The 54155-nt window shown below is 63.4% G+C and carries 62 protein-coding genes (2 of these 62 cut by a window edge); 35 read left to right on the top strand and 27 right to left on the bottom strand.

The window, feature by feature from the left end:
- From rpe to ACTJKX_RS17660, 3 genes are all read left to right on the top strand, one after another.
- Positions 1-207 carry the final stretch of a ribulose-phosphate 3-epimerase gene (gene rpe / locus ACTJKX_RS17650; RefSeq protein WP_440726023.1) on the top strand. Its footprint begins 465 nt before the window's first position, so the window shows 207 of its 672 coding nt (coding positions 466-672); the start codon falls outside the window, past its left edge; its stop codon occupies positions 205-207.
- 80 nt (positions 208-287) lie between these two features.
- The gene (gene purB / locus ACTJKX_RS17655; RefSeq protein ID WP_311938787.1) at positions 288-1598 is read left to right on the top strand and encodes an adenylosuccinate lyase; all 1311 of its coding nucleotides are present in this window, start codon (positions 288-290) and stop codon (positions 1596-1598) included.
- Between the two features lie 166 nt (positions 1599-1764).
- A complete protein-coding gene (locus ACTJKX_RS17660; protein WP_394309550.1) occupies positions 1765-2328 on the top strand; it encodes an RBBP9/YdeN family alpha/beta hydrolase in 564 nt (187 codons plus the stop codon).
- Between the two features lie 93 nt (positions 2329-2421).
- On the opposite strand, the gene ACTJKX_RS17665 is transcribed toward ACTJKX_RS17660, so the two are convergent.
- Entirely contained in the window at positions 2422-3216 is a 795-nt protein-coding gene (locus tag ACTJKX_RS17665; RefSeq protein WP_440726024.1) for an HpcH/HpaI aldolase family protein, read from the bottom strand.
- Positions 3217-3317: 101 nt separating this feature from the next.
- Complete coding sequence (locus ACTJKX_RS17670; RefSeq protein ID WP_311938783.1) at positions 3318-3641, bottom strand: DUF1476 domain-containing protein; 324 nt, start codon at positions 3639-3641, stop codon at positions 3318-3320.
- A 360-nt stretch (positions 3642-4001) separates the two neighbouring features.
- Between ACTJKX_RS17670 and purC the strand changes: the two genes are divergently transcribed.
- The 5 genes from purC (at position 4002) to ACTJKX_RS17695 (ending at position 6827) form a co-directional block, all read left to right on the top strand.
- Positions 4002-4766 carry a phosphoribosylaminoimidazolesuccinocarboxamide synthase gene (gene purC / locus ACTJKX_RS17675; RefSeq protein WP_068294993.1) on the top strand — a complete coding sequence of 255 codons (765 nt, stop codon included), beginning with the start codon at positions 4002-4004 and terminating at the stop codon, positions 4764-4766.
- Entirely contained in the window at positions 4763-5326 is a 564-nt protein-coding gene (locus ACTJKX_RS17680; RefSeq protein ID WP_440726025.1) for a hypothetical protein, read from the top strand. Before purC ends, ACTJKX_RS17680 begins: the two co-directional genes overlap by 4 nt.
- A 94-nt stretch (positions 5327-5420) precedes the next feature.
- A complete protein-coding gene (locus ACTJKX_RS17685) occupies positions 5421-5987 on the top strand; it encodes an RNA 2'-phosphotransferase (RefSeq protein WP_440726026.1) in 567 nt (188 codons plus the stop codon).
- A 64-nt stretch (positions 5988-6051) separates the two neighbouring features.
- Positions 6052-6291 carry a phosphoribosylformylglycinamidine synthase subunit PurS gene (gene purS, locus ACTJKX_RS17690; RefSeq protein WP_068294982.1) on the top strand — a complete coding sequence of 80 codons (240 nt, stop codon included), beginning with the start codon at positions 6052-6054 and terminating at the stop codon, positions 6289-6291.
- Positions 6291-6827: a hypothetical protein gene (locus ACTJKX_RS17695; RefSeq protein WP_440726027.1), complete on the top strand. Its 537-nt coding sequence runs from the start codon at positions 6291-6293 to the stop codon at positions 6825-6827. Before purS ends, ACTJKX_RS17695 begins: the two co-directional genes overlap by 1 nt.
- A gap of 33 nt (positions 6828-6860) precedes the next feature.
- Here ACTJKX_RS17695 and ACTJKX_RS17700 read toward each other — a convergent pair whose 3' ends face one another.
- Entirely contained in the window at positions 6861-7208 is a 348-nt protein-coding gene (locus ACTJKX_RS17700) for a DMT family transporter (RefSeq protein WP_311938777.1), read from the bottom strand.
- Positions 7209-7397: 189 nt separating this feature from the next.
- Here ACTJKX_RS17700 and ACTJKX_RS17705 point away from each other — a divergent pair, with 189 nt between their 5' ends.
- The 3 genes from ACTJKX_RS17705 (at position 7398) to ACTJKX_RS17715 (ending at position 10212) form a co-directional block, all read left to right on the top strand.
- A complete protein-coding gene (locus ACTJKX_RS17705) occupies positions 7398-8291 on the top strand; it encodes a LysR substrate-binding domain-containing protein (protein ID WP_440726028.1) in 894 nt (297 codons plus the stop codon).
- Positions 8292-8486: 195 nt separating this feature from the next.
- Positions 8487-9182, top strand: a complete 696-nt coding sequence (gene purQ, locus ACTJKX_RS17710; RefSeq protein ID WP_311938772.1) for a phosphoribosylformylglycinamidine synthase subunit PurQ — start codon at positions 8487-8489, stop codon at positions 9180-9182.
- Between the two features lie 46 nt (positions 9183-9228).
- Positions 9229-10212: an asparaginase gene (locus ACTJKX_RS17715; protein ID WP_311938770.1), complete on the top strand. Its 984-nt coding sequence runs from the start codon at positions 9229-9231 to the stop codon at positions 10210-10212.
- Between the two features lie 266 nt (positions 10213-10478).
- Here the strand turns inward: ACTJKX_RS17715 and ACTJKX_RS17720 are convergent, their stop codons facing one another.
- Complete coding sequence (locus tag ACTJKX_RS17720; RefSeq protein WP_068294959.1) at positions 10479-10769, bottom strand: hypothetical protein; 291 nt, start codon at positions 10767-10769, stop codon at positions 10479-10481.
- A gap of 245 nt (positions 10770-11014) precedes the next feature.
- Complete coding sequence (locus tag ACTJKX_RS17725; RefSeq protein WP_440726029.1) at positions 11015-11257, bottom strand: hypothetical protein; 243 nt, start codon at positions 11255-11257, stop codon at positions 11015-11017.
- Between the two features lie 442 nt (positions 11258-11699).
- Here ACTJKX_RS17725 and ACTJKX_RS17730 point away from each other — a divergent pair, with 442 nt between their 5' ends.
- Positions 11700-12164 (top strand): hypothetical protein, encoded by a 465-nt coding sequence (locus tag ACTJKX_RS17730; RefSeq protein ID WP_394309561.1) that lies wholly within the window; start codon positions 11700-11702, stop codon positions 12162-12164.
- 81 nt (positions 12165-12245) lie between these two features.
- On the opposite strand, the gene ACTJKX_RS17735 is transcribed toward ACTJKX_RS17730, so the two are convergent.
- Positions 12246-12482 carry an Lrp/AsnC ligand binding domain-containing protein gene (locus ACTJKX_RS17735; protein WP_068294951.1) on the bottom strand — a complete coding sequence of 79 codons (237 nt, stop codon included), beginning with the start codon at positions 12480-12482 and terminating at the stop codon, positions 12246-12248.
- 238 nt (positions 12483-12720) lie between these two features.
- Here ACTJKX_RS17735 and purL point away from each other — a divergent pair, with 238 nt between their 5' ends.
- From purL to ACTJKX_RS17755, 4 genes are all read left to right on the top strand, one after another.
- The gene (gene purL / locus ACTJKX_RS17740; protein ID WP_440726030.1) at positions 12721-14943 is read left to right on the top strand and encodes a phosphoribosylformylglycinamidine synthase subunit PurL; all 2223 of its coding nucleotides are present in this window, start codon (positions 12721-12723) and stop codon (positions 14941-14943) included.
- 28 nt (positions 14944-14971) lie between these two features.
- Entirely contained in the window at positions 14972-15202 is a 231-nt protein-coding gene (locus tag ACTJKX_RS17745) for a BolA/IbaG family iron-sulfur metabolism protein (RefSeq protein ID WP_105862715.1), read from the top strand.
- A 104-nt stretch (positions 15203-15306) separates the two neighbouring features.
- Positions 15307-15648, top strand: coding sequence for a Grx4 family monothiol glutaredoxin (grxD, locus tag ACTJKX_RS17750; protein WP_311938761.1), 342 nt, complete (start codon positions 15307-15309; stop codon positions 15646-15648).
- A 91-nt stretch (positions 15649-15739) separates the two neighbouring features.
- Positions 15740-16045: a putative quinol monooxygenase gene (locus ACTJKX_RS17755; protein WP_440726031.1), complete on the top strand. Its 306-nt coding sequence runs from the start codon at positions 15740-15742 to the stop codon at positions 16043-16045.
- Positions 16046-16079: 34 nt separating this feature from the next.
- Here the strand turns inward: ACTJKX_RS17755 and ACTJKX_RS17760 are convergent, their stop codons facing one another.
- Positions 16080-16988, bottom strand: coding sequence for a DMT family transporter (locus tag ACTJKX_RS17760; protein ID WP_440726083.1), 909 nt, complete (start codon positions 16986-16988; stop codon positions 16080-16082).
- 87 nt (positions 16989-17075) lie between these two features.
- Between ACTJKX_RS17760 and ACTJKX_RS17765 the strand changes: the two genes are divergently transcribed.
- Entirely contained in the window at positions 17076-18002 is a 927-nt protein-coding gene (locus ACTJKX_RS17765; protein ID WP_440726032.1) for a LysR family transcriptional regulator, read from the top strand.
- Positions 18003-18016: 14 nt separating this feature from the next.
- Here the strand turns inward: ACTJKX_RS17765 and ACTJKX_RS17770 are convergent, their stop codons facing one another.
- Together ACTJKX_RS17770 and rpsD are read right to left on the bottom strand one after the other, a co-directional pair.
- A complete protein-coding gene (locus tag ACTJKX_RS17770) occupies positions 18017-18655 on the bottom strand; it encodes a glutathione S-transferase family protein (RefSeq protein WP_394309569.1) in 639 nt (212 codons plus the stop codon).
- A 295-nt stretch (positions 18656-18950) separates the two neighbouring features.
- Positions 18951-19568, bottom strand: a complete 618-nt coding sequence (gene rpsD / locus ACTJKX_RS17775; protein WP_068294931.1) for a 30S ribosomal protein S4 — start codon at positions 19566-19568, stop codon at positions 18951-18953.
- Positions 19569-19998: 430 nt separating this feature from the next.
- Here rpsD and ACTJKX_RS17780 point away from each other — a divergent pair, with 430 nt between their 5' ends.
- Genes ACTJKX_RS17780 through ACTJKX_RS17790 form a run of 3 tightly spaced genes read left to right on the top strand, consistent with a single transcriptional unit; the run spans position 19999 to position 22128 of the window.
- A complete protein-coding gene (locus ACTJKX_RS17780) occupies positions 19999-20394 on the top strand; it encodes a hypothetical protein (RefSeq protein ID WP_440726033.1) in 396 nt (131 codons plus the stop codon).
- Between the two features lie 15 nt (positions 20395-20409).
- Complete coding sequence (locus ACTJKX_RS17785; RefSeq protein WP_440726034.1) at positions 20410-21426, top strand: serine hydrolase domain-containing protein; 1017 nt, start codon at positions 20410-20412, stop codon at positions 21424-21426.
- A gap of 3 nt (positions 21427-21429) precedes the next feature.
- On the top strand, positions 21430-22128 hold the full coding sequence (locus tag ACTJKX_RS17790) for a DUF930 domain-containing protein (RefSeq protein ID WP_440726035.1): 699 nt from the start codon (positions 21430-21432) through the stop codon (positions 22126-22128).
- A gap of 64 nt (positions 22129-22192) precedes the next feature.
- Here ACTJKX_RS17790 and ACTJKX_RS17795 read toward each other — a convergent pair whose 3' ends face one another.
- The 8 genes from ACTJKX_RS17795 to ACTJKX_RS17830 form a co-directional block, all read right to left on the bottom strand.
- A complete protein-coding gene (locus ACTJKX_RS17795) occupies positions 22193-22474 on the bottom strand; it encodes a hypothetical protein (protein WP_394309576.1) in 282 nt (93 codons plus the stop codon).
- Between the two features lie 106 nt (positions 22475-22580).
- Complete coding sequence (locus ACTJKX_RS17800; RefSeq protein ID WP_311938741.1) at positions 22581-23285, bottom strand: hypothetical protein; 705 nt, start codon at positions 23283-23285, stop codon at positions 22581-22583.
- A gap of 40 nt (positions 23286-23325) precedes the next feature.
- Complete coding sequence (locus tag ACTJKX_RS17805; protein ID WP_440726036.1) at positions 23326-23889, bottom strand: DUF4337 family protein; 564 nt, start codon at positions 23887-23889, stop codon at positions 23326-23328.
- A gap of 267 nt (positions 23890-24156) precedes the next feature.
- Entirely contained in the window at positions 24157-24402 is a 246-nt protein-coding gene (locus tag ACTJKX_RS17810) for a GlsB/YeaQ/YmgE family stress response membrane protein (RefSeq protein WP_440726037.1), read from the bottom strand.
- A 28-nt stretch (positions 24403-24430) separates the two neighbouring features.
- Positions 24431-24685 (bottom strand): PsiF family protein, encoded by a 255-nt coding sequence (locus tag ACTJKX_RS17815; RefSeq protein WP_068294909.1) that lies wholly within the window; start codon positions 24683-24685, stop codon positions 24431-24433.
- Positions 24686-24839: 154 nt separating this feature from the next.
- Positions 24840-25661 (bottom strand): glutamate racemase, encoded by an 822-nt coding sequence (gene murI / locus ACTJKX_RS17820; RefSeq protein ID WP_440726038.1) that lies wholly within the window; start codon positions 25659-25661, stop codon positions 24840-24842.
- A gap of 248 nt (positions 25662-25909) precedes the next feature.
- Entirely contained in the window at positions 25910-26407 is a 498-nt protein-coding gene (locus ACTJKX_RS17825; RefSeq protein ID WP_440726039.1) for a CYTH domain-containing protein, read from the bottom strand.
- A gap of 73 nt (positions 26408-26480) precedes the next feature.
- Positions 26481-27227, bottom strand: coding sequence for an RNA methyltransferase (locus ACTJKX_RS17830; RefSeq protein WP_440726040.1), 747 nt, complete (start codon positions 27225-27227; stop codon positions 26481-26483).
- Positions 27228-27481: 254 nt separating this feature from the next.
- Between ACTJKX_RS17830 and ACTJKX_RS17835 the strand changes: the two genes are divergently transcribed.
- From ACTJKX_RS17835 to ACTJKX_RS17875, 9 genes are all read left to right on the top strand, one after another.
- Positions 27482-27730, top strand: a complete 249-nt coding sequence (locus tag ACTJKX_RS17835; RefSeq protein ID WP_068294903.1) for a hypothetical protein — start codon at positions 27482-27484, stop codon at positions 27728-27730.
- A 341-nt stretch (positions 27731-28071) separates the two neighbouring features.
- Positions 28072-30312, top strand: a complete 2241-nt coding sequence (locus ACTJKX_RS17840; RefSeq protein ID WP_440726041.1) for an NADP-dependent isocitrate dehydrogenase — start codon at positions 28072-28074, stop codon at positions 30310-30312.
- A 283-nt stretch (positions 30313-30595) separates the two neighbouring features.
- Positions 30596-31240, top strand: a complete 645-nt coding sequence (locus ACTJKX_RS17845) for a glutathione S-transferase family protein (RefSeq protein ID WP_311938727.1) — start codon at positions 30596-30598, stop codon at positions 31238-31240.
- A gap of 114 nt (positions 31241-31354) precedes the next feature.
- Positions 31355-32566 carry an NADP-dependent isocitrate dehydrogenase gene (locus ACTJKX_RS17850; protein ID WP_440726042.1) on the top strand — a complete coding sequence of 404 codons (1212 nt, stop codon included), beginning with the start codon at positions 31355-31357 and terminating at the stop codon, positions 32564-32566.
- Positions 32567-32692: 126 nt separating this feature from the next.
- Entirely contained in the window at positions 32693-33160 is a 468-nt protein-coding gene (locus tag ACTJKX_RS17855; protein WP_311938723.1) for a RidA family protein, read from the top strand.
- Between the two features lie 105 nt (positions 33161-33265).
- Positions 33266-34504 (top strand): GNAT family N-acetyltransferase, encoded by a 1239-nt coding sequence (locus tag ACTJKX_RS17860; RefSeq protein ID WP_394309589.1) that lies wholly within the window; start codon positions 33266-33268, stop codon positions 34502-34504.
- Between the two features lie 5 nt (positions 34505-34509).
- Complete coding sequence (locus ACTJKX_RS17865; RefSeq protein WP_068294889.1) at positions 34510-34923, top strand: HIT family protein; 414 nt, start codon at positions 34510-34512, stop codon at positions 34921-34923.
- Between the two features lie 231 nt (positions 34924-35154).
- Positions 35155-35721 carry a hypothetical protein gene (locus ACTJKX_RS17870; protein WP_394309591.1) on the top strand — a complete coding sequence of 189 codons (567 nt, stop codon included), beginning with the start codon at positions 35155-35157 and terminating at the stop codon, positions 35719-35721.
- 464 nt (positions 35722-36185) lie between these two features.
- Positions 36186-37613: a DEAD/DEAH box helicase gene (locus tag ACTJKX_RS17875; RefSeq protein ID WP_394309593.1), complete on the top strand. Its 1428-nt coding sequence runs from the start codon at positions 36186-36188 to the stop codon at positions 37611-37613.
- 71 nt (positions 37614-37684) lie between these two features.
- On the opposite strand, the gene mce is transcribed toward ACTJKX_RS17875, so the two are convergent.
- Both mce and ACTJKX_RS17885 read right to left on the bottom strand, forming a co-directional pair.
- Positions 37685-38089, bottom strand: a complete 405-nt coding sequence (gene mce, locus ACTJKX_RS17880; RefSeq protein ID WP_311938714.1) for a methylmalonyl-CoA epimerase — start codon at positions 38087-38089, stop codon at positions 37685-37687.
- Positions 38086-39213, bottom strand: a complete 1128-nt coding sequence (locus ACTJKX_RS17885; protein ID WP_440726043.1) for an anhydro-N-acetylmuramic acid kinase — start codon at positions 39211-39213, stop codon at positions 38086-38088. Before ACTJKX_RS17885 ends, mce begins: the two co-directional genes overlap by 4 nt.
- Positions 39214-39411: 198 nt before the next feature.
- Here ACTJKX_RS17885 and tyrS point away from each other — a divergent pair, with 198 nt between their 5' ends.
- Positions 39412-40653 carry a tyrosine--tRNA ligase gene (gene tyrS, locus ACTJKX_RS17890; protein ID WP_440726044.1) on the top strand — a complete coding sequence of 414 codons (1242 nt, stop codon included), beginning with the start codon at positions 39412-39414 and terminating at the stop codon, positions 40651-40653.
- Positions 40654-40720: 67 nt separating this feature from the next.
- Here tyrS and pssA read toward each other — a convergent pair whose 3' ends face one another.
- Both pssA and ACTJKX_RS17900 read right to left on the bottom strand, forming a co-directional pair.
- Positions 40721-41452 carry a CDP-diacylglycerol--serine O-phosphatidyltransferase gene (gene pssA, locus ACTJKX_RS17895; protein WP_311938708.1) on the bottom strand — a complete coding sequence of 244 codons (732 nt, stop codon included), beginning with the start codon at positions 41450-41452 and terminating at the stop codon, positions 40721-40723.
- A gap of 95 nt (positions 41453-41547) precedes the next feature.
- Complete coding sequence (locus tag ACTJKX_RS17900; protein ID WP_311938707.1) at positions 41548-42246, bottom strand: phosphatidylserine decarboxylase; 699 nt, start codon at positions 42244-42246, stop codon at positions 41548-41550.
- Positions 42247-42396: 150 nt separating this feature from the next.
- Between ACTJKX_RS17900 and ACTJKX_RS17905 the strand changes: the two genes are divergently transcribed.
- The 4 genes from ACTJKX_RS17905 to ACTJKX_RS17920 all read left to right on the top strand — a co-directional run bounded on the left by ACTJKX_RS17905 (position 42397) and on the right by ACTJKX_RS17920 (position 45642).
- Positions 42397-43197, top strand: coding sequence for an ABC transporter ATP-binding protein (locus tag ACTJKX_RS17905; RefSeq protein ID WP_440726045.1), 801 nt, complete (start codon positions 42397-42399; stop codon positions 43195-43197).
- Between the two features lie 135 nt (positions 43198-43332).
- On the top strand, positions 43333-44109 hold the full coding sequence (locus ACTJKX_RS17910) for a transporter substrate-binding domain-containing protein (protein WP_440726046.1): 777 nt from the start codon (positions 43333-43335) through the stop codon (positions 44107-44109).
- Positions 44110-44230: 121 nt separating this feature from the next.
- Positions 44231-44911 (top strand): ABC transporter permease, encoded by a 681-nt coding sequence (locus tag ACTJKX_RS17915; protein ID WP_311938700.1) that lies wholly within the window; start codon positions 44231-44233, stop codon positions 44909-44911.
- A 2-nt stretch (positions 44912-44913) separates the two neighbouring features.
- On the top strand, positions 44914-45642 hold the full coding sequence (locus ACTJKX_RS17920; RefSeq protein WP_311938698.1) for an ABC transporter permease subunit: 729 nt from the start codon (positions 44914-44916) through the stop codon (positions 45640-45642).
- A 144-nt stretch (positions 45643-45786) separates the two neighbouring features.
- On the opposite strand, the gene ACTJKX_RS17925 is transcribed toward ACTJKX_RS17920, so the two are convergent.
- From ACTJKX_RS17925 to recA, 4 genes are all read right to left on the bottom strand, one after another.
- Positions 45787-46578 (bottom strand): arginine deiminase family protein, encoded by a 792-nt coding sequence (locus tag ACTJKX_RS17925; protein WP_367626982.1) that lies wholly within the window; start codon positions 46576-46578, stop codon positions 45787-45789.
- Positions 46579-46615: 37 nt separating this feature from the next.
- Positions 46616-46804: a DUF3329 domain-containing protein gene (locus ACTJKX_RS17930; RefSeq protein WP_209430862.1), complete on the bottom strand. Its 189-nt coding sequence runs from the start codon at positions 46802-46804 to the stop codon at positions 46616-46618.
- Positions 46805-46808: 4 nt separating this feature from the next.
- Positions 46809-49478, bottom strand: a complete 2670-nt coding sequence (gene alaS / locus ACTJKX_RS17935; protein ID WP_440726047.1) for an alanine--tRNA ligase — start codon at positions 49476-49478, stop codon at positions 46809-46811.
- A gap of 213 nt (positions 49479-49691) precedes the next feature.
- Complete coding sequence (gene recA, locus ACTJKX_RS17940; RefSeq protein ID WP_311938687.1) at positions 49692-50765, bottom strand: recombinase RecA; 1074 nt, start codon at positions 50763-50765, stop codon at positions 49692-49694.
- A gap of 315 nt (positions 50766-51080) precedes the next feature.
- Here recA and ACTJKX_RS17945 point away from each other — a divergent pair, with 315 nt between their 5' ends.
- Complete coding sequence (locus ACTJKX_RS17945) at positions 51081-51998, top strand: NAD(P)-dependent oxidoreductase (RefSeq protein WP_440726048.1); 918 nt, start codon at positions 51081-51083, stop codon at positions 51996-51998.
- 72 nt (positions 51999-52070) lie between these two features.
- Here the strand turns inward: ACTJKX_RS17945 and ACTJKX_RS17950 are convergent, their stop codons facing one another.
- Both ACTJKX_RS17950 and ACTJKX_RS17955 read right to left on the bottom strand, forming a co-directional pair.
- Positions 52071-53246, bottom strand: coding sequence for a porin (locus ACTJKX_RS17950; RefSeq protein WP_394309605.1), 1176 nt, complete (start codon positions 53244-53246; stop codon positions 52071-52073).
- Between the two features lie 365 nt (positions 53247-53611).
- On the bottom strand, positions 53612-54155 hold the 3' end of the coding sequence (locus ACTJKX_RS17955; protein WP_311938682.1) for a fumarate hydratase. Its footprint extends 1097 nt past the window's final position; 544 of the gene's 1641 nt are visible here — the last part of the coding sequence; its start codon lies off the right edge, out of view; it ends in the stop codon at positions 53612-53614.

Below are 54155 nucleotides of genomic sequence, written 5' to 3' on the forward strand. Positions count from 1 at the left end.
TCGAAGATCGCCGCCGTCCGGGCTCGGGTGGGCAAGCGCGACATCGATATCGAGGTCGATGGCGGCATTACGCCCGAAACCGCGCCGCTGGTGGTGCGGGCTGGCGCCAATGCTCTCGTCGCCGGTTCCTATGTGTTCAAGGGCGGACCGGCTGCCTATGCCGCCAACATTGCCGCCATCCGCGAGGCCGCGACGGCGGCTCTTTGATATCGTCGCCTTCCACCCGCAGATTTGCGTTTCACTTTCCCGGCACCCGCGCCTAAAAGGGGCGCGAAAGGACTTTCTCCATGATCCCACGCTATAGCCGCCCGCAAATGGTCTCCATCTGGGCGGAGCAGTCCCGTTTCCGCATCTGGTTCGAGATCGAGGCCCATGCCACCGACAAGCTGGCCGAGCTCGGCGTCGTGCCCAAGGAGGCGGCTGCCAAGGTCTGGGAGAAGGCCAGGGACGCCACCTTCGACGTGGCGCGGATCGACGAGATCGAGCGGGAGGTCAAGCACGACGTCATCGCCTTCCTCACCCATCTGGGCGAGATCGTCGGCCCCGAGGCCCGCTTCCTGCATCAGGGCATGACGTCCTCCGACGTGCTCGACACCTGCCTGGCCGTGCAGCTGTCGCGGGCCGCCGATCTGCTGATCGCCGATATCGACGAGGTGCTCGCCGCCCTGCGCAAGCGCGCCATCGAGCATAAATATACACCCACCATCGGACGCAGCCATGGCATCCATGCCGAGCCGGTCACCTTCGGCCTCAAGCTTGCCCAGGCCTATGCCGAATTCTCGCGCAACCGCGAGCGCCTCGTCGCCGCGCGCAAGGAGATCGCCACCTGCGCGATTTCGGGCGCCGTGGGCACCTTCGCCAATATCGATCCGGCCGTCGAAGCCTATGTCGCCGAAAAGATGGGCCTTGCCGTCGAGCCGGTCTCGACCCAGGTGATCCCGCGCGACCGCCACGCCATGTTCTTCGCGACGCTCGGCGTGGTTGCCTCCTCGATCGAGCGCCTCGCCACCGAGATCCGCCATCTGCAGCGGACCGAAGTGCTGGAAGCCGAGGAGTTCTTCTCGGCCGGCCAGAAGGGCTCGTCGGCCATGCCGCACAAGCGCAACCCCGTGCTGACCGAAAATCTCACCGGCCTAGCCCGCATCGTGCGTTCGGCGGTGACGCCGGCACTGGAGAACGTTGCACTCTGGCATGAGCGCGACATCTCTCATTCTTCGGTCGAGCGCATGATCGGTCCCGATGCCACCGTGACCCTGGACTTCGCGCTGGCGCGCCTCGCCGGCGTGATCGACAAGTTGGTGATCTATCCCGAAAACATGCGCCGCAATCTCGATCGCCTCGGCGGCCTGCACAATTCGCAGCGCGTGCTGCTGGCCCTCACCCAGGCCGGCGCTAGCCGCGAGGATTCCTACCGCCTGGTCCAGCGCAACGCCATGAAGGTCTGGCGAGGCGAAGGCGATTTCCTCGCCTTCCTCAAGGCGGACCCGGAAGTCTCGGCCAAACTGTCGGATGCGGCGCTCGAGGCGATGTTCGACGAGGGCTATCACTTCAAGCATGTCGACACGATCTTCGACCGCGTCCTCGGCCCGGGAACCTGAACCGGGGGCGGACGTTCGCCCTGTAGTTGTGGACGAGCGGTGCCGCGGGAGCATCCCGGTTTTCGGCCCGCCGTCTCGCTCCTAGAATAGACACATGGTCTTGAGTCGAGACGGGCTCGATCCCAGTGGCCGAAGTGCCTGTTAACCGAGCAGGAGAAACATCGACGTGCGCATTTCCGATGCCGACATTCTGATCGTGCCGGGCCTCGGCAATTCCGGGCCGGATCACTGGCAGTCGCGCTGGCAAGCCAAGCTCTCGACGGCCCGTCGCGTCGAACAGGACGATTGGGATCATCCCGAGCGCGAGGCCTGGGTGAACAGACTGGTCGAGACGGTGCAGAGTTCGAGTCGTCCGGCCATCATCATCGCCCATTCGATCGGCGTGATCACCACCGTCTTTGCGGCCGAGCGTCTGAAAGGGCATGTCATCGGCGCGATGCTGGTGGCGCCTTCCGATTGGGACAAGCCGGACCTGTTGCCGGGCTACGATCTCGACTTCAACCCGATCCCGATGACGGCCCTGCCCTTCCCGTCTCTCCTGGTGGCGAGCCGGAACGATCCCTATTGCGAGATCAACCGCGCCACCGCCTTTGCCGAGGCCTGGAACAGCGAATTCGTCGATGCGGGCGAAGCCGGCCATATCAATGTGGAGTCAGGGCACGGCCCCTGGCCGGAAGGCCTGCTGCGCCTCGCCTCCTTCCTCTCCAAGCTCAAGCACGAAAGCCAGTAGCGCCGACGTCTCGTCCGCTTTTGGAAGCGCTGCGCACACGAGCAGAAAGAGGCGGACGAGACGTCCACGCACCCGGAATCAGCAGCGGCTGACTCAATAATTCGGGCCGGCCGGGCCCGCATGGCCGCGAGCGGCCTTCAAGGCGGCCTGGGCGCCGGCGGTCAGGAATGCCCAGTCCGAGCCGATGCCCATGATATCGAAGCCGAGTTCGGCGTTGCGGGCTGCCGCCTCGCCATTGCCGCAATAGATCGCCGTCAGCTTGTTGCGTGCCTTGGCGGCGGCGAGAACCCGATTGATCACCTCCACCGATTCCGGCAGCTGATGATCGAGCCTGGCACCGTTGCTCAGGCTGATCGACAGGTCGCTCGGCCCGACGAAGACGCCATCGAGGCCCGGCACGTCGAGAATGTCCTCGAGCGCATCGGCTGCCTGTCGCGTTTCGATCATGGCCAGCGCGATCAGCTGGTCGTTCGCGGCGCCGCGATATGCCTCGGTCTCGGCACCGAACAGGGAAATGGCGCGGGTGCCGCCCCAGCTTCTTCCGCCGACCGGTGGGTATTTCAGCGTGTCGACGAGACGGCGGGCATCTGCCACCGAATTGATCATCGGCAGGATGGCGAACTCCGCGCCGACGTCATAGAGCCGCGCGGCATCGCCGAAACCGTCGAGGCCGACCCGCACGCCCGTCGGTGTGCCGGCCAGATGCGCTGCGCTGATGGCATCGCGCGCTTCGCCGAAGGAAGCCTCGCCATGCTGCAGATCGACGATGACGGCATCGAAGCCGGCGCGACCGAGCGCCTCGGCCATGCGCGGATAGGCTGCCCCCATCCAGGCCGCAAAGATTTTTTCGCCTTTGGCCAGGCGCGAGCGCAGCGTGGGGGCGGTCATGGCACTTCCGATCACATTGCTGCGATGCCCCGCACGGACGGGGCATCGTGAGAGATGGATTGAGCGAGGGTGGTCAAATGCCCTCTTTCAAACGCCGGGCATCAAACGCCGTTCTGGATTTCCTGGACGGCGCGGCCGAGCAATTCGGTCATGACCTGGCGGACCTGCGGCTCGCTCATGCTCAGATTGGCTTCGGCGAAATCGCTGAGAACCTTGCGCACCACGTCGTGGTCACCGGCTTCCTCGAAGTCCGACAGGACGACAGATTTGGCATAGGCGTTGGCTTCGTCACCCGAAAGGCCGAGCTTTTCGGCAGCCCACAGGCCGAGGAGCTTGTTCCGGCGAGCGGTCGCCTTGAAGCGCAGATCCTCGTCATGGGCGAATTTGCTTTCGAAAGCCTCTTCCCGCTTGTCGAAGGTGGTCATCCGTTAAATCCTGTTCAGCTACCGGTTTTCCTTGAAGGACCGGCCATGCCTGTTGCATATAGGCGCGCAATCCCCAAATCAAATTAATGCGCCGTAACGCCCTCTCCTCCGCTGGATGCCGGGCGTGTTGAAACTACACTCATGCCGGGCACTAGCAAATGTGCTTTGGCTTGATTCGTGAAGCTTGGTTCCGATCGGGTGCGCCGCCTGCACGAAGTTGTGCGCGGAGGCATGATCGGGTAAGTTGGCCCTGTCTCCGGTTTGCTCCCGCAAATCGAATCGCCAATTGCGCCGGCCACGGATCGCATTTCCAGGAGCCCAGGCCCTTTGACGGATTTTCTCAAACCACGGTACATCCCGATGAACCGCCGCCGCCGCATTTACGAAGGCAAGGCGAAGGTCCTCTATGAGGGTCCCGAGCCCGGCACGCTGATCCAGCACTTCAAAGACGACGCCACCGCATTCAATGCCAAGAAGCACGAGGTCATCGACGGCAAGGGCGTCCTCAACAACCGCATTTCCGAATATCTGTTCCAGAACCTCAACGATATCGGTGTGCCCACCCATTTCATCCGCCGCCTCAACATGCGTGAGCAGTTGATCCGCGAGGTGGAGATCATTCCGCTCGAGATCGTGGTCCGCAACGTCGCCGCCGGTTCCATCGCCACGCGCCTGGGCATCGAGGAAGGCACGCAGCTTCCCCGTTCGATCGTTGAGTTCTACTACAAGAACGATGCGCTCAATGACCCGATGGTATCGGAAGAGCACATCACCGCTTTCGGCTGGGCCAGCCCGCCCGAACTCGACGACATCATGGCGCTCGCCATCCGTGTCAACGACTTCCTGTCCGGCCTGTTCCTGGGCGTCGGCATCCGCCTGGTCGATTTCAAGATCGAATGCGGTCGCCTGTGGGAGAACGACATCATGCGTATCGTCCTGGCGGACGAGATCTCGCCGGACTCCTGCCGCCTGTGGGACATCAAGTCGAACGACAAGCTCGACAAGGATCGTTTCCGCCGCGACATGGGCGGGCTCGTCGAGGCCTATACCGAAGTCGCCCGCCGTCTCGGCATCATGAACGAGATGGACAATGTCGTCGTCAAGGGGCCCAAGCTGGTTCAGTGAGCGCGTTCAGTGTAACATTGCGTAAGGGGCTCGCGCGTCACGGCGTTCGAGCCCTTTTTGCTGGCGTGGGCCTCGTCGCCCTCGCGGGCTGCAGCCTGTTCGACATGTGGACTGGCGATCCAGCCGTGTCGCTGCCCGATTCCGGTTCCTGGGTGGTGCTGCCAATGCGGGCCTTCGTCTCGCGCGAGAATATCCGTGTCGACGGGCTGCAACTCTGCACCAAGATGCGCTGTGGCTATGACGCGGCCATCGAGCGCTTCACCGTGACCGGCCCCGGCGCCCTGGCGATCGAGCGCTCCCTGGCTGAGCCCAAGCGGCTTGCCGCCTTGCTGGCCAAGTCCGATCCCAAGTCCAAAATGCCGCCGCCCACGGTGAGCGTCGACAGTTTCGGCTCCGGCGGCTGGCAAGGAATTCAGCTCGCGATGACGGGCGGCAAGAAAGCCCATCACATCAACGCCTACGCCGTCGGCCAGCGCAAGGCGGATGAGACCAGCTTCATCGTCGTCATTGCCGGCGAACCGCGCATCGCCAGAAAGCTCATCGACGAGGCGACCCAATAGCGCCCGAAGCACCAAGCCGAAAAGAGAATGTAGCTTTTCGGCGGGATGCGCGACGGTGACCAACGGTATCGGATATCACCCTCGGACATCACCTATGGATGACAAGAAACTCAGCAAATTCATGAGCCTCGTACTCCGCCATGCCCCCGAGACGGCTGGGCTGGTGCTCGACGCGCAGGGTTGGGTCGAGATCGACGATCTCGCCAGAGCCGCGGCCGAACAAATGAGCGCGGGCCGGCAGGATATCGAACGGGTCGTCAGGGAGAGCGACAAACAGCGCTTCATCATCGCCGGCACGCGCATTCGCGCCAATCAGGGCCACAGCGTCGCAGTCGACCTCGGTCTCCCCGCCACCATGCCGCCTGCCGAGTTGTGGCACGGCACCGCAGCCTCCAACCAGGCCGGCATTTTTTCTTCCGGCCTCCAAAAGCGCGCGCGCCAGCACGTGCATCTCTCCGATGATCCCGATACCGCCCGAAAGGTCGCCATGCGGCGCGCCGGCCCCTGGCTCATCCTGCAGGTCGATGCCGCGGCGATGCAGGCGGCAGGGCTGCCATTCTACCGCAGCGATAACGGCGTCTGGCTGACCGAGGCCGTGCCGTCTCGCTTCCTCAGCGTGTTCGAGACATTTTCCCGGCCCGCTCGGCAAGGCAATGATTGAACCATCGGCCGGACTGCTTTAAGCGCAAGCCAAGGATTTCTCCTCGTTGGAAGGCAGGTGTTGCATGAAGGCCCGTGTGATCGTTACGCTCAAGAACGGCGTCCTCGACCCCCAGGGCAAGGCGATCGAGGGTGCTCTCGCTTCGCTCGGCATCAAGGATGTCGACGGCGTGCGCCAGGGCAAGGTGTTCGACATCGAGCTCGGCCAAGCCGATGCCGAGACCGCACGCGAAACGCTGAAGGCCGCATGCGAAAAGCTCCTCGCCAACACGGTGATCGAAAACTACAGCATCGACATCGCCTGATGCTGGTCCGGCTGCTTGCAGCCGTGCTGTGCGTGGCTGGAGCCAGCGGTGCCTGCCACGCGGAAGAGCTTGTCGAGACCGGCGGTTTCAGCCTGCGCTATGACGACAGCGTCTGGGTCAGGGAAGCGTCCGCGCCGCCCACCCTGCTCGTCCTGCGTTGCGCCGCCCCGACCTGCCCACCCCATGCGGTGGCAACCTTCCTGTCCGATGAACGCAGCTTGACAAACCCTGGTTTTGGCGCATTCGGCCCCGGTGCCGTGACCGGGGCCATGATCGACCTCAGGATCCAGAGCCTCACCCCCGGCTCGCGCATACGTCCCCGCCAGCCGGTCGAACCGGTCGCGTCTGGCGACATGACGGGTTATCGCGGCTTGTACGATATCGAGGATAGGGCCCTCGCCAAGACGGCCGCCGCCATCGCCTTGCTGCGGCTCGGCAATGGCACGCTGGAAATAAGGATGAAGGCCGACCGGCTGATGCCGGCCGACCTGGTGCTGTTCGATCGTCTTGTCGAAAAGATCGAGCTGAAGGACTGAGATTGCCGGTATTATCAGTTCAGGTCCCGGAATTTACACCGTCGACGCCTTGAGGCCGGCGACACCGGCAACGATGGCGATGGCGCTGACGATCTTCATGGCCGTGAGCGGTTCGCGCAGGAAGATGTAGCCGAAGACCACGGTTCCGAGCGTACCGACCGCCGTCCAGATCGGATAGGCGACACTGACCGGCAGGCTCTTGAGCGCCAGGGTCAGCAGGCCGACGCCACCGATCACCGCGATGAGCGTTATCGCCGTCGGCAGCGGGCGGGTGAAGCCCTCCGCATATTTCATGCTCAACGCAAAAATCACTTCGAAGACCGCCGCAGCGGCCAGATACAGCCAAGCCATGATGGCTATCCTTTGCAAAACTGAATTCATCTCATGGGAACCATGAGCCTTCCTCGTCGTATTAAGTGATTGACTTTCAATTCAACAAATTCGAAGTTCTCACGCGATGGATGAATTGAATTCAGGCATACGAACACAGGGGACGGACACTGCCGGACTATTGGTCCGAGGCGGCATGACGGCGCGGCTGCGACAGGATGCCAGCCCGGATCGGAGCCGATGATGCGCCGCTTGCCGCCCCTGGCCTCCCTGCGCACCTTCGAAGCCGCCGCACGGCAGGAGAGCTTCAAGAAAGCCGCCGCCGAGCTCGGCGTCACCGCGACCGCCGTCAGCCACCAGATCCGCCAGCTGGAGGCCTATCTCGACGTATCGCTGTTCGAGCGCCAGACGCGTAAGGTCCAGCTGACTGTCGAGGGCCGCAGCCTGTACCCAGCCCTTCGCGCTGCCCTGGACACCATGGCCGAAGCCGTCGAAGCGGTCAGGAAACGCCCGCGCCGGCGCATCGCGACCCTGTCGGCGACCGTCGCCTTCACCGCCAAGCTGCTGGTGCCGCGGGTCGGCACGCTGCGCAGCCTGCATCCGGGGTGGGACCTGCGCCTGCACGCCTCCGACGACACGGTGGACCTCAATGCCGGCGATGCCGACGCCGCCATCCGCTACGGCCTCGGACATTATGCCGGCATGACCGCCCTGCCCCTGTTGACGGACAGATTCGCACCGGTCTGCAGCCACCGCCTGGGCCTGCGTGAGCCGGCCGATCTTCCTGGCGCGACGCTGCTGCATTTCGACTGGGGCCCGATCGCCTCCACGGTGGACGTGCCGAACTGGCGTTCCTGGGCCCGGCGCGCCGGCATCGACCATCTCGATCCCGACAGCGGCATCAGCTTCAATGACGAAAGCAGCGCCATCCAGGCGGCCATCGCTGGCCAGGGCGTTGCTTTGCTGAGCCTGTCCCTGGTTGCCGACGAACTTGCCTCGGGCGTGCTGGTGCACCCCTTCGGCCCGATCATGGAGGGCCTCAAATTCAGCTTCGTCTATCCCGAAGGCGCGGAGAGCCGGCCGGCGGTGGCGGTGCTGAAAGACTGGGTCCTGGCCGAATTTGCCGAGCGTTAAGTCCCCCCCTTCCTCGACGACGGACGAAGCCATCGCAAAGCCTGCACGTTCGCGGTAATGGCCCCAGTTTCGGAGCTTGGCATCCACTCTTTACTTGACCCCGCTGCCCCTCTGGAACCATATGCGCACGCATGGCGAAAGGCTGGACGCCCAAAGCCTCCAAGGCCCCTTGCCGCAACCGAAAAGCAGGATCCGATGAAAGCAGCTGTCGTCATTTTTCCCGGCTCCAACCGTGAAGGGGACGTCGCCAAGGCCCTCAAGCAAGCCGGCGCGCATGTCGACATGATCTGGCATGCCGACACGGAGCTGCCGGCGGGAACCGATCTGGTCGTGCTTCCGGGCGGCTTCTCCTATGGCGACTATCTGCGCTGCGGCGCCATCGCCGCCCGCGCCGCCATCATGGATGCCATCCGCCACCATGCCGCACGCGGCGGCCTCGTCCTCGGCATCTGCAACGGCTTCCAGATCATCACGGATGGCGGCCTGCTGCCAGGCGTCCTGATGCGCAATGCCGATCTCAAATTCATCTGCAAGCGAGTCCATCTCAGGGTCGAGCGCACCGATACGGCCTATGCCAACACCTATCGCCAGGGCCAGGCCATCGACGTCTGCGTCGCCCATGGCGAGGGCAATTATTTCTGCAGCTCCGAGACCCTCACGCAGATCGAAGGCGACGGCCTGGTGGCGTTCCGTTATTGCGATGCGGCCGGCAAGGTCAGTGCCGCCACCAATCCCAACGGCTCGCTCAACAATATCGCGGGGATCTATTCGGCCAATCGGCGCGTTCTCGGCATGATGCCGCATCCCGAAAACCTGATCGATCCCCTGGCCGGCGGCACGGATGGCCGCGGGCTGTTCACCAGTGTCGTCAACGCCATGGCCTCGGCCTGATCGTCGACGACGACGCGGGATTGAAGACCCCAGGATTGAAGGCCCAATGACGCGCAAGGTTCACCTGATCACCACGGGCGGCACGATCGCCTCCCGGCGCGACGAAAGCACCGGCGACGTGGTTGCCGGCCTCGATGGACAGGCGCTGCGCGCCATGCTGCACGACCCTCTGCCCGGGATCGACATCGAGGTCGAGGAGTTCTGCAACCTCAACAGTTTCGCCATCGACCTGCCTATGGCCTTTGCCCTGGCCACCCGCATCAACGAGCTCCTGGCGCTGGAGGATTGCGAGGGTGTCGTCGTCACCCACGGCACCGACACCATGGAGGAGAGCGCCTATCTCGCCGACCTCCTGCTGGCCTCGGACAAGCCGGTGGTCTTCACCGGCGCCCAGCGCGCGGCCGACGAGCCCGATGCCGACGGCCCGCGCAACATCGCCGATTCCATCCGCCTCGCCGCAGCTCCCGCTGCGCGCGGCCTTGGTGCGATGATCTGTTTCGAGCAGGAATTCCACGCCGCCCGCGACGTCGCCAAGACGCATACTTCGCGCACCGACACCTTCATGTCCTGGGAACATGGCAAGCTCGGCGAGATCGACGCGGGCGCCATCTGCCTGCATCGCCGCCCGGCGCTGCGGCGCGCCTATGCCCCCAGCGCCATCGAACCCAATGTCACGCTGATTCGCCTCGCCATGGGCATGGATGGCGGCTATCTCAACTATGCCGCCGATCACGGCAGCAAGGCCATCGTGCTCGAAGGATTCGGACGTGGCAACACGCCGCCATCCGTGACCAAGGCGGTTGCTGACGTCATCAAGCGCGGCATTCCGGTGATCATCTGCTCGCGCTGCCCGCGCGGGCGCGTGCTGCCCGTCTATGGCAATGGCGGCGCCACCGATCTCCAGCGCGCCGGCGCCATCTTCGCCGGGGACCTCAGCGGCCACAAGGCACGACTTCTCGCTGCCGTGCTGCTCGGCCAAGGTCTTGACCACGACGCCTTGCGGGCAGAGATCGAATATCTGGGCGGGTAACGGTCCGCATCGCTTCAACCGATCGTCGTCACCGCCGGATGCCGGGTCGCCGGCCTATATCCTCTGGGATTGCTGCGAAGGCGGATCGCATCTCGGAAGGCAGGACTGAGGTCAGACTATAGCGTTTTTCGATTTGACGAAGTCGCTTGGACCCGCAAAGACGCGCTGAAGCAAAGAGTTGGAACAAACAAGCGTTCAGTCATGAACGCGTTTTGCTCCAGGGCGGTCATGGCGACCCTGTTGCGCCGCCATGACCGTAGAGTGGTTCAGGCAGCTGCGCTGAGGGTCACCATCGTTTCGGTGTTGATCGGCGGATGGGGCACCAGGCTGGCCTTGCTCTCATCGGCCCACCTCGCCAATCTGACGATACGGACCTTGTCGAGATCGGTATCTCCGGCCTCTACCGGTTCCACCGTGCTGAGCCCCGCATTGGAAACGAAGAAGGTATGGTCCCCAAAGATAGAGATAAGTTCCTGCACGATCGGATTGGATTCGGGAATGACCCGGCCATCCATCTGGGTCAGAGCACGTTCAATTCGCACCGATGTCAGCTTCATGGCGTCGTCCTTTCGGGTTGAGTGGCTTGTCTGTCGACGGAGTGACGTCACGGCTGTCCTGCTCACCGTCGGCATTGATCGCCTCCCGCCCCGCAGGCGGTTCGAAACGCGGCAAACGCACGGGCGCCTTCATGACCGGCCCCGGCGCCCACGTCCTGGCGTCAGGAGCTTTGCCGAGGCGCATTCTTCTCGCGAAATCTGGCCATAGTCTGCCTCAAGCGTGACCATTGCATGAAAGAGCCGCCTCAGGCGGCGGCTTCCAGGGCTTCAAGCAATTCCTCTTCGCTGATCTGTCCCTCTGTACGCGGCGCGACCACCACCTGCTTGCCCAACAGGTGCTTGACCTTGTGCGCCACCGGCAAACAGCGCCCATCTTCCCGGTGATAGACATGATAGCCCTCGCCGGGATTCACGCCGATATCGAGGGCACAACCCTGGCTGACGAAATGCCAGACGCCATTGCCATCCACGATCCTGACCTTGCTCATCGAAATCTCCTTAGTTCAAAAAGGGCGGCCACCGACAGATAGCGGACAAGCATCGGCCGCAAGCGCCCGAGCAGACTGCCATTCCGTGCGTGGTGATCTCCAAAAGGCCCGTCGTCCGAACCAGCCGCCCTTGGGATGACGGTTCTATATCGGGTGAATGGGGCCATTGTCCGGCGCCACCACGACGACAGCTTGGTCATTCCCACGATCCGCATGCTCCAGGCGCGTTCCAGCCATGCCAGGCGTGCCTGCATGCAAGATTCTATCCTGCCCTGTCGTGCCCGTTAACGTTGTCGCAGAAGTTCTGCATGAATCTGCTATTACGTGTGCGTTTTGGCACATCCTGCGCCGGTGATTCATTTCAGGTGGTGCGCAGGCACACAGCGGGTTGCCAGCCCGCCGGGGTGGTGCGATTCTGATTTCGGTGCACTGGAGCAGGTATATGAATCATCATTCTTCCCGTCAGCGTCTTGCTTGGGGCTTATCCGGCGCCGTTGCGCTTTCGTTGCTGCTGGCCGCCTGCGGTCCGCGCTCTGGCGAAGCCGGCAGGCCGGACGTTTCCAACCAGCAGCCGGTCGTCACCGCCGACGGCACCCAGCAGTTCCCCGTGCCTCAAGCCGGACGGGCAACTCTTGCCCACAAGCTGACCCAACTGGTGCCCGGCCGCATCACCGATGCGCGCATCTCCAATGGCTGGCGTACGCCGGCCGCGGCGAAGGCCCATCCCGACGAATATGCCGCGTGCGTCAGCGCCGATTCCGGCAACGGCCAGCAGGTCTTCCTGATCGTCACCAATGGCGCGCGAACCGGCGACGTGATCTCCGGCTCGAAGGCGGCCGAGCGTTGCGCCGACGGCAAGCGCGTCACGCAGTGGGCCACGCTGCCGGAAGCCATGGGTCAGAGCTGACCGGCGACTCCACGCTTCATTCGACACATCGAAAAAATGGCGGCTCGAAGCCGCCATTTTGCGTTTGAGGGTTTCAGCCCCTCAGAAGGCACGATAGGTCAGGACCGTGCGCGTATTGGCGATACCGGGGATGGACTGCACCTTCTCACCGACGAAATGGCCGATATCGACATCGTCATTGACGTAGAATTTGGCGAGCACGTCGAAGTCGCCGGCGATCGAATAGATCTCCGAGGCGATTTCGGCTTCGGCCAGTGCGCTGGCGACCTCATAGGTGCGGCCGAGCTGGCATTTGATCTCCACGAAAAACGTCCGCATCGCCGATACTCCGAGACTGGAAACGAGTGTCTGCCCACAGGAAGGCCAACAAAGTTGCGGTGTCAATGCGGTTCGCGGCACGTATACGCGATCAATGGTTTACATTCGGCTCGGATACCCCTATCGCCTGCCGTGAACAGAAGCGCTGGAGCGCTGTGCTGGGGCTTGCCGGCCGGAGCCATGGGCCGTCCGCCGTTCCCCCTGCCGAAGCGCTGCCTTGACAGGAGATCGACCCGGCATGTCCGCCCACTCGGAACCCGCCATCACAGCCGAACTCATCGCCCAGCACGGGCTGAAGCCGGATGAGTATCAGCGGATCCTGGAGCTGATCGGACGCGAGCCGACCTTCACTGAACTCGGCATCTTCTCGGCGATGTGGAACGAGCATTGCTCCTACAAGTCCTCGCGCCTCCATCTGAAGAAGCTGCCCGTCACCGGCAAATGCGTGATCCAGGGCCCGGGCGAGAATGCCGGCGTGATCGACATCGGGGATGGCCTCGCTGCCGTCTTCAAGATGGAGAGCCACAACCACCCCTCCTATATCGAGCCCTATCAGGGTGCGACGACGGGCGTCGGCGGCATCCTGCGCGACGTTTTTACCATGGGCGCGCGCCCGATCGCCTGCATGAATGCGCTCTCCTTCGGTGCGCCCGATCATCCCAAGACCCAGCATCTCGTCTCCGGCGTGGTCGCCGGCGTCGGCGGTTACGGCAATTCCTTCGGTGTGCCGACGGTGGGCGGCCAGGTGCGCTTCCACACCCGCTATGACGGCAACATCCTGGTCAACGCCTTCGCCCTCGGCCTCGCCGAGCAGGACAAGATCTTCTACGCCAAGGCTACCGGCGTGGGGAATCCCATCGTCTATCTCGGCTCCAAGACCGGCCGCGACGGCATCCACGGCGCCACCATGGCTTCGGCCGAGTTCGACGACAAATCCGAGGAGAAGCGCCCCACCGTGCAGGTCGGCGACCCCTTCGCCGAGAAGCTCCTGCTCGAAGCCTGCCTGGAACTGATGGCGACCGACGCCATCATCGCCATCCAGGACATGGGCGCGGCCGGCCTCACCTGCTCGGCCGTGGAGATGGGCGCCAAGGGCGATCTCGGCATCGAGCTCCACCTCGAGAAGGTGCCGGTGCGCGAGGCCGGCATGACCGCCTATGAGATGATGCTGTCGGAAAGCCAGGAGCGCATGCTCATGGTGCTCAAGCCCGGCAAGGAAGCCGAGGCCGAGGCGATCTTCCGCAAATGGGGCCTCGACTTCGCCGTGGTCGGCAAGACCACGGACGATCTTCGCTTCCGCATCTTCCACAATGGCGACCTGAAGGCGGACCTTCCGATCAAGGAACTGGGCGACGAGGCACCGCTCTATGACCGTCCTCATGTCCCCTCGCCCAAGCTGCCCGTGATCGAGGCCGGCTCGCTGAAGACGAACCTTTCGACGGGCGAGGCGCTGCTCAACCTGATCGGCTCACCGGAACTGGCGTCCAAGCGCTGGGTCTACGAGCAATATGACACGCTGATCCTCGGCAATTCGATCCAGACGCCTGGCGGCGATGCTGCGGTCGTGCGGGTGCTCGACGGCCCCAAGGGACTGGCAATGACCTCGGACGTGACTCCGCGCTATTGCGAGGCCGATCCCGTCGAAGGCGGCAAGCAGGCCGTCGCCGAGGCCTGGCGCAATATTTCCGCCGTGGGCGGCCTGCCGCTCGCCGTGACCGACAACCTCAATTTCGGCAATCCCGAGCGCCCCGACATCATGGGCCAGTTCGTCGGCTGCCTCGACGGTATCGGGCAGGCCTGCCGCGCCCTCGATTTCCCGATCGTCTCCGGCAATGTCTCGCTCTACAACGAGACCAACGGCCGCGGCATCCTGCCGACCCCGACCATCGGCGGCGTCGGCCTCGTCGACGACGTGGCCGTGACGGCTTCGATCGCCTTCAAGGCCGAGGGCGAGACCGTCATGCTGGTCGGCGGCCCCGGCACCTGGCTCGGCCAGTCCATCTGGCTCGCCGAGATCCTGAAGCGCGAAGAAGGTGCACCACCGCCGGTCGACCTCACCGTCGAGAAGCGCCATGGCGACTTCATCCGCGGCCAGATCCGCGCCGGAAATCTCAAGACCTGTCACGACATCTCCGATGGCGGCCTCGCCGTCGCCGTCGCAGAAATGGCCTTGGGGCGTGGCATCGGTGCCGATCTGTCACAGGCGCCGCAGGGCAGCGAACCGCATGCCTTCTGGTATGGTGAGGATCAAGCCCGCTACGTCGTCGCCCTGGCCGCCGACAAGGCCGAAGCCTTCGCCAAGGCCGCAACCGAAGCCGGCGTGCCGGTCACCACGCTGGGCACAACCGGCGGCAATGCCTTGATCCTGCCCGAAGGCCGGCCCATCCTGGTTTCGGCGCTGAGCGAGCGCCACGAATCGTTCCTGCCGACCTTGATGGGCTCGGCGCGCCAAGCTGCCTGACAAGTCGCCTGAAGAGGACCCAATTCCAATGCCGATGCCGGCCGCCGACATTGAAGCGATGATCAAGGAAAGCTTCCCCGATGCGAAGATCGAAATTCGCGATCTCGCAGGGGATGGTGATCACTACGCCGCGACGGTGATTTCCGAAGCGTTCCGGGGCAAATCCCGCGTGCAGCAGCACCAGATGGTCTATGCCGCGCTCAAGGGCAAGATGGGCGGCGTGCTGCACGCGCTTGCGCTCTCCACGAGCGCCCCCTGATCGATAAATTATGTTAGGTTGAGCCCTGACATTAGGCGCGAGTGTGCTTACATACTTGGCATCATCCGCGTCAGATCCAGCATTACCAAGATCGAGATTGAGCCATGAGCGACATCGCCACCTTCATCGAAAACGAGATCAAGTCCAATGACGTCGTGCTCTTCATGAAGGGCAACAAGGCGTTCCCGATGTGCGGGTTCTCCGGGCAAGTCGTGCAGATCCTCGATTATCTCGGAGTCGACTACAAGGACCATGACGTGCTGCAGAATCCCGATCTGCGCAGCGGCATCAAGGACTTTTCGAACTGGCCGACCGTGCCGCAGCTCTACGTCAAGGGCGAGTTCGTCGGCGGCTGCGATATCGCCCGCGAAATGTTCCAGTCGGGTGAGCTGGTAACCTTCCTGCAGGAAAAGAACATTTCGGTAAAGGCGCCGGCCAAGGCCTGATCGCCGCCGCAACAGCAAGCTTGCTGCGATACCAAGCCAGGCTTTCAAAGCCTGGCTTTTTCTTTGGGCAGGGCCAGATCGGGAGAGACCCATGAGCAAATTGCTGATCGTCGGAACCGTGCGCCTGCCGGCCGCCAACCTGGCCGCGGCGCGCCCGGCCATGAAACGCATGGTGGAGAGCAGCCGTGCCGAGGAGGGGTGCGACGAATATTCCTACGCCGAGGACGTTCTCGATGCTGGTCTCATCCATGTGAAGGAGATCTGGCGCGATGCAGTTGCCCTTGACCGCCATTTCGCCTCGCAGCACATCGCAGAGTGGCGGGCGAGCTGGCCCGCACTCGGCATCGGCGAACGAAATCTGCACTGCTACGAGATCGGCACGCCCCGCCCGACATGAGGCCGATAGGGGCAGGCCTTCAGACCAGTTCTTACTATCGCCCCTTCATCACGTTCACGACCACCACGCCGAGGATCGCCAGCGCGCCGCCCAGCATGCCGACCGGTGTCGGCACCTCGCCGAGCCAGAGGAAGCCGATCAGCGTGGCCGTGGGCGGTACGCCATAGAGGAAGTTGGACGCCCGCGCCGCCGAAAGCCGCTTGAGAGCGATCGCCCAGGTGACATAGCCGATCGCGGTGGGAAAGATCACGAGATAGGCGACCGCCCAGTTGACCTCGGCCGGGGCGACCGCCATGGCGCGGAGCGTGGCGGGCACCGCCGGCAGCAACGGCAAGGCGCCGACGAACAGGATCCAGGCCGTGATCGCCAGCGCCGGGAACCGCCCGAGCAGCGGCTTCTGCAGCACGCTGGCGATGGCAGCGCACACCGCAGCCCCGAAAATCATCAGCGCATTGGGATCGAGCTTGAAGCCCGTATCCGTCGCCACGGCGATCAGCGCGACGCCGGCGAAAGAGGTGGCGGTACCCACCCAGCCCCAGCGCCCGAAACGCTCGCCGAGCGCGAAGATCGCAATCAGGGCGGTGAGCACCGGCATGGTGTTGATGATGAAGCTGGCAGGGCCGGCCGGCACGGTCTGCTCGCCGGTGTTGAGCAGCACGGCATAGACGGCAATGAACAACACGGCAGCAATGGCTAGGCGCAGGAAGTCCCGCGGCAGCGGCATGGGTGGACGCACAGCCACTAGATAGGCCAGACCGATGGCCCCCGCCGCGACATAGCGCGCTGCGGCAAGCTCCATCGGCGTCAGGGCCGTCAGGCAGACGCGGATCAGCGCGAAGGACGAGGCCCAGGAGAGAATGGTCACCAGAATGGCGCCGAAGGCGACCGCGTCGAATCCGCTCTTCTTTTTGGTTGCCTCGGCTTCACAGGCCACGCTGCTCATCATCGTCTCCCGACTCTCAGTGACTTCCGTGACCTATCTCCGTTTGCCGTGCTTGAAAAGCACCTCAATCAATGATCTTGTGTGTCCATGGTTCACAGCTCGCCCAGCCTTCCGCCGCTCGACACGCTCGAAACCTTCGCGCGCGCGGCACGCCTCGGCTCCTTCTCGGCTGCGGCTGAGGAGAGCGGCGTCACCCATGGCGCGGTCTCCCGTCAGGTGTCGCGCCTGGAGCGCTGGATGGGCGTACGCCTGTTCGAACGCAAGGCCCGCGGTGTCAACCTGACGCCGGAGGGCATGCGCTTCTTCGCCCGGACAGAGGAGGCCCTGGCACTGCTCGGCAATAGTGGCGAGCGCTGGTCGCCCCGCCGCGCCAAGGCGGTGGTACGCCTGTCGGTGACGCCCTCGGTCGCCTCGCTCTGGCTGTTTCCCCGCCTTGCCCGTTTGGAAGGCAGCGACATCCATCTTGAACTGGTCCTCGAACATCGCCTGGCGGATCTCGGCGAAGGCAGCGATCTGGCGATACGCTGCGGCAAGGGACCTTGGGCCGGCGTGCGTGGCGTGCAGCTCTGGCGGGAGGAGGCCTTTCCGATCGCCTCCCCGGCCCTCGCCGAGCGCCTGCGGCACGGCAAGGACGCGCAGGCTCTGCTCGAACTGCCGATCCTGCACGATTCCAATATCGAGGGATGGCGGCGCTGGCTGTCGCCGGAAGGCGTGGATTATGTGCCGCGTGGCCAGGACCGCCGCTTCGAGGACTATAATCTGGTCATCGATGCCTGCTGCCAAGGGCTGGGCATCGCGCTGGCGCGCCCGCCTCTTTCCAGCGCCGCCCTGGCGGACGGACGCCTGGTGCCGGTTTCAGACCGAACGATCGATTACCACGTGGCTTTTCATCTGATCCGCTCGGACGAGGCCCTGCGGGCCCCCGCCGCGGAGCTTGCCGGACGCCTTCTGCGCGAGGCGGGCCACGACGAGGCTGATATCGCAGCCTTTACCGCTCCGGGGCGGAAGGGCTGAGCGAGCCGCCCCGCTCAGTTCTCCTGCTCGCCGAAATGCCGGCGCCAGATCGGCGCGATGACAGGCCGCTGCGCCACGGTCTCGGCGATGCGGGTCAGCTTCGGGCATTCCCTGGCGCGCCATTCATTGCCGATCGCCCAATTGCTGATGGCGGCGATGGCGAGATCGATGGCCGAAAAGCCCGACAACAGGAAGCTGCCTTCGGCGCTGGCCGCCTGCTCCACCAATTGCCAGCGTTCGCGGATGCGCTGGCGCACACGCGAACGCATTGCGGTCTCATGCGTCTCGGGCGGAGCAAATCGCAGGGGATAGTCGTAGAGCTCGATGAGAGGATAGATCTCGGCCGCCACATGGATCAGCCAGCGCAGGGCATGGCGGCGGTCCGGGGCGTCAAGAGCCGGCATCAACCGCGCTTCGGGGTGTTCTTCGCTCAAGGCCAGCAGAATGGCGGCTGACTGTACGATAGTGGTTCCATCGTTGAAACGTAGCGCCGGGATCTTACCCAACGGATTGATCGCAAGATATTGAGCGGTATGCTGCTCGTCCTTGGTCAGATCGATATCGATCAGGTGAACGTCCTGCCCCGCCTCGGCCAAGGCGGCCTCGACCATGAAAGAGCCGGAATCCGGTTCGCCCCAAAGCGTGTAAACCATACAGACCTCTTAGCATCGACCGGCTGCAGGCCGGTCACCTCCCGACATTTTGCGGCGATCGCGAAAGACCGCCCCAATCTCTTACTTATTGGTTCTGTGCAGCCCCTGCCGCTGTTCTTGCTTGTTTCGCCGGCTCGTCAGATCCGACCATAAGCGACTGAGCCGGCGTGTCGCATGATCTTTTTGCAATACGGCCATCCCGATTTGCGGACCTTCCAGAGTGCGCAGTCAGACCGGCCAAGAAAAAGGGCCGCCAAAATGGCGGCCCTCATGTAGTCTTTCAACTCGTATTCGCTTAGCGCGAATAGAATTCGACGACCAGGTTCGGTTCCATCTGGACCGGATAAGGCACGTCCTGCAGCGTGGGAACGCGGACATACTTGGCGGTCAGCTTGGAATGATCGACTTCGATGTAGTCGGGAACATCGCGCTCGCCTGAAGCAACGGCCTCGAGCACCAGCACGAGCTGCTTGGAGGCTTCCTTGACCTCGACGACATCGCCCGGCCTGACCTTGTAGGAGGGGATGTTGACGCGGCGGCCGTTGACCTTGACGTGGCCGTGGCTGACGAACTGGCGAGCAGCGAACACGGTCGGCACGAACTTGGAGCGATACACCACCGCATCCAGGCGCTGCTCGAGCAGGCCGATGAGGTTGGCGGAGCTGTCACCCTTCAGGCGGCGAGCTTCTTCATAGATCTTGCGGAACTGCTTTTCCGAGATCGAGCCGTAATAGCCCTTCAGCTTCTGCTTCGCGCGGAGCTGGGTGCCGAAGTCGGACATCTTGCCCTTGCGGCGCTGGCCGTGCTGGCCCGGACCGTACTCGCGGCGATTGACGGGGCTCTTCGGGCGACCCCAGATATTCTCGCCAAGGCGGCGATCGATCTTGTACTTAGCGTTATGGCGCTTCGACATTCGCGTCCTCTATGGTTTGCGAAGTTTATGAGGAACGCGCCCTCCTCTCCCGGAACCCGGGCGACAGACAGCCGGAGAACCGGCCGTCACGGGAGCGTAAAACATCACGCGGGACCCGAAGGCCCCGCGTGTGGCGTTCGCTTAGTCGAAAGATCGCCGCATGTCAATTCCAAGACAGGATCCGCTTGCCTGTATCCGGGGCAATCGGGTGAACGAAAAATAGCGTCATCCCGTGCGTGATGCAGCATGAAATGCTGCGTCGCAGACACGGGACCATCTCGATGATGCATAAAAGTCGGCTCACGGTCCTGGATCTTCACCGCATCATTGCGTGCTGCGGTGCAGATCCGGGATGCCCCCCAACCTTTTCACCCGATTGCTCTGTCCCTGTATCCTGGGCAACTCGACAGTAGCATGGCGGGTGACTACCTTGAGCAAACTCGGCCCATGTGAGTCTTCATTGATGAAAACCCTTTTTCTCTCCGCTGCATTTCTGGCGGCCTCGTTGAGCTTTGCCAGTGCAGCACCGCTCGAAACCTATACGGCCCGCCTCTCCAGCGCCGATCATTTCAACACGAATGGCGAAAGATTGACCTCCGTCGCCGCGATCATCCGGCAGGACCGCGCCAATTTCTATCTGGGCTATCATCGCGACAGGGAAGACGAACCCGACCGCTTCTTCTCCAGTAAGGAAAACCGCGCGCGGCTGGAGAGCATGCTCAATCGCGGCCGCATCAGCGCCTCTGCGGCGGACGCCGTCATCAACGGATCGCCGCTGATCAATGTCGAGATCTACGAGGATTTTATCGCAGTAACCGTCGAATAATCCGGACGCGGAGCGATGAGGCGGCTCCCCATCCTCGCACTCCTCATCGCCTGCATCATCGGCCCGTCCTCCCCGGCGCGGGCCGAACCCGGCCGGCATTGGCAGACCGCCCCGGCCGAAAACGGCTGGACCGACGAAATCGCCAAGGCTGTCACCGCCTTTGCTGCTACCCACCACCCGACTGCCCTGGCTGTGATCCGGGACGACCATATCATCGCCAGCGCCGGCGACCTCAGCCGGCGCGTCAACGTCGCCTCGGTGCGCAAAAGCCTCCTCAGCGCGCTCTATGGCATTGCCGTCGGTGAGGGCAAGATCTCGCTTGGCGACAGCCTGGAAAAGCTCGGCATCGACGATACCTCGCCAGCCCTGACCGCCGCCGAAAAGCAGGCTGATATCCGCGACCTCTTGATGGCCCGATCCGGTGTCTATCATCCTGCCGCCTATGAGACCGCGGACATCCGCAATAAGCGCCCGGCACGCGGAAGCCATCCGCACGGTACGTTCTGGTTCTACAACAATTGGGACTTCAACGTCCTCGGTACGATCTATCGCCAAGCGGGTAGCGAAGACATCTTCACGAGTTTCGACAAGCGCATCGCCCGCCCGATCGGCATGGAGGACTTTTCGGCCCGTGACGGGCGCTACGTTCTGTCGCCCCAGTCGCGCCATCCGGCCTATCCCTTCCGCATAAGCGCAAGGGACCTTGCGCGCTTCGGCCTGCTCTTCCTCAACCAGGGCCGCTGGAACGGCCGCCAGATCGTCCCCGCCGACTGGGTTCGCCGGTCCACCGCCGCCTATTCTCCCGTGCCCAAGCGCAAGAGTGCCTACGGCTATCTATGGTGGTCCCTGCCTTCCGAGAACTGGGGCGAAGGTGCGGCCATGGCAGCAGGCTATGGCGGGCAATTCCTTGCCTATATTCCGACAAAACGCCTCGTCATGGTGCAGACCGTCGATCCGGCGCAGAATCCGGCCGGCATCCATATGAAGGATTTCATGGTGCTGATGCAGCAGATCGCCACGGCCGCTCCCTGAGCGATGCCTGCCGCCACGCTCTCGCAGAATCGTACCATATCCTTCGGTCTGCCGGCGGCGCTGCTGCTGCATGCCATCGCCCTTGCCCTGCTGTTCCTGCTTCCTCGGCCCGCCCCGCTGGAACAGCCTCCAGAAAACAGCATAGAGGTCGAATTCGTCGCGGAAATACCAAAGCCGGCGGCGCCGGCGCCGCAGCCTCCTGCGCTGCCGGCCAGACCGCAGGCGCAGGACCCCACGGCGGAGAGCGTTCCGCAGGAAGGAGCGCGCCCTCCCAGGCCGAGCGAAGCCCTGCCACCGCCACCGGCGATGATCCAGGCCCGGAAGATGCTTTCCGATCTCGCTTTGGCGGATCCACGCAGCCGGCAGGCGAGGAAGATGCTGCCCCTTCTCGGCCGCGACGAACGCATGGAGCAATTGTGCAATATCGAGGCGATGGCCCAGTTGCGGGCCTGGAACCATGATCTCGAGCCCGACCTCACGATCGCCTATGCGCGGGCGGAAACGAGGATGGGAGATGCCGGCATCACGGCCGACGGCGCTGCTTTCCGGAGCCGGAAGCAGTGGTTCGCCTTGAAATATCGCTGCGACCTCGCTGCGGACCTTGCCAGGGTCTCAGCGTTCGCATTCCAGGCCGGTGCAACCATACCCAGGAAGGACTGGGAACGTTTCAACCTGCCCGCGAGCGACAAGCCGGACGACTGAAGCCGATGCAAAACGGCTTGCAATACCGCCCCTCGGAGCCGACCCCCTGCCCCATGGTTCGGGGCTATGTCTCGTCATGCCGCAGTGCGTCGGCACGTTCATAGGTTTGCGCCGAGATCGGCGCCAATCCCGAACCATCCAGCATGGCGTTGATGACCGCCTGCGCATGATCGAGCGCGCTGCCGGCGACATAGTCGCCATCGAGCCAGGCGGGCAGTTCATTGAGCACATTGGTGAGGCAGGCCAGAAGCAGGGCTTCGTTGTCGGTCAGGCTGCTCCTGATGCGCTTGAATTCGGCCGCCACGATGGTTGGGTGCTCGTCATGGGGCAAGGGCTGAAAGATCATGGCGAACATCCCGACATCGTCGATGCCCGGCGGTCCATCGGCCTCATGCCATGATGGCCCTTCACCGGAAATTGGAGAGGAAGAGGTTCCAATGCCGCCCGCAATCTCAGGCCAATATGTTGACCGCCCGGGCGGCCACGAGGGCGACCGTCAGGAGCGAAATCATCGCCTCGGCGAGCATCAACAGCTTGGCCCTCGGGGTCAGCGGCATCGTGTCCGTCGGCGAGAATGCCGTGGCATTGGTGAAGGCCAGGAACAGATAGTCCACGAAGCCCGGCAGCCAGTCACGCAGATGCGGATCGTTCAAGGTCATCTGCGGAAACAGGAAATCGGAGCGGGCACGCTCGACCAGGCCGCAGGTCGGCGGTCCACCGCGATCCGTGCTCCAGAACCACAGGGTAAAGACGATGATGTTGGTCACCCAGATGTTGAGTGCGTCAATCAGCAGCGTCGTGCCGTTGCCGGCGTGGCCTTCGATCAAGGCCCGCACCAGCAGAAACAAGGCGCCGCAATTCATGAAGCTGATGACGGCCGTCAGGATGAGGGCCGTCCGGCGGATCAGGATGCGAAAGCGATTGACCGCCTGCCAATGGTGATCGGCCACCGCATTGCGGATACCGGCCTGCGTCCATGCCGTGGCGATCGACAGCGGGATCAGCAATATCAGCTCGACGGCCGGGGCTAGCCAGCGAGGACCGAAGGAAAGCTGGTTGATCACCAGCAATTGCAGGCACACGATGACCAGAACGGCGCCGCGCGCCAGCCAGAAATCGAGCGCCCGATGTCGAAAGACGATATGGCGTTCACGCATGGGAACCTCGGGGGGAACAGGCTCGATTGGAGAGCGAAAATCAGACATAGGCGAAGGCTGCGGCCACCAGGCCCAGCGCTCCGAGCGCCAGGGAGCACAGCCAGGGCCAGCGCCTGCCGCGGGTGATGATCGAGAGCGTCGCCACCGCGATGGCGACATGCAGCAGCGTTACCGCCAGGGTGAGGACATGGTGGCGATGGGCCCGGACCTCGCTGTCGCGCAACTTGGCGTCGACATGGCCTTCGATCTCGACGGCCTGGGTCTGAATCGCCTTGGCGTCGTCGTCGTTGTGCTTGGCCTTGGCAAGAAAGTCGTCCTTGTTCGGCCCCCCACCCGCGGCCGCGATCTCATAGGCGTTCTTCTTGATGCTCTTGGCCTGATAGAAGGCCCACTGATCGCTGGCCCTGTTCTGCAGATAGGCTGCCTCGCTCTTGTCGTTGATGGCCTCGGCGGTCTCCAGCGACTCGAAACTGCCGATGGTGGCGGCCAGTACGGCGAGGACGGCAATCGTGACCGATACCATGATCAGGAAGGGATTGCCGTCATGGGCCGCATGTTCGGCATCTTCGGCGTGCTCGAGATGTTCCTGCGTCGTGTCTTCCATCGCTCCATCCATCGACATTCAACAGTCGCTGGAGCGCCTCGTCGCAAGGAGCGTGCCATCAGGTCGATCGGCTGAAGAGCCCGGCCTTTGGTCACCGCCGGTTCTCAGCCGCGACAGGAGCGCCTGCACGCCATGGAGGAAACTACAAAATGCGTAAGAGGCCGCCGGGCCGGGATCGGCCTCGCCAACGGAAAAGGGCATGCGACACTTCAAGGTCGCATGCCCTTTCTACGGCGCCGGCTCCGGCGCATTGCTCTCGGATCGAGGCTAGGCTCGCTTCAGCAATCGCAGTGCAAGAAGCAGGATGACGGCCCCGACGACCGCGAAGACGATTTCATTCACGATCGCACTCCCGATATGAATGGGAATGTGGGGCTGCAAGAAGCCACCGATGAACGAGCCGACCACGCCGACGATGAGATCGCCAATGAGGCCCAAACCGCCCCCGCTGACGAGCATTCCGGCAAGCCAGCCGGCGATGACTCCTACGATCAGGAACGTGAGCAGATGCATGGCACACCTCCGACGATGAGGTTAAGCCTCAACCAGCCTTGCCTCCGCTCTTCATGCAGGACTGACGGAACTTCTTGCGATCCTTGCCATGGAGCCCCTTGGCATCGGCCTGAGCGGAACAGGCCTGCGATGCCGCCGATTGCGGGGCCTTCGTCTTGGCTTTTGCAGGAGCGGTCGTCGCGGCGGGGGGCGTGGAAGGCGCAGGCGTCGCGGTCTGCGCAAGAGCACCGGTCGCGACAAATCCCGCGACGACGACGGAGGCCAACAGCGTGCTGATCTTCATGATGAGCGTTTCCAGGTTGAGCCCCCAACCCAACCGCAGGTTGCCACCGTTCCCGCACCAACACAATGACGTTGCGATACATCCCAAAGTATAGGGCGGAGCGCCAGGACGCATCGTTTATAGCGAAAACCGGCGTCCGTTTTCGGCGCGATATCTAATGCCAGCGCGGCGGCATGGCCTCGACGGCGATGGCCGGCAGGCCGCGGGCGGCAAGCGCCGCCTTGAGGTCGTCGGTCAGTCCCGCGCCGCCGGTGAACACGGCCAGGCCGTCTTCCACCACCGTGCGCACCGGAATCGGGCCAGCGAGATCGGCAGCGCGACGCGCGATGGCCGGGGCGGGATCGAGCCAGGAAACCGGCCAGGGCGCTACCCGCTTCATCGCTTCCAGCACCAGGGGATAATGCGTACAGGCCAGCACCACCACGTCAGTCCGCTTGCCGTCGCGATCGACGAAACAGGGTGCGATCTCGCGGGCAATCGCAGCATCCTCGACGGGCTGGCCACGCAAGACGGCTTCCGCCAGGCTGGCCAGTCCCACCGCGCCGACGAGTTCCACCTCGATCGTGGCGGCGAAGGAACGGATCAGTTCACGCGTATAGTCGCGTCTGACGGTGCCCGGCGTCGCCAGGATCGCCACCCGCCCCGTCTGCGTCAACGCAGCGGCGGGCTTGATCGCGGGCACGGTGCCGACGAAAGGCACCGCGAAGCGCTGGCGCAGCACGGGCAGGACGACGGTGGAGATCGTGTTGCAGGCAATGACCACCAGGGACGGCTGGTAACGCGGGATCAGCCGCTCCATCACCTCGACGACGCGCTCGACCACGACGCCTTCGGCAAGGCGGCCATAGGGAAAAACGGCGTCGTCGGCGGCATAGACGAAGCGCGCGCCGGAAAGCGTCGCTCGCAATTCTGAAAATACGGTGAGGCCACCAAGGCCAGAATCAAAGACAAGGACAGTTGGAGCGCGGTCAGACATGACCGCAGCTCCATAAACCGTGCCAGCCAGAAGGTCGACCCTGTGGGGCAAACTAGTTTGCCCGAGAAGGCTAGCCTTCATGGGACGCTCTTCGGAATGATCGACGCCATCCGGAATCAATCGCTGCATATTGGTTGCCCGTACGCACTACCCAACCGGGCGCACGCCTATTCAAACCCAGATGAGTGAATGAAGCGTTGCGATCGTGATCTTTTTTTGATCCCAAAGCGGTACGCTCGATAATTTCCTCACAGGACATCAGCCGGCAGCAGTTCCTCACCCCAGCTTGCAAAGGGAAAACGTGCCAGGTTCGAATTGCCGTAGCGCCGGTCGCCCGTCACTTCCTCGCCGACCCAGTCAGGCAATGGAACGGGCTGATCCTCGTGCTCGAGCTCGACTTCGGCCAGCACCAGCCCGTGATTGGGACCGGTGAAGACGTCGACGGCCCAGCGCAATCCAGCATGGTCGACGTCGTGGCGCGTCTTGGTGACCAGAGGCTCGATCGAGAAGCGCCGGATGATCTCGGCGGCGTCGGCCTGTGGGATCTCATACTCGAACTCATGGCAGCTGCGCGTGCCCGGTTCGCTCTTGAGCGTAATGAAGCCCTTATCGCCGTAGATCCGAATGCGTGCCCGCAACAGAGGCGTGCGACAGAAATAGCCCTGCCGGATGACGGCGGAGCCTCGAACCTGCGGGCGCCAATCGTCGTTGCGGACAAGGAATTTGCGTTCGATCTCGACAGCCATGCAACACCCATTCCGATGGAAATGGGCGCAGCCTAGCGAGGGCCTGTGACAGGTGTTCCGCGCTCGCCCCGGTTCAATCGCGCTTGATTCGCGTGCCGTTCCGGCTGCCGACGAGCGAGGCTACCGCACCGCGCAGGGTCTGGACGTCCTGCTCGGTCATTGCCAGCCGGTGCCAGATGTTGCGGAAATTGCGCACCATCACCTCACGCTTTTCCGGCGGATAGAAGAAGGAGACGGCGTCGAGTTCCCCTTCCAGATAGTCGAAGAAGGCCAGCATGTGCTCGCGTGTCGCCGGCGGCGAGATGCGGGTGGGCGCGATCGGCGCCCCGCCGCCCGAGACCAGTTTCCACCATTCATAGCCGACCAGCAGCACCGCCTGGGCGAGATTGATCGACTTGAAGGCCGGGCTGACCGGGAAGGAGATGATGGCATCGGCGAGGGCGACGTCGTCGTTGGAAAGCCCCATGCGCTCGGGCCCGAACAGGATGCCGCTGCGGGCGCCCTCTCCCGCCAGGGCCAGCATTCTGCCGGCCCCTTCGTCGGCGGCGAAGATATCCTTCATCTGGCCGCGCTCGCGCGCCGTGGTGGCGAAGACGTAATTGAGATCGGCGATGGCCTCTTCGGTCGTCTCGAACAGCTTGGCATTGTCCAGCACGGCCGAGGCGCCGGAGGAAGCCTGACGCGCGCCCTTTTTCGGCCAGCCGTCGCGCGGGGAGACCAGGCGCATCTCGCTGAGGCCGAAATTCATCATCGCGCGGGCGCACATGCCGATATTCTCGGCGAGCTGAGGGCGGACCAGGATCACGGCGGGAGGCGTCACGGCAGTGCTCGCATTCGACTGAGACATCACGAAAAAGGCCCGAAAACAGGAAAAGTCCGGGCTGCATAGACCATTCGGCGGATAAAGACAGCTTCTTTGCAAGACCCCGAACCGGGACGGTCCTTGTTCCCGCGGATACACGCCGCCGATCGGTGGCCGAGCCAATGTGCCCGAACGCACCGCCGGGCCGGATCTGCGTCGCTAGGATGCCTTCATCAACAAGGGCAAGAAGCCCGGCTTAAAGGACCACGATTATGCGCAAGATCTTTCTGACCCTCGCTTTCGCTGCCACGGCCTTCACCGCCGCCACCGCTTCTTCCTTCGCCGACGATTGCGACAATGGCTATGCGAGCGGCTATAATTATCCCACCTACTCCAATTCCTATCGCGTAACCCAGACCTATAGCCGCACGACCTATTACGATTGCCGGACGGTGAGCTATCGCGTCTGGGACGATTATGCGCAGAGCTACATCTATCGCACCCGCGAAGTGTGCAACTGACCGCAGCCTCCCGGTCCCCTCAATCCCAGACGATCTGCCTACACTCCCGTGAGCGCTGCTCCGGGAGTGTTTTGTCGTGCCGATCCTGCCCTCTCGGCAACCGTGGCATTGCCCCAGGGCTGCGGCATAAATCAGTTGCCGAAGCCGGAAGCAGGTGGCAGTTTCAGGAGGTCATCGAGCGCCAAGTCGTCGAGATCGTCGCATCGAGGTCACCCGTTGCCGGAAAGACACGCCCCCTGACCATCCCCGTCCTGCAATTCGCGGAGCACTCTGCGCCGGCCCATGTGTCGGCGTGAGTGCCTTTTGTTGCCCTGATTCCGACCGACCAAGGAAGCCAGCGTATGAGCGCCACACCTCCCACCATCATCTACACGCTGACCGATGAAGCCCCGGCTTTGGCAACGGCCGCCTTCCTGCCCATCGTCCGCACCTTCGCGGCGCCCGCCGGCATCGACGTCACCACCAGCGACATCTCGGTTGCCGGTCGCATCCTCGGCGAATTTCCGGAATTCCTGACCGATGCGCAGCGCGTTCCCGACAATCTCGCGGAGCTCGGCCGGCTGACGCTGCTGCCCGACACCAACATCATCAAGCTACCCAATATCAGTGCCTCGGTGGCGCAGTTGACGGCCGCGATCCGGGAATTGCAGGCCAAGGGCTACAACATCCCGGACTATCCCGAGAACCCGAAATCGGACGAGGAAAAAGCGATTCGCGCCCGCTACGCAAAATGTATCGGCAGCGCCGTGAACCCGGTGCTGCGCGAGGGCAATTCGGATCGCCGCGCGCCGCTGGCCGTGAAGAACTACGCGCGCAAGAACCCGCACAGCATGGCCGAATGGAGCCAGGCCTCGCGCACGCATGTCTCCCACATGCATGATGGCGACTTCTACCATGGCGAGAAATCGATGACGCTCGACAAGGCGCGCGACGTGAAGATGGAGCTGATCACCACCAGCGGCAAGACCATCGTCCTCAAGCCCAAAGTCTCGCTGCAGGACGGCGAGATCATCGATTCCATGTTCATGAGCAAGAAGGCGCTGCTGGATTTCTACGAGAAGCAGATCGAGGACGCGCACAAGACCGGGGTGATGTTCTCGCTCCATGTGAAGGCCACGATGATGAAGGTATCGCACCCCATCGTGTTCGGCCATTGCGTGAAGATCTTCTACCGCGATGCCTTCGCCAAGCATGGCAAGCTGTTCGACGAGCTCGGCGTCAACGTCAACAACGGCATGGTCGACCTCTACAACAAGATCGCAACCCTGCCGCAAAGCCTGCAGGACGAGATCAAGCGCGACCTGCATGCCTGCCACGAGCACCGGCCGGAACTGGCGATGGTCGACTCGGCCAAGGGAATCACCAATTTCCACTCGCCCAACGACATCATCGTGGACGCCTCCATGCCCGCCATGATCCGCAATGGCGGCAAGATGTGGGGTGCCGACGGCCGGCTGAAGGACGTCAAGGCCGTGATGCCGGAAAGCACTTTCGCCCGCATCTATCAGGAGATGATCAATTTCTGCAAATGGCATGGTGCCTTCGATCCACGCACCATGGGCACCGTGCCGAATGTCGGGCTGATGGCGCAGCAGGCCGAGGAATATGGCTCGCACGACAAGACCTTCGAGGTCCCCGAGGACGGCGTGGCCAACATCACCGATCTCGCGACCGGCGAGGTGCTGCTGAGCGAAACAGTCGAGCAGGGGGACATCTGGCGCATGTGCCAGGTCAAGGACGCCGCCGTTCGCGACTGGGTCAAGCTCGCGGTCACGCGCGCCCGCAATTCCGGCATGCCCGCTCTGTTCTGGCTGGACCCCTATCGCCCGCACGAGGCGCAGCTGATCGCCAAGGTGAAGGCCTATCTCGCCGAGCACGACACCACCGGCCTCGACATCCAGATCATGAGCCAGGTGCGCGCCATGCGCTACACGCTGGAGCGCGTGATCCGCGGCCTGGATACGATTTCCGTCACCGGGAACATCCTGCGCGATTATCTCACCGATCTCTTCCCCATCATGGAACTCGGCACCTCGGCCAAGATGCTGTCCATCGTGCCCCTGATGGCCGGCGGCGGCATGTATGAAACGGGCGCCGGCGGCTCGGCACCCAAACACGTGCAGCAATTGGTGGAGGAAAATCATCTGCGCTGGGATTCGCTGGGCGAGTTCCTGGCGCTGGCGGTCTCGCTCGAGGATCTCGGCATCAAGACGGGCAATACCAAGGCCAAGCTGCTCGCCAAGACGTTGGACTCCGCCACCGGCAAGCTCCTGGACAACAGGAAGTCCCCCTCGCCCCGCACCGGCGAATTGGACAATCGCGGCAGCCAATTCTATCTGGCCCTGTACTGGGCCCAGGAACTTGCCGCCCAGACGGAGGACCCGGCCCTGCAGGCGCAGTTCAAGCCGCTGGCCGAGGCGCTGGCGCGCGACGAGGCCAAGATCCTGGCCGAGCTCGCAGCCGTGCAAGGCAAGCCCGCGGATATCGGCGGCTATTATCTGCCCGACCGGCAGAAATGCGAGGCGGTGATGCGGCCGAGCGCCACCCTCAACGCCGTTCTGGCGCAAGCGGGAGCAGCGTAGAGCCGAGTTTAGCCCAACCGACAGTTGCGCTTGCATGAAGGAAGGCGGGACATGCGGAGTGTCGGCCGGAGGCTGACACTCCCACTCCCACTCCCGCTCAATACAAATGTGGTGCTGGCAGTGTGCCCATGCCGGTACGGCCCCCACCGGGGCGGCATTGCGCTGTCATAGGCACTCAAGCCCTGCGCGTTCCTCGCTCGCGGTCCCGGCCGGCCGGTATTGCCCTGGCCAAATCCGGTTGCATGGCTATGCTCCCGCCACCACTTCCAGCAGGACAAGTCCCATGAGCGATGAACTCGTCTTCTATACCAATCCGATGTCGCGCGGCCGCATTGCCCGCTGGATGCTCGAGGAAACCGGCCAGCCCTATCGCACCGAGATCCTCGACTTCGGCACCAGCATGAAATCGACCGACTATCTCGCCCTCAATCCGATGGGCAAGGTACCCGCGATTGCACATCGCGGCGTGGTCGTCACCGAGGGCGGCGCCGTCTGCGCCTATCTCGCCGATGCCTTTCCGCAGGCCGAACTGGCGCCCCCACCAGGCTCGCCGCAGCGCGGCCTCTATTATCGCTGGATGTTCTTCGCGGCCGGCCCGGTCGAGGCGGCAGTGACCAACAAGGCGTTGAACATCGAGATCCCCGACGAGCGCAAGCGCATGGTCGGCTATGGCTGCTATGCCGACGTGATCGACGCGCTCGACTATGCCGTCTCCCAGAACGAGTTCATCGCCGGCGATCGCTTCTCGGCGGCGGACGTCTATTTCGGCTCGCAGGTCGGCTGGGGCCTGATGTTCAAGACGATCGAACCGCGCCCGGCCCTCGCCGCCTATTGGCAGCGAATCGCCGGCCGTCCCGCCGCCATCCGGGCCCGCGAGATCGACGACAAGCTGGTCGCCGAGGCCAAGCAGGCACAGTCCTCCCAATAATCGCCCGTTTTCTGCCCGGCAAAAACAACAGGCGCCATCGCCGGCCGAACTTCCCCCAGCCGGATCGCGGTGCTATAGCCCCGCCGATATTTCCCAATCAATGAGGCTTGTACGATGGCGAAGATCAAGGTGGCCAATCCGGTCGTCGATATGGACGGCGACGAGATGACCCGGATCATCTGGCAGCAGATCAAGAACAAGCTGATCTTCCCCTATCTCGACCTCCAGCTCGACTATTACGACCTCAGTATCGAGAACCGGGACAAGACGCGCGACAGGGTCACCGTCGAGGCGGCCGAGGCCACCAAGCGCCATGGCGTCGCGGTGAAATGCGCCACCATCACGCCGGACGAGGCCCGCGTGAAGGAGTTCAATCTCCAGGAGATGTGGAAGTCGCCCAACGGCACCATCCGCAACATCCTCGGCGGCGTGATCTTCCGCGAGCCCATCATCTGCCGCAACGTGCCGCGCCTGGTACCGGGCTGGACTCAGCCCATCGTCGTCGGCCGCCATGCCTTCGGCGACCAGTATCGCGCCACCGACTTCCGTTTCCCCGGCAAGGGTACGCTGACCATCAAATTCGTCGGCGAGGACGGCTCGGTGATCGAGAAGGAAGTCTTCAAGTCGCCGGGTGACGGCGTGGCGCTCGCCATGTACAACCTCGACGAATCGATCCGCGAGTTTGCGCGCGCCTCGTTCAATTACGGCCTGCAGCGCAATTTCCCGGTCTACCTGTCGACCAAGAACACCATTCTCAAGGTCTATGACGGGCGCTTCAAGGACATCTTCGCCGAAGTATTCGCCAATGAATTCAAGGCCGAGTTCGACAAGCGCAAGCTGACTTATGAGCACCGCCTGATCGACGACATGGTCGCTTCGGCGCTGAAATGGTCGGGCGGCTATGTCTGGGCCTGCAAGAACTATGACGGCGACGTGCAGTCCGACATCGTGGCCCAGGGCTTCGGCTCGCTCGGGCTGATGACCTCCGTGCTGCTCAGCCCCGACGGCAAGACGGTGGAGGCCGAAGCCGCCCACGGCACGGTGACGCGCCATTACCGCGAACACCAGAAGGGCAAGGAGACCTCGACCAACTCCATCGCCTCGATCTTCGCCTGGACGCGAGGCCTTGCCCATCGCGCCAAGCTCGACGACAATGCCGAGCTCGCCAAGTTCGCCGCCACGCTGGAGAAGGTCTGCGTCTCAACCGTCGAGACCGGCTTCATGACCAAGGACCTGGCCCTGCTGGTCGGGCCCGACCAGAGCTGGCTGTCGACCACCGGCTTCCTCGACAAGATCGACGAGAACCTCAAGAAGGCCATGGCCTGACGCTGGAGCGCGGGCTTCTCAGCGACAGGCTTGCGTGTCGCGATGCCCGCTCTTCCCCTACTTCATCCGCCGTCCCCCTGTTCCCAGATGCGGACAAGATGTCCGCGCTCCGAAAAGGTTCGCTCCATGTCCGTCATCGACGCCCGCCTTGCCGAACTCGGCATCACCCTGCCCACCCCGGCCGCTCCTGTCGCCAACTATGTCGGCACGGTGCGCACCGGCAATCACCTCGTGATCTCCGGCCAGCTCTGCTTCAACAATGAGGGCAAGCTGGCCGCCACCGGCAAGCTCGGTACCGGCACGGTCACCGTCGAGGACGCCCGTGTCGCCGCCCGTTACTGCGCCATCAACATCCTGGCGCAGATCAAGGCTGCCGTCGGCTCGCTCGACAATGTGGTGCGCGTGGTCCGCCTCGGCGGCTTCATTGCCGCAGCGCCGGAATTCACCACCCATCCGATGGTGATGAACGGCGCCTCCGACCTGATGGTCGAGGTTTTCGGCGACAAGGGACGCCATGCCCGTTCCACCGTGGGCGTGCCCTCCCTTCCCCTCGATGCCACCGTCGAGGTCGAGGCGCTGATCGAAGTGGCCTGAGGTCGTGCATGGGGGGCGCGGCAACGGAACTCGGGCTGCGCCTCTTGCATTCGACGCGAATAGGCCCAGATTCCCCGGACAGGTATCCGTTGAGGGAATGCAAGCTTGAGCGACCAGGGCTTTACGATCAAGGCAGCTTCCTCGATCGAGGCCATCGGCCGCCAAGCCTGGGATCGCTGCGCCAATCCGCTCGTCTCCGCGCCCCAGGATTGCCTTTCCGGGCGCCGCCCGGGCGCCGAGGATGAAGCAGCCGCTCCCGATCCCTCGGCCGAGCACTTCAATCCCTTCATTTCCTACGATTTCCTGCATGCTCTCGAGGCGAGCGGCTGTGTCGGGGGACGTTCCGGCTGGACGCCCCTCCATCTGTTCGTCACCCATGACGACGGCCGGGTCGCCGGCGTCATGCCCGCCTATGGCAAGAGCCACAGCCAGGGCGAATATGTGTTCGATTGGGGCTGGGCCGATGCCTATGAGCGGGCTGGCGGGCAATATTACCCCAAGCTCCAGGTGAGCATCCCCTTCACGCCGGCGACGGGCCGGCGTTTCCTGGTCGCGCCGGGCGAGGATCCGGCCCTCGTTTCATCCGCACTGGTGAGGGGTGCCAAGGCTGCCCTGTCATCCATCGGCGGCTCCTCGATCCACGCCACCTTCATCGGCCATGACGACTGGCAGTGGCTCGGTGGCCAGGGCTTCCTGCAGCGCACCGACCAGCAGTTTCACTGGCTCAACGAAGGCTATGGCGATTTCGAGGCCTTTCTGGCTTCCCTCGCCTCCCGCAAGCGCAAGACCATCAAGCGCGAGCGCCGCGATGCGCTCGCGAACGGCATCACCATCGAGAGGCTGACCGGGGCCGATATCACGAAGGAGGCCTGGGACGCCTTCTACGCCTTCTACATGGATACAGGCTCGCGCAAATGGGGCCGCCCCTACCTCAATCGCAAATTCTACGCCCTCATCGGCGAAACCATGGCCGAGCATGTCCTGCTGGTGATGGCGCGGCGCGAGGGCCGCTACATCGCCGGGGCCATCAATTTCATCGGCTCCGATACGCTTTACGGCCGGAACTGGGGCTGCATCGAGGACCATCCCTTCCTGCATTTCGAGGTGTGCTATCATCAGGCCATAGAGTTTGCCATCGAGCGCCGCCTGCGGCGCGTGGAAGCCGGAGCCCAGGGCGAACACAAGCTGGCGCGCGGCTATCGGCCCGTGACAACCTATTCCGCCCATTATATTGCGGACCCTGGTTTTCGCCGGGCGGTCGACGACTATCTCGCGCATGAGCGCGCCGAGGTCGCGGCCCACCACGAAGCTCTCGACGAGGCAACGCCCTTCAGGAAAGGATAGCGGGTATGACCGCTTATGATCCCGACAACATCTTCGCCAAGCTGCTGCGTGGGGAAATTCCCAACCACACGCTCTACGAGGACGATCGTACCCTCGCCTTCCTCGACATCATGCCGATCGTCGACGGCCATAGCCTGGTGATCCCCAAGAAGCCCGCCCGCAACATCTTCGACGTGGAGCCGGAGGAACTGGCCTACCTCGCCCAGATCGCCCAGAAGGTCTCCCTGGCCGCCTGCAAAGCCTTCGGCGCGGACGGCCATACGCTGCGCCTGCATTCGGAAGTCTCGGGCGGGCAGGAAGTGCCGCATATCCATTTCCACATCCTCCCGATGAAGACGGGCGTTCCCGTCCGCCCCCGCGCCATGGCAGATCACGCCATCCTGGCCCAGCACGCCGCCAAGATCCGCGCCCTGCTGTAAAGCTTGGAGCGCGGACTTCTCAGCGACAGGAAACATGTCGCGATATCCGCTTCTTCTTTGCGGTCTGCCTCATGCAAGAGCGGACTGGAAGTCCGCTCTCCGACACCGCGACCACTCGACGAAACTTGCCTCGGCAAAATTTCTTGGCGCTTGATTCGCCTTGGCAAGTTTTTCTTCACCATCACGCGCAATAGTGATTCTCACCGAGGTCGCGTTGAGTTGGAGTTCGTCATGTTGGTCGCAAGTGCTGTCGATATCACTGTCGGCTGGCTTTGGCACACTGCCTACCGGGCCCGCCACCACTGGAAACTGAAGCGCGAAGGCGCCCTGGTCGCCGCCGGTTTCGTCGCTTTCGTCGGCGCCATCGACACGGCCCGCTCGATCCATGCGGCGCCGGCTGCGCCTGCCGAGGTCGCGGCGGTGGCAGCCCCGGCCCCCGTCACGACTCCGGTCATTGCCAATCTTGCCCCGGTGCCGGCTGCTCCTGCCCCTGTGCCCGCCGCCGATGCCAATTCGATGCAAGCGGCGGCCAACCCCCTCGCGCCGCAATTCCCGATCATCCAGGATCAGACCGGGTCGATCGACCAGGCGGATCCGATCGAGACCATCCTGCCGATGGATCCGGAAGCCCAGCGCGATGACCCCATCGCACGCAAGATCAACGAGCGTTTCGGCGAAGCCACCGAAGCGCCTGTGGTCAAGAAGCCCAAGCCCCGCCCGGTCAAGACCGCCGAAGCCAAGCCCTCCAAGCCTCCCGTCAAGCCAGCCAAGAAGAAGGCTGAGACCGTGGCCGAATAAGACAGGCTCATCGTCATTCAGAAGCAAGGCGGGTCAATGCCCGCCTTTTTTTGGGGGCGTTTCAGCCAGAGGCAAGTGCATCCATCGCTGAGCACTTACCTTTCTAACTCGTTGTTTTCACGTGACTTCATTATTTCGGATACCTCGATCAAATCGCAAGGCGCCTTTGCTTCGCCGCCGTTAAAATGACGTAAGGGAATGATCGTCGTCCCTGTTGCTCGGGCATGCAATCCTACCGTTTCATCATTGCCAAGAGCGCTCATCAAGCAGCAAACGAGCGGGAAAGCCCTGAAAATCGAGCGAAAACCGTGGCTTCGGCCGGCAAAACCATTGACATTTCCCCGCCTAACCCTATGGTCGCGCCGTCCGGGCCCCACCGATAGGGCCCTGTTTGTCCGTGCGGCGATGCGAGCCGCCCTCCGCCGTCCGATCGGGGCGGCCTCTGTTGGTTCGACATTTCCGCAATGAGCTTCGCTGAACTCGGTCTCTCTTCAAAGGTCCTCGCCGCTGTGGAAGCGGCCGGATACACCAATCCCACGCCCATCCAGGCCCAGGCCATTCCCCACGTGCTGCAGCGCCGCGATGTGCTCGGTATCGCCCAGACGGGCACGGGCAAGACGGCGGCCTTCACGCTGCCCATGCTGACGCTGCTGGAGAAGGGGCGCGCCCGCGCCCGCATGCCGCGCACGCTGATCCTGGAGCCGACCCGCGAGTTGGCAGCGCAGGTCCAGGAGAATTTCGATCGCTATGGCAGCAAGAGCGGCCTGTCGGTCGCCCTCCTGATCGGCGGCGTCTCCTTCGGAGACCAGGACGCCAAGATCACCCGCGGCGTCGACGTGCTGATCGCCACGCCCGGCCGCCTGCTCGATCACGTCGAGCGTGGCAAGCTGCTGCTCACCGGCGTGGAGCTTCTGGTCATCGACGAAGCCGACCGCATGCTCGACATGGGCTTCATTCCCGACATTGAGCGCATCTGCAAGCTGGTGCCCTTCACCCGGCAGACCCTGTTCTTCACCGCGACGATGCCGGCCGAGATCAAGCGCATCACCGACCAGTTTCTGCACAATCCGGTGCAGGTGGAAGTCGCCCGGCCCGCCACCGCGGCCGCCACGATCACCCAGGCGCTGGTGCACACCAAATCGACTCCCGCCGAAAAGCGCGTGACTCTGCGCCGCCTGATCCGCTCGGCGGAGAACCTCCAGAACGCCATCGTCTTCTGCAACCGCAAGTCGGAAGTCGCCATACTGCACCGGTCTCTGGTGCGCCACGGCTTCGGCGCCGTCGCTCTACATGGCGACATGGACCAGCGCGCCCGCATGGCCGCGCTCGACAGCTTCCGCAATGGCGAAATGCCGATTCTGGTGGCTTCAGACGTCGCGGCCCGCGGGCTCGACATTCCCGAAGTCAGCCATGTCTTCAATTTCGACGTACCCGTCCATGCCGACGATTATGTCCATCGTATTGGGCGCACCGGCCGTGCCGGCCGCTCCGGCTGGGCCTTCACGCTCGTTTCCTCGGCCGATGGCAAGCATGTCTCCGCCATCGAGACATTGACCGGCGCCAAGATCCCGTTCACGGGCGATCCGCCGCCGATCGAGGGCGACGACGAGGAAGAAATCCATGCCAAGCCGCGGCGTGGGCGCCGCGAGCGCGGCGGCAAGGCCGAGGAGCAGCGCCAGCACGGCAAGGTCCGCGAGGCGAAGCCCCCACGCGAGCGCGACGAGGCTCCCAAGGCTCCGCGCCACGAACCGCAGCCAACCTCCGAGCAGCGCCGTCCGCAATCCTCCAGGCCGCATCGTCGCGACGAGGACGATGGTCCGGTGGTGATCGGCATGGGCGACCACGTGCCGTCCTTCCTGCTCACGCCGATCCGGCGCAAGAGCAACGGCTAAGCCGGGAACTCCCTAGCAAAACGAACGAAGCGAGCTTGCCTCCTCCCCTTGCGGGAGAAGGAAATCGCGCTTCAAACCTGCTCCAATTCCACCAGCGTGCCCGAGAAATCCTTCGGATGCAGGAACAGGACCGGCTTGCCGTGGGCGCCGATCTTGGGCTGGCCATCGCCCAGCACCCGCGCGCCCGCCTGTTTCAGCTGGTCCCGCGTGGCGAGGATGTCGTCGACCTCGTAGCAGATGTGATGCATGCCCCCATCCGGGTTCTTCTCGAGAAACCGCGCGATCGGCGAGGCCTCGCCCAGGGGTTCCAGGAGTTCGATCTTGGTGTTGGGCAATTCGATGAAGACGACGGTGACGCCATGCTCGGGCAACGCCTGGGGCTGCGAGACATGCGCGCCGAGCGTATCGCGATAGACGGCGGTCGCAGCACCGAGGTCGCGCACCGCGATGGCGACGTGATTGAGGCGACCGATCATGCGCTTGCCCGCTTCTGGCCCGGCACGGCAAGAATGCCGCCGGTGAGCGCCTTGCGGACGCCGGTGCTGGAGGGAAAGGTCAAGGGCAATTCCTTCAGGGATCGAACCGCGAGATAGGCAAAGGCCTGTGCCTCCATCATCGACGCCGACCAGCCGAACTCGTCGGCCGTTCGCACGGGCACACCGGTCTCGGCGCGCAGGAAGTTGAGGATTGCCGGATTGCGGGCGCCGCCGCCGCAGACGATCCACAATTTCGGCTCGGCGGGCAGCCATTGCCGTGCCGCCGCCGCGCTGCGGGCCGTGAAGGCGGCCAGCGTCGCCACCGCATCGGGCGTGGCCAGGCTCATAACCGCCTCGCGGGAAAAGGCGTTGCGGTCGAGCGACTTGGGCGGCGCTTCACCGAAATAGGGATGCACCATCAACTGGCCGAGCACGGTCTCGTCGACCTTTCCGGCCAGGGCCTGCCGCCCGTCCTGATCGAGGGCGATGCCGGTTCGCTCCATCATCAAATCGTCGATCAGCGCGTTGGCAGGACCGGTGTCGAAGGCAATAGGATCGCGCCCCGTTGCAACATAGCTGACATTGCCGACACCGCCGAGATTGAGCACGGCGACGGGACCAGCGAGCTTGGCGGCCTGCACCAGGGCCTGATGGTAGACCGGCACCAGCGGCGCACCCTGCCCGCCCTCGGCGACGTCTGCGGCCCGCATGTCATAGACGGTCTGGATGCCGAGGCTGTCGGCGAGCGCTTGGCCGTCGCCGAGTTGCACGGTCAGCCGCTCTTGCGGGCGGTGCAGCACCGTCTGGCCGTGGAAGCCGATGACATCGATATCATCGGGGCTGAGATCATGGGCCTTGAGGAAATCGGAGACGACGTCGGCATGCTTACGGGTGATCAGCTGCTCGGCCGCCACTAGGGCGCCGGGACGCTCGTTGCGGCGTTTCATCGCCACGGCATCGGCCAGGGCTTGTCGCAGCAGGCTGCGTTCATCCTCGCTATAGGCGAGCTCGACCGTCGGTCCCATCTCGACGGCACCCTCGCCGTCGGTCTCGATCAGGGCGGCATCGATGCCGTCCATCGAGGTTCCGGACATCAGCCCGAGTGCCGTCATCATCGTCTTCATGCGCAAATCACCCGATTTCGCGGTCACCCTGTACCAAAGCGCCGACAAACCTGTTAGAGGGCGCTTAAAGCGTTTTGTGAACTGGCGGACACGCCAAGAATCGCAAAGACGCATCGAACCAAAGAGCTAGAGCAAACGGACGTTCCGTCCAAACGCGCTTTGCTCTAGACACCTATAAGCCGTTTGAAAGCGTTTGCCATGACCGCGTTAAAATCCGATTTCCTGCGCACCCTTACCGAGCGCGGCTTCATCCACCAGGTGTCGGATCTGGAAGGCCTCGACCAGAAGGCTGCCAGCGAGCGCCTGACCGCCTATGTCGGCGTCGACCTGACGGCAAGTTCGCTGCATATCGGCCATCTCGTGCCGATCATGATGCTGCATTGGCTGCAGAAAACCGGGCACCGCCCCATCACCCTGATGGGCGGCGGCACGACCCGCGTCGGCGACCCGTCCGGCCGCGACGAAACCCGCCGCATCCTGCCGCTCGAGCAGATCGAGGAGAACAAGAACAGCATCCTCAAGGTCTATGACAAGTTCATCGACTATTCCGACGAGCGGGCCATCCTGGTCGACAACGCCGAATGGCTGACCAAGCTCAACTATATCGAGATGCTGCGCGACATCGGCCGCCACTTCTCGGTCAATCGCATGATGTCCTTCGATTCGGTGAAACTCAGGCTCGACCGCGAGCAGGAACTTTCCTTCATCGAATTCAATTACATGATCCTGCAAGCCTATGATTTCGTGGAGCTTTCCAGGCGCTACGGCTGTGCGTTGCAGATGGGCGGCTCCGATCAGTGGGGCAACATCATCAACGGCATCGATCTCGGCCGCCGCATGGGCACGCCCCAGCTCTACGCCCTCACCTGCCCGCTGCTGACCACGGCCTCGGGCGCCAAGATGGGCAAGACGGCCGCCGGCGCGGTCTGGCTCAACGAGGACATGCTCTCGGCCTATGACTACTGGCAGTACTGGCGCAACACGGAGGACGCCGATGTCGAGCGCTTCCTCAAGCTGTTCACCACCCTGCCGCTCGACGAGATCGCCCGTCTTGCCGCCCTCGGCGGCTCGGAGATCAACGAGGCCAAGAAGCGCCTGGCCACCGAGGCGACCGCCCTCGTCCATGGCCGCGACAAGGCCGACGCGGCCGAGGAGACCGCGCGCAAGACCTTCGAGGAAGGCACGCTGGCCGGCGACCTGCCGAGCTTCGAACTGGCGGGCCTAGCCGAGGGCGTCGGTGTCCTCAACGCTTTCGTGCAGGCGGGCCTGGTTCCATCGACCAGCGAGGCGCGCCGCCAGATCGCCAGCGGCGGCCTCAGGGTCAACGACGCGGCGATCAGCGATCCCAAGGCCGTGCTGGGCAAGGGCGACGTTACCGCCGACGGCGTTATCAAGCTCTCGCTCGGCAAGAAGAAGCACGTGCTGGCAAGGCCGATATGACCTCGGAGCGCGGACATCNGCATGCTAAAAAGGAAGAGCGGACAGGATGTCCGCGCTCCAGCAGGATTTACTCGCCCTTCCGCTGCGCCTGTAGCGAGGCCTGATAGGCCTTGGCCTGCTTGCGGTAATAGATGACGCCGAAGGGAATGGTCGCCAGATAAGCGACGGTAAGCGAGGTCAGCGACTCCCAGGGATAGAGCGCCAGCAGCATCACCACCACCACGGCCACCACGAAGATCGGCAGCACCCATTCGCGCGGAATGCGGTTGCCCAGCTTCTTGCCCGAGAAGGTGGGGATGGTGGAGATCATCAGGAAGGCGATGAGCAGCACATAGGCGAGCTCATATTTGGCATGGCTCGGCTCATGGGTGAGGCCGAGGAAATCGAGATAGATCGGCAACAGCACCGTGCAGGCCCCGGCCGGTGCGGGCATGCCGGTAAAAAAGTTCGCCTGGAAGGCCGGCCGGTTGGGATCGCCGCTGGTCACGTTGAAGCGGGCGAGACGCAGCACCATGCAAATGGCGAAGACCAGCGAGCCGATCCAGCCGATCGATCGCAGATCGTGCAATCCCCAGAAATAAAGGACGATGCCGGGAACCACGCCGAAATTCACGAAATCGGCAAGCGAATCGAGTTCCGCCCCGAATTTCGAAGTGCCCTTGAGATAGCGCGCCACGCGTCCGTCGACACCGTCCAGCAGCGCCGCGACCACGATGCAGCCGATGGCGAGGTCGAGCTTGTTCTCGATGGCCAGGCGAATGGCCGTCATGCCCGCGCAAAGCGCGAGCAGCGTGATCATGTTGGGAATCAGCACGCGCAGCGGAATGGCACGCCGCCTCGGGCCCTCCGGATCCGGACTTCCTGGCTGGAAAGGCGGGAAGAGCGGGTCCATGGTCAGCCGACGCGATGGGTCAGATTCGGCATCGCCGCATTGGCATCCGCCAGGATCGTTTCTCCAGCCACCATCTTCTGGCCGATGCCGACCAGGGGGCGCACCCCTTCCGGCAGATAGACGTCGACACGCGAACCGAAGCGGATCATGCCCAGGCGCTGGCCGACGGCGACATGCTCGTTCTCATTGGTCCAGCAGACGATGCGCCGCGCCACAAGGCCGGCGATCTGCACCACGCCGTAGCGGGTGGCACCGGTATCGATGATGAAGCCGTTGCGCTCGTTGTCCTCGCTGGCCTTGTCGAGATCGGCATTGAGGAACTTGCCCGGCTTGTAGGCGATCTTGGTGATCGTCCCCGTCACCGGGCTGCGGTTCACGTGGCAATCGAAGACGTTCATGAAGATCGAAACGCGCAGCAGCGACTGGCTGGCCAGCCCCAGTTCGGGCGGCGGCAGCACGTTGGCGATCTGGCTGACCACGCCGTCGGCCGGCGAGACCACCAGGCCCTCGCGTACCGGCGTCACCCGCTGGGGATCGCGGAAGAAATAGGCGACCCAGGCCGTGATGATCAAAAGCGGCCAGAACAGAACCTTGATCCATCCCAGCGCAATCAGCGTGGCTACGCCCGCGATCGCCAGGAAAGGGTAGCCTTCGCGGTTGATCGGCACCAGGACTTTGCGGATGGAGGCGGCAAGCGACATAGGCAGGGTTCCAGTTTAGGCCCTGCCTATCGCATGCAGCGGATAAAGACCAGAGCATGTCGTTATCGACAAGAGTGGCTGCCCGCACCTTGTGCAAACTGAAATGGCTGATACAGTTCTGGGCAGCCGAACGTCAGAAGAGGTCGCTTTATGCCAGAGGACGCCCCACAAGCGGGAGCGAGCCGGACACCCGTTGTTCAACTCGACAATATTCACAAGAGTTTCGGCCTCCTGGAAGTCCTCAAAGGCGTTTCCCTTACGGCCCATGAAGGCGATGTCATCGCCCTGATCGGAGCGTCGGGCTCGGGCAAGAGCACGATGCTGCGCTGCACGAATCTGCTGGAGGTTCCCAATTCCGGCCGCATCCTGATCGGAAACGAGGAGATTCGCCTGAAGCCGGACGGCCATGGCGCCATGTCGGTCGCCGATCAGAAGCAGCTCCAGCGCATCCGCAGCCGCCTGGGCATGGTGTTCCAGAGCTTCAATCTGTGGGCGCATCGCACCGTGCTCGAAAACGTCATCGAAGCACCGGTGCATGTCCTCGGCGAGAACAAGGCAGAGGCCATCGCCCATGCCGAGCAATTGCTGCACAAGGTCGGCCTCTACGCCAAGAAGGACGTCTATCCCGCCTTTCTCTCCGGCGGCCAGCAGCAGCGCGCGGCGATCGCTCGCGCCCTTGCCATCCGCCCCAAGGTGATGCTGTTCGACGAGCCGACCTCGGCGCTCGACCCGGAACTGGTCGGCGAAGTGCTCAAGGTCATCCGCGATCTCGCAGCAGAGGGCCGCACCATGCTGCTGGTGACCCATGAAATGGCCTTCGCCCGCGATGTCGCCAACCATGTGATGTATCTTTACAACGGCAATGTCGAGGAGGAGGGCCCACCCCAGAAGGTGTTCGGCAATCCCAACAGCGAGCGTTGCCGTCAATTCGTCACGCCGCGCCAGCACTAGGGCTAGGGCGGCCTGCGAGGCAAGCGTTTCCGCTTGACGGAAAAGTTCGGGGGGCAGGAGGGCACCAGGACTCGCGCATCAGGTACAACAATCCAAGAAAACCTAGAAAAAACAGCCATCTATCAGGGGACCAAAATGAAACACTTCAGCGCCAAACTCCTCATGGCGAGCGCTTTCTTTTGTAGCGCGGCCTTCGCTTCGGCCCAGGCAGATACCATCAAGGTCAGCGTCGCGGCCGAGCCCTACCCGCCCTTCGCGTCAAAGGATGCCTCCGGCCAGTGGGTCGGTTTCGAGGTCGATCTGGCCAAGGCCGTCTGCAAGGCCGCCAAGCTCGATTGCGAGATCGTCGCCACGGCCTGGGACGGCATCATCCCTGCCCTGATCGCCAAGAAGATCGATGTGATCTGGGCTTCCATGACGATCACGCCGGAACGCTCGGCCCAGATCGGCTTCACCATCCGCTACTACAACACCCCCCCCGAGTTCATCGGCAACAAGGCCGACAAGTTCGACTTCACGCCGGAGGGCATGAAGGGCAAGTCGATCGGCGTGCAGACCAGCACCATCCACGCCCAATATGTCCAGAAGACCTACCCCGACGCCGACATCAAGAGCTATGGCACCCAGGACGCCGCCAATGCCGACCTCGCGGCCGGCCGTCTCGACCTGGTGATGGCCGACGCCGCCGCACTCGACGACTTCCTGGCCGGCAAGGACGGCCAATGCTGCGAGATGAAGCAGTTCCCCAAGGATCCGGTCTTCGAAGCTGGCGTCGGCGGCGGCCTGCGCAAGGAGGATACCGATCTGAAGGCCAAGCTCGATGCCGGCATCAAGGCGGTCTATGCCGATGGCGAATTCGACACGATCCAGAAGAAATACTTCAAGTACGACGTCGGCACGCCGCCGAAGTGAGATAGGCAGTCCGGTTCACTCCTGCTGAACTGAACCGGGCTTTCTCCGGCCGGCCTGAGAATTCGGGCCGGCGCCTTTTCTTCCTGCGGGGTCGGGCGTGGAAGCTTTCTGGAATCTCCTGATGTCCGGATGGGGCGTATCGTTGCTCCAGGGCCTGGTCATCACCATCGAAATCTCGGTCGGCGGCTATCTGACCGGCCTCGTCATCGGCGGCTTGGTTGCCTGGGCCAAATTGCGCGGGCCGCGCTGGCTGGTCGCGCTCGCCAATGGCTATTCCACCATCTGTCGTGCCGTGCCCGAGGTGCTGCTGATCCTGATCCTCTATTATGCCGGCCAGCAGGGGCTCAATGCCCTGATGGCCTGGCTCGGCTATGGCACGCTGGGAATCGGCGGTTTCTTCGCGGCCATCACCGTGCTCGGCGTGGTCAATGGTGCCTATACCTCGGAGATTCTGCGCGGTGCCGTGCTTGCCTTGCCGAAGGGGCAGATCGAGGCGGCCCGTGCCTATGGCATGCATGGCTTCGGCCTGTTCCAGCGCGTCATCCTGCCCTTGATGATTCCCTTCGCCTTTGCCGGCCTGACCAATCTCTGGATGACGATGCTGAAGGATTCGGCCCTGATCTTCGTGGTCGGCTACAACGAGCTTACCTTCACGGCCGTGCAGGCGGCGGCCTCGACGCGCATGTATTTCCCCTTCCTGCTGCTCTGCGGCGCGATCTATTACGCGCTGACGCAATTCTCCAACATCTTCATCAAAATGTTCGAGCGTCACATCCGGCGCTGGACTCCCAAGCTGGGGTGACCATGTCCGCGGATCTGGCAAGCTGGTTTTTCGAGAATTTCGGCTGGATCGGCAAATATTGGCCGGCCATCCTCAGCGGTTTCTTCACCACGCTGAAACTGCTGTTCTTCTCGCTGCTCTTCGGTTTTCCCCTGGCGGTGCTGGTGGGCTTCGGCCGGGTTTCCAAGAACAAGCTGATCTATGCCATCGCCTCCAGCTTCGTGTCGGTCATCCGCGGCACGCCCCTGCTGGTGCAGATGTTCGTCTATTACCAGGGCCTGGGCTCGCTCTTTCCCGCCATCCCCGGCATCCGGCAATCCTTCATCTGGCCGGTCCTGAAGGACGGCTATTATTACGTCATCTTCGCCCTGGTGCTGAGCGTGGGCGGCTATGTCGGAGAAGTCGTGCGCGGCGCGCTGCTGTCGGTCCCGCGCGGCGAACTGGAAGCGGCGCGGGCCTATGGCTTTCGTGGTTTTGCGCTGGTGCGCCGCATCTGGCTGCCCCGCGCCATGCAGGCGATGATGCCGACCTTTGCCGGTGAGACTGTGCTCTGCCTGAAATCGACCGCCCTCGCCTATCTGGTCAGCGTCCAGGATCTCCTGGGCCAGATCAACATCATCCGCTCGCGCGAGGCGATCACCTATACGCCTTTGCTGGTGGTGGCGATCGGCTACCTCATCACCACGCTGGTGATCGAAGCCATCTACCGGCGCCTGGAGGCCGGCTTCGCCAAGACGGTGAAGCCGCACTGAGGCGGCGCATCACGGAGTGCCGGCCTCGCAGTTCCGGCACTTGATGGTGCGAGGTCGACGACCTCCAGCCGACAGATGCAGCCTATCCAAGAGTGTCGACCAGAGGTCGACACTCCAAGCCACCCTTTTCGCGGGAGCCGGATTTCAGCCGTGCCAGCGTAGCGACATGCAGGACAGGCCCGCGTCGATCTTGGCGATCTGCGAAGTCGGCAGCCGGACGACGCTATAGCCCTCGGCTTCGAGCAGGGCCGCCGTACGCGGATAATCGATGCCGACGAAGACCCGGTCGTTCACCCTGAGCGCGTTGGCACCCGCCTCCTCGCCTTCCGGCGTCAGCAGCACCCGCATGCCCTCGAACACACCGGAGGCGGCGAGACGGGCGGTCGACAGCATGGTGGTGTCGTCGAGCAGCGAACAGTCGGACTTGAAATGCAGGACGCCTGGCGGCGTGGTGACGACGACGCCCTTGCGGCCGAGTTCGGCCAGCAGAGCAATCAGCTCCTCCGCCCCTTCCCGCGTGGTGCGGTCGGAGAGGCCGATCATCACCGCCTGGGGCGTCACCAGCACGTCGCCGCCATCGACGAAACCGGGCCCCTGCAACGCCAGGACCTTCTTGAAGCGCGCGCGCAACACGGGCGTGATCTCCGCCGTCTCGCCGAAACGGCTCTGGGCGCCGACCCGCAGCAGGATCGCTCCCTCGGGAAACACCAGGGCCGGATCCTCCACGAACAGCGAATCCGGAAACGCCTCGAGGGCAGGCAGAACTTCCACGGCAACCCCTGCGGCCTGCAAGGCCTCGATGTAGAGACGATGCTCGGTCGTGACGCCCTCATGGGTCGGCGCACCACGATCCTCGGCCCGCAGGCCCTGGGTCACGCTCACCGGTGGCAGGCGCACGATGGCATTGTCGAAAGCATAGACGGGAAAGGCGCTCATGCTCGCTCCGATCGAAAGGGATTGAAGTCCGCCGGTATCACTCTTCCGGCGGACGGTATTGAATGACCTGGGTCCACAGCCCATAGGCAGCAACGGCCGCGAACATCAGGCCCCAGAACTGGTTGCCATTGTAGAGCTCGACCCCGGCCCAGGCCGCGGGCAACACGCAGAGCAGCACCCGGACCCAGAGCGGCCTCATCCAGTTCGGCGTGTTGGGCTGGGCCATCGGCTCAGCCCTCGGCCAGCGCCGCGGCGATGGCATCGAGCGCACTCTGGGCCTTGGACCCGTCGGGGCCGCCGGCCTGCGCCATGTCGGGCCGTCCGCCACCGCCCTTGCCGCCGAGCGCCTCGGAACCCTTGCGCACGAGATCGACGGCATTGAAGCTGTCGGTCAGGTCCGCCGTCACGCCGACGACGAGGCCGGCGCGGCCGTCCTCGGAGGTCGCCACGATGGCGACGACGCCCGAACCCACCTGCTTCTTGCCCTCGTCCGCCAGCGCCTTGAGGTCCTTCAGCTCGATGCCGGTGACGGCCTTGGCCAGCAGCCTCGTCTTGCCGACCGTGCGGATCTCGCTGTCGCCCCCGCCGCCGCCCATGGCGAGCTTCTTGCGCGCCTCGGTTAGCTCGCGTTCGAGCTTGCGGTTCTCCTCGACCAGGGTGGCTAGGCGATCGCCCGCTTCCGCCACGGGCGTACGCAGCACGTCGGCCAGGCCCTGAAGCAGGCGGCTCTCATTGACCAAATGCTGGCGAGCCCCCTCCGCCGTCATCGCCTCGATGCGGCGCACGCCGGCCGCGACAGCGCCGTTGGAGACGATGCGGATCAGGCCGATGTCACCGGTGCGCCGCACATGGGTACCGCCGCACAGTTCCACCGACCAAGCCTTGTTTGAAGAATCGGCCTTGTTCGAGCCGGGCTGGCGCTGGCCCATCGAGACGACACGAACCTCGTCGCCGTATTTCTCGCCGAACAGCGCGCGGGCACCGGAGGCGATCGCATCGTCCACGCTCATCAGATGCGTGGTGACCTCGCTGTTGTCGAGCACGATGGCATTGGCAAGGTCCTCGATCTCCTTGATTTCCTCGTCCGAGATCGGCTTGGGATGCGAGAAGTCGAAGCGCAGACGGTCGGGCGCCACCAGCGAGCCCTTCTGCGCGACGTGATCTCCCAGCGTCAGGCGCAGCGCCTCATGCAGCAGGTGCGTGGCCGAGTGATTGGCCCGGATCGCGGAACGCCTGACATGGTCGACGACGAGTTCGAGCGGCTCCTGAACCTTGAGCGTGCCCTCCTCGACGGTGACGGCATGCACGAACAGATCGCCGAGCTTCTTCTGGGTGTCGGTCACCGCCACCTTCAAGCCCGTGGCCTGCACCGTGCCCGTATCGCCCTGCTGGCCGCCGGACTCGCCATAGAATGGCGTCTGGTTGAGGATCAGGAAGCCCTTGTCACCCTGCGCCAGGTGATCGACCGGCTTGCCGTCCTTGACCAGGGCCAAGGCCACGCCTTCGGCGCTCTCCGTCTCATAGCCGAGGAATTCGGTGGCGCCGACCTGCTCGCGCAGGCCGAACCAGACGGTCTCGGTGGCCGCATCGCCCGATCCGGCCCAGGCGGCGCGCGCCTTGGCCTTCTGCTGCTGCATGGCGGCCTGATAGCCCTCGAGATCGACCGAAATGTTGCGGGCGCGCAGCGCATCCTGCGTGAGGTCGAGCGGGAAGCCATAGGTGTCGTAGAGGGTGAAGGCGACATCGCCCGAGAAGACCTGGCCGTCGCCGAGCTTCAAGGTCTCGGCGTCGAGCAAGGCAAGGCCCCGCTCCAGCGTGCGCCGGAAACTGGTTTCCTCCAGGCGCAGGGTCTCGCTGATCAGGGCTTCGGCCCGCACGAGCTCGGGATAGGCGGCGCCCATCTCGCGCACCAGTGCCGGCACCAGCTTCCACATGACGGGTTCCTTGGCGCCGAGCAGGGAGATGTGGCGCATGGCGCGCCGCATGATGCGACGCAGCACATAGCCCCTGCCCTCGTTCGATGGCAGCACGCCGTCGGCGACCAGGAAGGAGGAAGCACGCAGATGGTCGGCAATGACGCGGTGGCTGGCCAGAGCCGGGCCTTCGGCCGGCACGCCGATCGCCTCGACCGACGCACGGATCAGGGCCTGGAAGAGATCGATGTCGTAATTGTTGTGCTTGTTCTGCAGCACGGTGGCGATGCGCTCGAGACCCATGCCGGTATCGATCGAGGGATGCGGCAGGTTGACACGCTCGCCGCCCACCAGTTCCTCGAACTGCATGAAGACGAGATTCCAGATCTCGATGAAGCGGTCGCCATCCTCGTCCGGCGAACCGGGCGGGCCACCCCAGATGTGGTCGCCGTGATCGTAGAAGATTTCCGAGCACGGACCGCAGGGACCGGTGTCGCCCATGCGCCAGAAATTGTCTGAGGTCGGGATGCGGATGATGCGGTCATCCGGCAGTCCGGCGATCTTCTTCCACAGCCGATGGGCTTCGTCATCCTCGGAGAACACCGTCACCAGGAGCTTGGACGCCGGCAGGCCGAAATCCTTGGTGATCAGGTTCCAGGCGAGCTCGATCGCGCGATCCTTGAAATAGTCGCCGAAAGAGAAGTTTCCGAGCATCTCGAAGAAGGTGTGATGCCGGGCCGTATAGCCGACATTGTCGAGATCATTATGCTTGCCGCCGGCGCGTACGCATTTCTGCGAAGTCGCGGCGCGCGAATAGGGACGCTTCTCGATGCCGGTGAAGACGTTTTTGAACTGCACCATGCCGGCATTGGTGAACATCAGGGTCGGATCGTTGCGCGGCACCAGCGGCGAGGACGCCACGGCTTCGTGGCCGTTCCGCACGAAATAGTCGAGGAAGGTGGATCGGATCTCGTTGACGCCGCTCATGCCCAATTTGCCTATTTGGCCCAAGTGCCTGTTTGGCTGGTCCCTTCCTTACGGCCTGGCCAGCAATCATGGTGGTGGGGCGTTGTAGCGAGGCTGTTTCGGCCTGTCGAGGCGCTCATTCACGAAAAACCCGCCTGCCGGGCCTGACAGGCGGGTTTTTCAGGACCAAGCGGCAAGGATCGCTCCCCGAACCTGCGGGGGACGGCAGCCGCCTCAATCGTCCTCGGCGTCCGCCGGATCGATATTGTCGAGGATGCGTTCGGCGATCAGGCCGGCATTCTGGCGAATCTGGCCCTCGATCTTGTCGGCGACATCCGGATTGTCCTTGAGGAACTGCTTGGCGTTCTCGCGGCCCTGGCCGAGGCGCTGGCTCTCATAGCTGAACCAGGCACCGGACTTCTCGACCACCCCGGCCTTGACGCCGAGATCGATCAACTCGCCCACCTTCGAGACGCCCTCGCCATACATGATGTCGAATTCGATCTGCTTGAAGGGCGGCGCCACCTTGTTCTTGACCACCTTCACTCGGGTCTGGTTGCCGACCACCTCTTCCCTGTCCTTGATCGCGCCGATACGGCGGATGTCGAGGCGGACCGAGGCGTAGAATTTCAGGGCGTTGCCGCCCGTGGTGGTTTCCGGGCTGCCATACATCACGCCGATCTTCATGCGGATCTGGTTGATGAAGATGACCATCGAGTTGGAACGCCCGATCGAGGCCGTCAGCTTGCGCAGCGCCTGGCTCATCAGGCGGGCTTGCAGGCCTGGCTGCACATCACCCATCTCGCCTTCGATTTCGGCCTTGGGCGTCAACGCCGCGACGGAGTCGATCACGATGACGTCGATCGCACCCGAGCGCACCAGCGTGTCGCAGATCTCGAGCGCCTGCTCGCCGGTATCGGGCTGCGAGATCAGCAATTCATCGAGATTGACGCCGAGCTTGCGGGCATAGACCGGATCGAGCGCATGTTCGGCGTCGATGAACGCGCAGACACCGCCCCTCTTCTGGGCCTCGGCGACGCTATGCAGCGCCAGCGTGGTCTTGCCCGAGGATTCCGGCCCGTAGATCTCGATGACCCGGCCCTTGGGCAAGCCGCCGACACCGAGCGCGATGTCGAGACCAAGAGAACCGGTGGAGATCGCCTCCACCTCCATCGTCTTGGTACCCTTGCCGAGCCGCATGATCGAGCCCTTGCCGAAGGAGCGTTCGATCTGTGATAGGGCGGCGTCGAGCGCCTTCGTCTTGTCCATGGAGCTTCCTTCGACCAAGCGCAGCTGCGTCTGACTCATATGCCCGTTTCCCTATCAAGCACGAACGGATTCGTCATCCGGACCAATCAATTTCCAACACCGGGCTGCAATCTTGTCGCAATTCGAAGCCCCGTGGCGCTATGTACCCATTTTGTTCTCGTTAACGCAAGTTCTATTTTTGTTCTCAAATTTCTTATTTAACAAAAGCTGATCACCAGGCGGCTTGCGATAAATCATCATACCATTGCACCGATCAGGCTTGCGCCCCAAGCCCCTCCCCGTCCAAACTCCTCGCCGGCAGGATGCGCCGGCAACCCGATCGGCAAATGCGGGACAGGAAACGGGACGATTGCAATGACGAATGCGCAGGAAAGCGTCGGCTTCATCGGAGTCGGCTATATGGGCCATGGCATGGCCAAGAACATCGTGGAGAAGGGCTATGCGCTGACGGTGATGGGGCATCGCAACAGAGCGCCGGTGGAGGATCTCGTGGCGCGCGGCGCAAAGGAAGCCAAGACCCCGCGCGAGATCGGCGCCGCTTCCAGCATCGTCTTTCTGTGCGTCACCGGTTCGCGGCAGGTCGAAGCACTGATACGGGGTCCCGACGGGCTCAAGGCCGGCCTGAAGCCGGGCTCCGTCGTCGTCGACTGCTCGACTTCCGATCCGAACTCGACCCTGGCGCTCGCTGCCGAACTCGCCGAAGCCGGCATCGACTATGCCGATGCCCCGCTCGGCCGCACGCCGAAGGAGGCGTGGGAAGGCACGCTCGACACCATGGTCGGCGCCAGCGACGCCCTGTTCGAGCGCCTAAAGCCGGTGATATCGACCTGGGCCGGACGCATCGTGCATATCGGCGGCACGGGCGACGGCCATCGCATGAAGCTGCTCAACAACTTCGTGTCGCTGGGCTATGCCGCCCTCTATGCGGAGGCCCTCGCCTTGTCGCAGAAGGTCGGTATCACGCCCAAGCGTTTCGACAGCGTCATTCGCGGCGGGCGCATGGATTGCGGCTTCTACCAGACCTTCTCGCGCTGGGTGCTGGAGGGTGACGAGAACGCCCACAAATTCACCATCGCCAATGCCTTCAAGGACCTGACCTATCTGGAGGCGATGGCGGATGCGGCCGGGCTGGTCAATCCGATCGGCAATGCGGTGAAGAACTCGTTCGGCGTGGCGATGGCCGCCGGCGGCGCCGAGCGCTACGTGCCGATGCTCACCGACTATATCGGCCGCCTGAACGGCACCGATCTCGTCCCGGCCAACCAGAACTGACCGGACACCAGATGCGGAACGCCGCGCTCCTTCGTGAGCGCGGCGTTCATGTTTCCATCTGTATAAACCAGGTCAGAAGGTACGGCGTAAGCGCACGCCGGCACCGACAGCGTCAACCGTCTTGCTGTTCAGCCCTTCCGGGTCCTTGTTCTGGTACCAGACTTCGGCACCGGCGATGAAGCCCTTGACCACGGTGTAGTTCACCTGACCGCCAACGACATAGTAGTTGAAATTGTCGGTGATATTGGACGCGATGCGCGGTGCGTCGAAGTGCAGATAGCCGCCGAACAGGATGGCTTGCAGGTTCTTGGTCACGTTGAGACCGGCCTCGCCCTGCACGGCAAAGCCCTTGGCGCTATCGAGATCATGGATCGCGCCGTTGGTTATGTAGGCGTCCGTGCCTCCAAAACCCAGGGTGGACGAGCCGTTCGGCTGGGAACCACCGACGCCGAGATATTTCACCGCTCCGTCCGCGTAACTCGCTTCGGCTGCGATGTAGGCGCCCTCGATAACCGGTAGGTTGACGTTGCCGCCAACACCGATCGAATAGCCATATTTCGTACTGTAGCCGGCCGTTGCGCTGCGATTCTGATGAAGGGCGCCCATCACCTGGAAACGGCCCCACCCGTTCTTGTTGTCGTCATAGCCGATGACGCCGACGATATCCGGCATCTGAGCACCGCCGACACCACCGGCAACCGTGACGCCGTTGACCACGACATTGTTTCCGTAGACCGAGGCATTGGCACGGTGATCGCGGCCGTCTTCGATCGACAGGGTGGCGTAGGCCTTGTCGAACTGCGCCGTATAGCTGATCAGGTTGCGTCGGCCCTGCTCGCCGAAATAGGGCGCGAAGAACTCGGCCTGATAATTGGGGTCGTAGAAGGCATAGGGCGACCAGGCGTAACCGGCCGTCAGGCCGCCGAACTGCAGATAGGCCTGGCGCACCTGGAAGGTGTCATGCGTGGCCGCCCCCGCATTCGACTCGGCCTGGAGTTCGAAGAAGGAGCGCAGCATGCCCCAGTCGGTCTGGGTGCGCGCATCGAAGCGGATGCGGGCGTTGGTCCGGAACTGCGTCTGGCTGATGTTGCGCTTGCCCGTTGCATTGCTGGGCGCCTGCGCAAACCAATAGTCGGCCCGGATCTGGCCGCTGATCTTCAGGCAGGTGTCGGTGCCCGGAATATAGAAGAAGCCCGGACCAAACGCCGTACATACCTTCACATATTCGACAGCCTCGCCCTTGCTCATCGGCAAGTCCGCGGCAGAAGCCGCAACAATGCTAAGAAATCCGGCGCCGGCACCGAGTAAAATTGCACGAATAGACATGGAAATACCCCGATCTCATAAGTCGACCCTTTCAAAAGGGCCTCTCTCTTCGGCAAGCCGGCAAAGCAATATTGGGCATACCGAAGAGGCGCGGTCGTTGTGCACCGCGATATCGAAGCTTTCCTCCCAGGCGAGACATTACACAATGTTAAGGTGAGTCACCGTTCTGACACAAAAGGGCTTTGTCCATGACAGTTGCGAATTCGCAACAGCACGCAAGACGTGCATGAAAAAGGCCCCTCCCTTTTCAGGAAGAGGCCTCGCCGAAAAAGTGGGGATGAGTGAACTCAACCGAGGTTGAGTTCCTTGAAGAAGTCGTTGCCCTTGTCGTCGATGACGATGAAGGCCGGGAAGTCCTCGACCTCGATGCGCCAGACCGCCTCCATGCCGAGTTCGGGATATTCGAGCACCTCGACCTTCTTGATGCAGTCCTGGGCGAGGCGCGCGGCCGGGCCGCCGATCGAGCCGAGATAGAAGCCGCCATGCTTGGCGCAGGCCTCGCGGACCTGGGCGGAGCGGTTGCCCTTGGCCAGCATCACCATCGAGCCGCCCGCCGCCTGGAACTGGTCGACATAGCTGTCCATGCGCCCGGCCGTGGTGGGGCCGAAGGAACCGGAAGCATAGCCGGCCGGCGTCTTGGCCGGGCCGGCATAGTAGACCGGGTGGTTCTTGAGGTAGTCGGGCAGCCCTCCCCCCGCTTCCAGACGTTCGCGCAGCTTGGAATGGGCGAGGTCACGGGCCACGATGATGGGCCCCGTCAGCGACACACGCGTCTTCACCGGATGGCGCGACAGGGTCTCCAGGATATTGGACATCGGCTGGTTGAGATCG

Source organism: Labrys sp. 22185 (assembly GCF_052045555.1).
GTDB lineage: Bacteria > Pseudomonadota > Alphaproteobacteria > Rhizobiales > Labraceae > Labrys > Labrys neptuniae.

Bases quoted from the DNA above. Each gene is read 5' to 3' on its own strand.
- purQ (WP_311938772.1), top strand. From the start codon at position 8,487: ATGAAAGCAGCTGTCGTCATTTTTCCCGGCTCCAACCGTGAAGGGGAC.
- ACTJKX_RS17850 (WP_440726042.1), top strand. From the start codon at position 31,355: ATGGCGAAGATCAAGGTGGCCAATCCGGTCGTCGATATGGACGGCGAC.
- ACTJKX_RS17770 (WP_394309569.1), bottom strand. From the start codon at position 18,655: ATGGTTTACACGCTTTGGGGCGAACCGGATTCCGGCTCTTTCATGGTC.
- ACTJKX_RS17885 (WP_440726043.1), bottom strand. From the start codon at position 39,213: ATGAAGACGATGATGACGGCACTCGGGCTGATGTCCGGAACCTCGATG.
- purC (WP_068294993.1), top strand. From the start codon at position 4,002: ATGAACCGCCGCCGCCGCATTTACGAAGGCAAGGCGAAGGTCCTCTAT.
- ACTJKX_RS17695 (WP_440726027.1), top strand. From the start codon at position 6,291: ATGCTGGTCCGGCTGCTTGCAGCCGTGCTGTGCGTGGCTGGAGCCAGC.
- ACTJKX_RS17670 (WP_311938783.1), bottom strand. From the start codon at position 3,641: ATGACCACCTTCGACAAGCGGGAAGAGGCTTTCGAAAGCAAATTCGCC.
- grxD (WP_311938761.1), top strand. From the start codon at position 15,307: ATGAGCGACATCGCCACCTTCATCGAAAACGAGATCAAGTCCAATGAC.
- ACTJKX_RS17725 (WP_440726029.1), bottom strand. From the start codon at position 11,257: ATGAGCAAGGTCAGGATCGTGGATGGCAATGGCGTCTGGCATTTCGTC.
- ACTJKX_RS17840 (WP_440726041.1), top strand. From the start codon at position 28,072: ATGAGCGCCACACCTCCCACCATCATCTACACGCTGACCGATGAAGCC.
- ACTJKX_RS17760 (WP_440726083.1), bottom strand. From the start codon at position 16,988: ATGAGCAGCGTGGCCTGTGAAGCCGAGGCAACCAAAAAGAAGAGCGGA.
- purL (WP_440726030.1), top strand. From the start codon at position 12,721: ATGTCCGCCCACTCGGAACCCGCCATCACAGCCGAACTCATCGCCCAG.
- ACTJKX_RS17765 (WP_440726032.1), top strand. From the start codon at position 17,076: ATGGTTCACAGCTCGCCCAGCCTTCCGCCGCTCGACACGCTCGAAACC.
- alaS (WP_440726047.1), bottom strand. From the start codon at position 49,478: ATGAGCGGCGTCAACGAGATCCGATCCACCTTCCTCGACTATTTCGTG.
- tyrS (WP_440726044.1), top strand. From the start codon at position 39,412: ATGACCGCGTTAAAATCCGATTTCCTGCGCACCCTTACCGAGCGCGGC.
- ACTJKX_RS17945 (WP_440726048.1), top strand. From the start codon at position 51,081: ATGACGAATGCGCAGGAAAGCGTCGGCTTCATCGGAGTCGGCTATATG.
- ACTJKX_RS17685 (WP_440726026.1), top strand. From the start codon at position 5,421: ATGGATGACAAGAAACTCAGCAAATTCATGAGCCTCGTACTCCGCCAT.
- purB (WP_311938787.1), top strand. From the start codon at position 288: ATGATCCCACGCTATAGCCGCCCGCAAATGGTCTCCATCTGGGCGGAG.
- ACTJKX_RS17845 (WP_311938727.1), top strand. From the start codon at position 30,596: ATGAGCGATGAACTCGTCTTCTATACCAATCCGATGTCGCGCGGCCGC.
- ACTJKX_RS17900 (WP_311938707.1), bottom strand. From the start codon at position 42,246: ATGTCGCTTGCCGCCTCCATCCGCAAAGTCCTGGTGCCGATCAACCGC.
- ACTJKX_RS17790 (WP_440726035.1), top strand. From the start codon at position 21,430: ATGCCTGCCGCCACGCTCTCGCAGAATCGTACCATATCCTTCGGTCTG.
- pssA (WP_311938708.1), bottom strand. From the start codon at position 41,452: ATGATCACGCTGCTCGCGCTTTGCGCGGGCATGACGGCCATTCGCCTG.
- ACTJKX_RS17715 (WP_311938770.1), top strand. From the start codon at position 9,229: ATGACGCGCAAGGTTCACCTGATCACCACGGGCGGCACGATCGCCTCC.
- ACTJKX_RS17795 (WP_394309576.1), bottom strand. From the start codon at position 22,474: ATGATCTTTCAGCCCTTGCCCCATGACGAGCACCCAACCATCGTGGCG.
- recA (WP_311938687.1), bottom strand. From the start codon at position 50,765: ATGAGTCAGACGCAGCTGCGCTTGGTCGAAGGAAGCTCCATGGACAAG.
- ACTJKX_RS17825 (WP_440726039.1), bottom strand. From the start codon at position 26,407: ATGGCTGTCGAGATCGAACGCAAATTCCTTGTCCGCAACGACGATTGG.
- ACTJKX_RS17950 (WP_394309605.1), bottom strand. From the start codon at position 53,246: ATGAGCAAGGGCGAGGCTGTCGAATATGTGAAGGTATGTACGGCGTTT.
- ACTJKX_RS17815 (WP_068294909.1), bottom strand. From the start codon at position 24,685: ATGAAGATCAGCACGCTGTTGGCCTCCGTCGTCGTCGCGGGATTTGTC.
- purS (WP_068294982.1), top strand. From the start codon at position 6,052: ATGAAGGCCCGTGTGATCGTTACGCTCAAGAACGGCGTCCTCGACCCC.
- ACTJKX_RS17705 (WP_440726028.1), top strand. From the start codon at position 7,398: ATGATGCGCCGCTTGCCGCCCCTGGCCTCCCTGCGCACCTTCGAAGCC.
- ACTJKX_RS17755 (WP_440726031.1), top strand. From the start codon at position 15,740: ATGAGCAAATTGCTGATCGTCGGAACCGTGCGCCTGCCGGCCGCCAAC.
- murI (WP_440726038.1), bottom strand. From the start codon at position 25,661: ATGTCTGACCGCGCTCCAACTGTCCTTGTCTTTGATTCTGGCCTTGGT.
- ACTJKX_RS17745 (WP_105862715.1), top strand. From the start codon at position 14,972: ATGCCGATGCCGGCCGCCGACATTGAAGCGATGATCAAGGAAAGCTTC.
- ACTJKX_RS17855 (WP_311938723.1), top strand. From the start codon at position 32,693: ATGTCCGTCATCGACGCCCGCCTTGCCGAACTCGGCATCACCCTGCCC.
- ACTJKX_RS17870 (WP_394309591.1), top strand. From the start codon at position 35,155: ATGTTGGTCGCAAGTGCTGTCGATATCACTGTCGGCTGGCTTTGGCAC.
- ACTJKX_RS17700 (WP_311938777.1), bottom strand. From the start codon at position 7,208: ATGAATTCAGTTTTGCAAAGGATAGCCATCATGGCTTGGCTGTATCTG.
- ACTJKX_RS17730 (WP_394309561.1), top strand. From the start codon at position 11,700: ATGAATCATCATTCTTCCCGTCAGCGTCTTGCTTGGGGCTTATCCGGC.
- ACTJKX_RS17810 (WP_440726037.1), bottom strand. From the start codon at position 24,402: ATGCATCTGCTCACGTTCCTGATCGTAGGAGTCATCGCCGGCTGGCTT.
- ACTJKX_RS17735 (WP_068294951.1), bottom strand. From the start codon at position 12,482: ATGCGGACGTTTTTCGTGGAGATCAAATGCCAGCTCGGCCGCACCTAT.
- ACTJKX_RS17800 (WP_311938741.1), bottom strand. From the start codon at position 23,285: ATGCGTGAACGCCATATCGTCTTTCGACATCGGGCGCTCGATTTCTGG.
- ACTJKX_RS17785 (WP_440726034.1), top strand. From the start codon at position 20,410: ATGAGGCGGCTCCCCATCCTCGCACTCCTCATCGCCTGCATCATCGGC.
- ACTJKX_RS17835 (WP_068294903.1), top strand. From the start codon at position 27,482: ATGCGCAAGATCTTTCTGACCCTCGCTTTCGCTGCCACGGCCTTCACC.
- ACTJKX_RS17915 (WP_311938700.1), top strand. From the start codon at position 44,231: ATGTCCGGATGGGGCGTATCGTTGCTCCAGGGCCTGGTCATCACCATC.
- ACTJKX_RS17805 (WP_440726036.1), bottom strand. From the start codon at position 23,889: ATGGAAGACACGACGCAGGAACATCTCGAGCACGCCGAAGATGCCGAA.
- ACTJKX_RS17875 (WP_394309593.1), top strand. From the start codon at position 36,186: ATGAGCTTCGCTGAACTCGGTCTCTCTTCAAAGGTCCTCGCCGCTGTG.
- ACTJKX_RS17910 (WP_440726046.1), top strand. From the start codon at position 43,333: ATGAAACACTTCAGCGCCAAACTCCTCATGGCGAGCGCTTTCTTTTGT.
- ACTJKX_RS17920 (WP_311938698.1), top strand. From the start codon at position 44,914: ATGTCCGCGGATCTGGCAAGCTGGTTTTTCGAGAATTTCGGCTGGATC.
- mce (WP_311938714.1), bottom strand. From the start codon at position 38,089: ATGATCGGTCGCCTCAATCACGTCGCCATCGCGGTGCGCGACCTCGGT.
- ACTJKX_RS17720 (WP_068294959.1), bottom strand. From the start codon at position 10,769: ATGAAGCTGACATCGGTGCGAATTGAACGTGCTCTGACCCAGATGGAT.
- rpsD (WP_068294931.1), bottom strand. From the start codon at position 19,568: ATGTCGAAGCGCCATAACGCTAAGTACAAGATCGATCGCCGCCTTGGC.
- ACTJKX_RS17925 (WP_367626982.1), bottom strand. From the start codon at position 46,578: ATGAGCGCCTTTCCCGTCTATGCTTTCGACAATGCCATCGTGCGCCTG.
- ACTJKX_RS17930 (WP_209430862.1), bottom strand. From the start codon at position 46,804: ATGGCCCAGCCCAACACGCCGAACTGGATGAGGCCGCTCTGGGTCCGG.
- ACTJKX_RS17905 (WP_440726045.1), top strand. From the start codon at position 42,397: ATGCCAGAGGACGCCCCACAAGCGGGAGCGAGCCGGACACCCGTTGTT.
- ACTJKX_RS17665 (WP_440726024.1), bottom strand. From the start codon at position 3,216: ATGACCGCCCCCACGCTGCGCTCGCGCCTGGCCAAAGGCGAAAAAATC.
- ACTJKX_RS17865 (WP_068294889.1), top strand. From the start codon at position 34,510: ATGACCGCTTATGATCCCGACAACATCTTCGCCAAGCTGCTGCGTGGG.